Here is a 56,646-nt window from a genome sequence, read left to right on the forward strand (position 1 = left end):
AGGCAGGCCCGCATCCACGAGCAGGCGCGGCACGACCAGAAAGAGCGCGGTCTGCGTGGCGTGCAGCACGAGCACGCCGAAGTTCAGGCGCAGCAGCTCGACGTTGTGCAGGACTTCGGCGAATGGAGCGCGTACGTGCACGGGCTTGGGCGCATCGGGCACGATCCACAGCACGACGCCCACAGCGAGAATCGAGAACACGCCGACGAGCGCGAACAGACCGCTCATGCCCAGCCAGTGGAACACGATGGGCGCGCCCACGATGGCCACCGCGAAGGACATGCCGATCGAACCGCCCACCATCGCCATGGCCTTGGTGCGGTGCGCTTCGGAGGTGAGGTCGGCGATAAATGCGAGCACGGCCGAGGACACCGCGCCCATGCCCTGGATCACCCGGCCGACGATGATCCAGGTGATGTCGTGCGCACCGGCCGCCACGAAGCTGCCGATCGCGAAGATCACAAGGCCGGTGGCGATCACGGGCTTGCGGCCCATCTTGTCGGAGAGCCAGCCGTAGAAAATGTAGAGGAGCGACTGGGTGACGCCGTAGGCGCCGAGCGCGATGCCGACGAGCAGCACGTTGTCGCCGCCGGGGATGGTTTTCGCATAGACCGAAAACACCGGCATGATCATGAAGAGGCCCAGCATGCGCAGCGCGAAGATCGCGGCGAGCGACACGGTCGCGCGCAACTCAGGCGCGCTCATGCGTGAGGAAGGAGTCGACTTCGTTGAGGAGGCGTGCATGTGGATCAACTGAAAAAAAACCCAGCGCTCAGGCTGGGTCAGGGGAGTCGCCGCCGGCGCGGCCGGCGGCAACCGGACGTATTCAGTCCGGCAAGCTGAGGATGCAACGGTGTCATGCGATCCCGCGTCGCGCACTGAAAGCGCGCTGCAATAAATGATCACGGCATGACATTTTGACTAATTTAGGCCGGAATACTTAAGGCAAACTTAAATTGCCGACCCTGACAAGCGATCTCGACCGATTGCCCGGCTGCGTGCGGGACCGTCAACGGGAATCCGCTGCCACGACCCAAAGCCCATTGCCCTTGGCCACGACGAGGCTTCATGGGCCCAGAACCGGCGCGCCGATCTGGTGTATCGCCAGTAGCACGGGCATGACTGTCGGATGGGCACCGTCGCGTGCCCCAGATTTACAATCCCATGAAGTACGTGCGTACGTCCATTTCTTCCGCCCACGTCTGGACGTCCAGCATATCCTCGAAATCGACGGGCAGCCCCCGGTACATGCAGCAGAAGCCCTCTGCAGTCCGATAGACCACGACCCACTCGCGGTTGTCCTCCATGGGGCCAACGACGCCCGCCGCATCATGTTGTTCCGGAGCATGCAATGCCGCCTCGATACGCCTGCGGACGGCGCGCCATTCAGTTTTCAGTTTCATGACGGTCCTCCCCGGATGCTGCGCGCTCCGCCACATTGCGTTGCGCCGGGCCGCGGATGCCCTGCGAACCGCGCGTGCTGTTGTACGCTCGGGCAGGGAAAATGCCGATGCTGCTCGCGACCGCGTCGGCAATATGTTCCTTGGCGATGACGCCGCTGACCCGTAGCGGTCCCATTTGATCGTTCGTGACGACGACCGCCATCGTTGCCCGTTGCTGCCGCAACCGGCTGATGACGTCGAACGCGGCATCGGACTCGGCGACGACAATGTAGTTGTGCTGTGCAAGCCGGCCGAGCGTGACCGACGAATCGTCGCTGCTGACCGCGCGCCGCAAGCCGGTATTGATGCGAAGTACGCCATGAATCCTGCCTTTGCGCGTGACGACCACATGCCGAAATGCCGGGTCGCCGGGCGAGCGAAGGAGATCGCGGAATGGCACGTCGGCATCGAGTACGAGGACATCGGTTTCCATGACCTGCGCAGCGCTTTGTACGAGAAACATGTTGGCGTGCAGGGCATTGGGAATCACGTGACCGCGGCGCGCGAGCTTGAGGGTGTAGATGCTCTCGTGCGAAAGCAGACGGCGCGTGCCGAGGCTGAACGCGACGGCAATGATCATCGGCAGAACGATGTCATAGTCGCGCGTCATCTCGAAGATCATCGCCACCGCCGTCATGGCGGCGCCGGTAGCGCCGCCGACCATGGCGCCCATGCCCACCATGGCGAACGCCGGGGCGCTGACTGGTATGCCTGGCAGAATGAGCTGCAACGCCGAGGCGAGCGCCGCGCCGAGCGTCGCACCAATGAACAGCGAAGGGGAAAACACGCCACCGGACGAGCCCGAGCCAAGACTGACCGAAGTCGCCAGCGTCTTCGCCAGAGCGAGAACGAGCAGAAAGAGGCCACCCTGCAACTGTCCGTAGAGCGTCGCCTGGATCGTCGCGTAGCCGACGCCCTCGACATAATAGTGCCCTGCGTGGCGCATCAGCGCGTACATCAACGTGCCGACGAGCAGCATGCCGAGCGCATGGCGCCCATAGCGATTGCGGATACGGTCAAAGCCGTCTTCAGCCCAGTGCAGCGCGCGTATCAGCAACGCCGCAGCGACCCCGGTGATCGCCCCGAGTACCGCGTACAGCATCATCGTGAGCGCGCTGCCTGGCTGATTGGGCAGCGCGCCCAGTTGCGCGGGCACCAGGAATGCCGGTTCGACGCCGAAGAAGAGCCGTCCGACGAAAGTGGCGGTTCCCGTCGCAAGGGCAACGGGCAAAAACGTGCTGACGCTGATCTCCGGCATCATCAATTCCGTTGCGAACAGCACGCCGCCGATGGGGGTATTGAAGGTGGCCGCGATCCCGGCTCCCGCGCCGGCCGCCACCAGCGTGATGCGCTGGCCGGCGGCCATCGGAATCGCCTGGCCGAGTGTCGAGCCCAGTGCCGAACCGATCTGGATGATCGGCCCTTCCCGCCCGACGGCGGCGCCGGTGCCGATCGCAAATGCCGATGCCAGCGACTTCACGACGGCTACGACCGGACGGATCACGCCGCGCCTGAAGTAGATCGCGTCCATGACTTCCGGCACGCCGTGGCCCTTCGCCTCGGGCGCGAAGGTGCTGACGAGCCAGGTGACGACGAGACCACCGGCCACTGGCACGAGGATGACCCATGCACCCCATGGCGCAGCGGGCGTGAACCGGCTCGCGTCATAGGAGAACGACAGGTGGCCGAGAAAGAAGGCGTTGTGGACGGCACCAATCAGGCCGCGAAATACGACGGCTCCGAGGCCGGTGACGATGCCAACAAGGAACGCATGAAAACAGAGCTGATAGAGGCCGACCGGCTGTGCGTCGTCATCGGGCGGGCTGGTCGGCAACGCGCGGCCCGCCGCCACCGGCACGGCTTGCCGCGCTGCCTTGTCGCTCTTCTGATCCTCCGTCCCATCGCTCATGGCCATACGCTCCTGGGTGCCATCCGTTGCCGTACCGGAGTTGCCTCGCCGTTGCTGCTAGCTGGTGCTGTTCATGCGCGCCATCATGTCCGATGTCTCGTCACCGCTGAGTGCGCTGCGCAGGGCGAGCGCCAGCACCACGATGCTCCAGAGGGTGACCAGCAGAATGTCCCAGCCAAAGGGGATGACGTCGCGGCCGCCGCCGATGCCACCGAGCCACGACAGCAGCCACAGCCCGCCAAACCATGGCAGCAGCCACGCAATGTGACGCCAGCCGAAGTCCTGCATGCTGCGGCGTGCCACGAAGTAATGGTGGACCGCATACAGGATGAAGCCGATCGCCACCAGCGAGAACAGGAAATTGTTGGTCTTGAACCCCGTCCAGTAGATGATGAGATTGCTGCAGATAAAGGCGAGTGGTGCGACGATACCTGCGCCGCTCATGCGGAACGGCCGCTTGAGGTCCGGCAGGTTGCGCCGCAGGACCATGAGGGCGATGGGGCCGAGACCGTAGGTCAGGACCGTGACCGAGGTGATGTAACTCACCATCTGCTGCCAGGCGGGGAAGGGCAGCAGAAACAGTACGCCGACCACCCACATCGCCAGTACGGAGACCCAGGGAATCTTGTTGCGGTTCAGGCGCGTGAGCGCGCGCGGTCCCGCGTTCATTTCGCCTGCTGCAAAGAGGATGCGCGAGCCACCGGTCACGTACATGAGGCCAGTACCGCCTGGTGACACGTAGGCGTCGATATAGAGCAGCGTCGCCATCCAGCCGAGCCCGAGCGTGGCGGCGAGCCCGGCGAACGGCCCCATCTCGCCCTTGAAGCTCAACTGTGCCCAGCCGTGCGCGAGATCGGCGGGCGCGAGCGCCATGATGAACGCGACCTGAAGCAGGATATAGATGACCGCGGCCAGCACCACCGCGCCGATCACGGCGAGCGGGATATTGCGGTGCGGGTTGGCGCTTTCGCCGCCCAGGTCGATGGCTGTCCGAAAGCCGAGATAGCTGAAGACGATGCCGGCGGCTGGCAGCGCCGTGAACATGCCGGAGAGCCTGTAGCTGTCGGGCGCGGCGTGCATGACGCTCCAGTGGGTGCTGGCCGTCATGAGCCCGACGATCGTGACGAGCGGCACCAGCACCTTCCACCAGGTGATGGTCGAGTTCACGTTGAGGAGCCAGCGTACCACCATCAGGTTGAGCAGTGCCGTGACGCCGAGCAGCACGGCGCAGGCGACGAATCCTGTCATCGTGAGGAGCCCGGCGCTGCCCGGGCGGATGAACCAGGGCAAATAGTTGTTCGCGTAGGTGACGATGGCTTCCGCCTCAACCGCCGGCACCGGCACGTAGGCGAGAAAGAGCAGCCAGCACCAGATGCGCCCGAGCCCTTCGCCGTGGCTCGCGTGACTCATGTGCACGAGTGCGCCGCTGCGTGGAAAGAGCGCGGCGAGCTCGGCAAAACACAGCGCGATCAGCATGATGATGACCGCGCCAAGTACCCAGCTGCCGATACTGAGCGGTCCTGCGATACGGGAGGCGTGATACGCGCCGAACAGCCAGCCCGAGCCGATCATGCTGGTCGTGCTGGCAAACAATAGCCCTACGATCCCGGCATCGCGCCGGAGTTTGCCTTCGAGGGTCAGGCTTGAGGGGGTACTCATGCCGAGCTCCTTGCTTTCAGTCACCCCTGACCGTTTGCATTGTTCTTGTAATGCGACGATAAACCGGGAAAAGGTCACTATGTGACATAAAATATAGCCGCGGTCGCGTGGTCGTGCAACCGTCATTGTCAAGGAGGTGCGGTGCCAGCCGGTCCCCCGTTCAAGCCTCCCCATGCTCGTCCGCTCCGATGACCAGGCGTGTGGATGATGCGAACATGAAGCGTGGCACGTCCAGGTTCTGTGGCGCCGGTTTGTCCTTGAAAACGCGCCCGGCGAGGTCATACGTCGAGCCGTGACAAGGGCAGAGGAACCCGCCGGGCCAGTCGTCCGGGAGGCTCTGCTGAGGGCCCGGCTCGAATCGTGGAATGGGCGTACAGCCGAGAGACTGCAACACCTTCAATCCAGGCGGGTATCGTTAAAACAAGCTCAAATGAGCGTGCGGGAGAGCCCCTTTGGGGCCCAGGAAACCGTCCATGAAACTGGGGCAGGCATCGGCACGCCAGCGACTGCATAACACACAGCTTCCCCCCCGATCGGAAAAATCCGGAATCTGAAGATCCCGTGAAACGGGAGGCCGTCCAGATGACGCCTTCGTGCCGCCCACGCCATGGCGTCGGCGGCAACCTGTGTCAGCAGATCCGCGCGTCGTAGCTCCAGCGGCGCATCTTCGTTGCCTTCACGCTTTCAAACAGGCCGTAGTAGTTGGGTTCGAAGTTTGTTACGTCTGCGCGCGCGTCTGCACCTCGTCGAGACGTTTTACGCGATAAATCAGCAGTGAGACAACCCAGCTAAGCACGAAGATGCCAATGATGATATAGCCAAGCATTCCGAAGTTATCGTTGAGCGAGCCAATGGCGTCCCATATTGGGCCCTTCAGTTCGAGCTTGTCCGCGAGGAGGCCGAGCGCCTCGATACCCCCGATCACGACAGCGACCAGGATCGAGACGAGCGTGATGGTCATGTTGTAGTAAATCTTGCGCAGCGGCTTCTGGTACGCCCAGCCATAGGCGCCCAGCATGAGATGGCCGTCGAGGGTGTCGACGAGCGACATGCCTGCACTGAACAGCACGGGAAAGACCATGATGGACCAGGCTGAGAGGCCTTTTGCCGCCTGCGTCGCGGCGATGCCGAGCAGGCTGATTTCCGTGGCCGTGTCGAAGCCGAGGCCGAACAGGAAACCGATCGGATACATGTGCCAGCTGCGCGTCACGAGGCGAAAGAGCGGGCGAAACAGCCGTGCAATGAAGCCGCGGTTGGCAAGCAGCATGTCGAAGTCGTCATCGACGTACGCGCCGCCGCTGCGCACATGCTTCCAGGCGCGATAGATGCCGCGCAGGATCAGGAAGTTCATGAGCGCCAGCGCAAAGAGGAAAAACGACGAGACGAGTGTGCCGATCAGTCCGCCGACTTCCTTGAAGTTGTCAAAGCGCCCCTGGATCGCTGAAGTGGCCAGGGCAACCGCGATCGATGCAAGGACGACCACGGTGGAATGACCGAGCGAGAAGAAGAAACCCACGGCAACGGGGCGCTTCTTTTCCTGCATCAGCTTGCGCGTCACATTGTCGATCGCGGCAATGTGGTCGGCGTCGACAGCGTGACGCAGCCCAAAGCCATAGGCGAGCATGGCGGTCCCAAGCAGCAGCGGGTATTGGTGAAAGGCAACGAGCGCCCACACCCACGCGAAGACGTTGATGGCGACAAGCACGCCATAGATGCCGAACAATTTGCTGCGGACCCGTGAATCCGAGTCGTTGAAAATCTGGGTGAGGTGGTCAAGCATTGAGGATCTCCCGGAAATTGCGCGTTCCGCATCGAAATGAGGATAACGACACCGCGAGGTCTGACTCCGGGAACAGGGCCAACATGGCCTCCCCGATACAGTGGCGCGACCGCGCCGGAATCTCACCGGCTTCCCGCTGTGTCCGTGTCTGGGCATGGCCCGAAGTGCTTATACCCCGCCTTTTCCGAAAAGTCGACTCTTTGCGGGGAGCGGCGACGGGCAATTCTTTCAAATTGCTTTCTGTTGCGGGGCGGCCATACGCTGGATTTGGACGATCGGTGCAACGCGGTGCGTGGCATAATTCGTCCTCCTGTCTCTCCCATTCAAATTCAAGCCACGCGCGCCATGTACCGCGTTCGCCTCCAACGACTCGGCAGCCTGTTGGGATTGCTTGCAATCCTGATGGTGGCGCTCGCGCCGATGGTGTCGCAGGTGCTCGCGTCGCATCACCGGCTCGGCAACGCGCTGGCGACGTATTGCTCCGCAGAGGGTGAAATCACGTCGGCGGCGCATGATGGCCAGCCCGCGCATTCGGCGAAGGCGCACTGGCAGGCCTGCCCCTATTGCAGTCTGCTCGCCCATGCGCCGGTGTTGCCAGGCCAGGCCGTCGTGTTGGCCACGCCGTTGCTGGCCACACCGATGGCGCTCGCTGTGGCGTCGAGGCTCGTTCGCGCTATCCGTGTCCATACTGCGGCGCAACCGCGTGCGCCCCCCGTTTTCTTCTGAGTCTTGTTCTGAAACTAAAGCTTGAAAACTGCCGCTTTGCGCATCCCGCAAGTGGCCGTTTGTCGTGCATTTGCGCGACGGTATCGAACGACAATTGGAGAAAATCAACATGCGCACCCTTATCAAGCGGACGGCGTTGCCTGCGCGCGCCGCGTTCCTCGCAACGGCAGCGCTTGCCGCCTTCACTCACACTTCGGCGGCGTCGGCACACGCCGTGGTTGGCGACCGGGTGTTTCCCGCTACACTGACCGTAGACGACCCCGGAGTCGGTGACGAATTCGATACGCAGTTCGGTCACATCAAGTCGCCCGACGATAACGGCGACGACATGAACGTCAACACGGTTTCGTATGAATGGGACAAGCTCATCACGAAGAACCTTGCGTTCAGCGTGGCGGGCGACTACGTGAGCCAGAATGCGCCGAACGGCAATTCGGCCAAAGGCTGGGACAACATCACGCTCGGCGTGAAGTACATGATTTACGCGAACGCCGAGCACGAATTCATGGCGTCGATCGGGCTGCTCAGCGAGATCGGCGGCACCGGCGCCAAGTCGATCGCCAACTCGTATTCGACCTTCACGCCGAGCGTTTACTTCGGCAAGGGCTTCGGCGACCTGCCGGCCTCGCTCGGTTACCTGCGGCCGTTCGCCATCACCGCACAGCTCGGTCCGAACCTGACCACCGCGACCTCGGAAAACGGACCCAACTCGTTTGGCTGGGGGCTGACGTTGCAGTACAGCATTCCGTACCTGCAAAACCAGGTGAAGGATCTCGGCTTGCCGCAGCCGTTCAGCAACCTGTTCCTCGTCGTCGAAGCACCGATGAGCACCTGCACGGCCGGGGCGTGCGCGGGGCAGACCACTGGCACGATCAACCCTGGCGTACTCTGGCTGAACCGTTACGGCCAGTTTGGCGTCGAGGCGCAGATTCCGGTCAATCACCTGACCGGCAATCATGTGGGCGTCCTGTTCGACGCGCACCTGTACTTTGACGACATTTTCCCGAACTCGCTCGGCAAGCCCCTTTTCTGATCTAAGGAGACCGCTCATGAAACTCCACACCTGCACGCGTGCCGCCATTGGCGCGCTCTTCATCGCCGCCTGCCAGCTCGCGCATGCGCATGCCTATCCCACCCACCAGGCGCCCTCAGCGGGCGCTACGGTCCCGACCACACAGAAGGACGTCGCAATCGACTTCGACGATGCGCTCGAGCCCGCATTCAGCTCGATTACCGTCACCGACGCGCAAGGCAAGGCCGTCACGAGCGGCAAGGCCGTGGTCGATCCGTCGAACAAGAAGCACATGTCAGTCGGCCTCAGTGCCCTTGCGCCCGGTGTCTATACGGTTGCGTGGGTGGCCGTCGCCGACGACGGGCACCGCACGCAGGGACACTACACCTTCACGGTGAAGTGACGGTGGACCCGCTCGTCACCGCCCAGATCGCGCTGGCTGCCGTTCAGAACCTGCTGTTCGCGGCTGCAATGGGCTTGTTCGCATGCGGCGTGATGCAGACGCGCAGCGGGCTGATCGAGCATGGTGCGCAGCGCGTGTGGCGCGCAGGCCTCACCGCGGCACTGGCATGCTCGGCGCTCGCCTATCTTTGGCTACAGGCGGCGGTCATGAGCGGCTCGCCGCTCGCCGAAGCGGCTCCGGCCGTCGTGGCTGTGTTGACGCAGTCTCACTTCGGCGTGGCATGGTCGGTCGGCTTCGCGGGCGCACTGCTCGCGGCGTTGGGCGGCGGGTTCGGCCGGCGCGGCTCGCCGGTGTTCGCCGCGGGTCTTTTCTTGTGGGTGGCGGGCAAGGCGGCGGCCAGCCACGCAGCCGACGCGGGTGACTTCTCGTGGCGTGAGGCCAATCATGTGGTCCATCTGCTCGCCACGGCGCTCTGGGCGGGCAGCGTGATCGCGGCAGCGGTTCTGCTGAAAGGGCGCTTGCGTGGCTCAGACGTCTCGCCGGAACAACGCACGGCGTTTTGCTCGGCGCTGTCCCATCTTGCGACATCCGCGCTGGTGGTCGTGCTCGGTACGGGGTTCTACAACGTCTTGCAGGACACCGCACACGCGGGCGCGCCGCTGCTCGACATGAACTGGGGGCGGCTGCTCGCGGCCAAGCTCACCTGCGTCATGGCCGCAATCCTGCTGGGCGGCTGGAATCGCCTGGTCGTCCTGCCCGATTTGCGTGCGCGCGCGCACCGCGACGATCCGGACTATCACGTCGTGCAGCACCGCTTCAACCGGGCGCTGGTGATGGAAGCCGCGGTCATGTTCGCGGTGCTCACGCTCGCGGCTGTGCTTGGCCACACGGCACCGACTGCCGGAGCCGGATAGCGGGTCCATGATGCATCCGGCAGCGCACCTTCGCGCGGCCGGACAGGGCGCGGTTACTTGCCCGCCGCGTTCTTCACGGCGCACTGCGCCTCGACGCTTTCCCCGTCGCTGAACTTGAAGGTGACGGGAATCGACGAGCCGACCGTGAGCGGCTTCTTCGCCTTTTCGAACATCACGTGATAGCCGCCCGGCGCGAAGGCGAGCGTGCCGTTGGCAGGCACGCTCGCCTTGTCCACCATGACCATCGTCGAGGTGCTGCCATTGCTTTGGGTCTGGTGCAGCATGGACATGCCGAACGCGTCCGTGCTCACGCCCACGAGATCGATGGGCTTGTCGCTCATGTTCATGAGCTTGAAGTAGCCGCCCGAGGGCGTGTCGCCGGGCATCGAGCGAATCCAGCAGTCGGACACCATCATCGAGCCGGGGGCGGCGAAGGCAGGCAGCGCGGCGGCAACGAGGGGCAACGCGAAGGCAATACGGCAGAGGGTGCGGCGCATGAGAGGAGCTCCTGTTTGACGTTGAGAAGAATATCGCCCGGCGGCCATGGTTTCGATTGACGCCGGACGAGTTGCAGAACCCGATTCGGTACGGTGATCACAGTTCGGAAGAGGGGTAATGGGCGCCATCTCAGCTCGCGCCCAGCAATTCGCGCAGGTCGTGAACCCAGGGCGTGGTGCCTTGTCCGTCGCGGGCATAGAGCCGCAGCTTGCCGGTCGTGTCGAACACGAGACTCGCGGCGGTGTGGTTCATCGTGTAATTGTCCGGGGTCGAGCCCGGTACCTTTTCGTAGACCAGATGAAAGCCCGTGGCCATCTGCTTGAGCTGAGCCGCATCGGCCGGGCGCAGGGCGCGGAACGACGGATTGAAGGCGGCGGCGTATTGCGCGAGTACCGATGGCGTATCGCGCGCCGGGTCGAGGGTGACGAACAGCACCTGCACGCGTTGTGCGTCTTGCGGCCCGAGTTGCTGCAAGGCCTGGGACAATTCGGCAAGCGTGGTCGGGCAGACATCCGGGCAGTGCGTATAGCCGAAGACCAGCACCACGATCTTGCCGTGATAATCGGCAAGCGTGCGCATCTGGCCATTCGTGTCCGGAAGGTCGAAGTGATCGGCGAATTGCCGGTTGCCGGTGATGTCGAGGTTCTGGAACGACAGCACGGGCTTTTGATCGCAGCCCGCAAGCAGGGCCGTGCCAAGAAACGAGGCGGCCACGAGGGCCGGGATGAATGATTGCGCGCGCGATGTCCTGCGTGCAATACGAAGCCAATTGAACATGATGCTTCCTCAGTGACGTGTTGGAGCGGTCACGAAGCCCAGCTTCGTGAGGCCGCCGCGCTGTGCCGCCGACATGACCTGCGCGACCTTTTCGTAGGCGACCTTGCGGTCCGCGTTCAGATGCAACTCGGGTTGGGGCGAGGCTTGCGAGGCGGCGGCAATCTTCGCCTGCAGCGCTTGCTCGTCCACGGCGGCGCCGTCCCACAGCACAGTGCCGTCCGCTTCGATCGACACGTCGACCTGCGCGGGTTTGCTGTCCTCTTTCTGGCTGCTCGCATGCGGCAGGTCGATCTTCACGGCGTGACGGATCACGGGAATCGTCACCATGAAGACGATCAGCAAGACCAGCATCACGTCGACGAGCGGCGTCATGTTGATCTCGTTCATCAGACCATCGTCTTCTTCGCTGGAAAAGGGGCTCATCGCCACGGTGCGCCTCCGCTTCAGTGCGCGCGCGCCGCGACGCGCAGCGTGCCCTGGGTGGAAGCAAGGCGCGCGCCGGTCACGAAGAAGGCATGCAGACCGTGCGCGAAGCGGTTGAGCTTCGTGACGGTCGCCTTGTTGGCGCGTGTGAGCGCGTTGTAGCCGAGCACGGCCGGAATGGCCACGAAAAGGCCGAATGCCGTCATGATGAGCGCTTCGCCCACCGGGCCGGCCACGGCGTCGATCGAGGTCTGGCCGGTTGCGCCGATGGTAAGCAGCGCGTGATAGATGCCCCACACCGTGCCGAACAGGCCGACGAAGGGCGCCGTGCTGCCGATCGAGGCGAGGACCGCGAGGCCACTTTGCATCTTCGCAACCGAGTCGTCCATCGTGTCCTTCAGGCAGCGCGTGATCCAATCCGACACGTCCATGCGGTCGTGCAACTGCGGCTGCGTCTGGTGATGATGTTCGGCGGCTTGCTGGCCCGCGCGCGCGAGCGCGAGGAACGGGTTGTCGTCGGGCGCGCCATGGCCGAGCTTGCGCATGCCGTCGGCCATGTCGTCCGCATGCCAGAACGCGTGCTCGGCGTGCTTCGTGAGGCGTTTGAGGCGCAGGACATGCCAACCCTTCACGACGATCACGCTCCACGAGAGCACCGACATGATCAGCAGCGTGAGCGCGATGCTCCGCGTCACGAAATCTCCTTGAGCCCACAAGTGGGTCATACCGTAGTTCTGCATCTGGCATTCCTTTGGGTCATGGTTCAGGCACGGTTTCAGTCGTGCAGATTGAAGTCGAACGGCTGCGTGTACGCGGCGCGCACCGGTTGTCCGTCCTCCGTGTAGGGTTGGCACGCGCTGTCGCGCATGGCGGCGAGGGCGGCGTTGTCGAGCCGGCTAAAGCCGCTGCTTTGCTTGAGTTCGATGTTCTCGATCCGGCCGGTGAGGCCCACCACGAAGTGCACATAAGCGATGCCGGCCTCGCCGCGCCGTTTCGACAGCATGGGGTACTCGGGCTGTGCGATCCGGCAGTCGAGGTGCGAGACGTTTTTAGGCGCGCTCAGCGCCATCACGGGCCGGGTGGCGGCTGGCGCGGCGGCGACCTGCGCGGCCGGGTCCGTCGCGGGCTGCGTTGGCGCAACCGGCAACGGGCTCTCGATCGCTTGCCGGGAGGGGGACTGGGCCACCGGTAGCGGTTTCGCCACGGGCTCCTGCACGGGCGCGACATGGCGCGCCTCACGTGCGGCGTGCCTGAGCGGTTCTGGCGGCGGGGGCGCCGGCTGAGACTGGATCGCGGCCGGCGCAGCCGCGCGCTCGGGCGGCAGCAGCTCGGCCGTGAGCGTGCGCGATTCGAGAGCGACCGGCGCGGCCCTGTCACGTCTTGTCATCGTCGCGACGATCAGCGCAGCGTGGAGCGCCACGACGACGGCCACGGCGCAAGCCGCGCGTCGATTGTCGGCAATCACGCGGGCCTCACGAGGCCGCGAGCGGGCCCGCACGGCGCAACAGCACGCGGTCGGCCAGCCAGACGGCGACGATCGTCAGGCCCATCAGCGGAAAGACGATGCCCAGCACGACGAGCGCGGCGATCCACGCGCGCATCGGCGGAGCGGGGCGCTCCCGGCCCGGGGCGCCAAGCGTGCCTGCAGGGCGGCGCTTCCACCACATCACGAGACCGGTGACGGCGAGCGCGGCCAGCCCGAGCGATATCACGGCACATACGATCTGGTTCGGCAGTCCGAAGTAACGGCCCATGTGCAGGGACGTGCCATACGACACGGCCTTGCTCACGGCGCCGTAGTCCCCATAGCGGATGTCTTTCAGCACGGCGCCGCTGTACTGGTCGATGTACACGGTGCGTTCGAGCTTCGGGTCCGCCGGAAAGTACGACACGGTGTACACGCCCTGAGGCGACGTGGGCAGCGCGATGTCGTAGCCCTGCGCGAGTCCGGCCGGGCGCATCTGCGCGACGACCTGCCCGAGCGGCAACGGCTTGACGCCGGGAGCGTCCGCGTCGGGCGAGCCGGGCACATGCACCGCGCCCACCGCCCAGGGCACCTGGGGCAAGGGCATGTCGTCCATCGTCATGCCCGGCATCGAATCCATGCCGGACGCGGCTTGATGCACGTGGGCGGTGCTTGCCGCAGGCGATTCTCCAGGCACCGTGGAATGCAGCGCCAGGCCTCCCCACGAGCCCGGCGGCGCGCCGAGCTTCACGCTGGTCGCTAGCGCCTTGAACTGCTTGCCCCACGAACCCGTCCATGGCAGGCCCGTTGCCACGAACGCGAATGCGCCGATGGCGAGCCAGATGCCGAGCGTGGCGTGAAGACTCTTCCACAGCGGGCGTCCCCGCTGCGCGAGATCGGGCGTGAGCGCCGCGCGCAGCGAGGTTTTCCCGCGCGGCCACCAGAGTGCGACGCCGGTGCCGATCATCACGAGCGTCCAGCAGGCCACCAGTTCCATCAACAATTCGCCCGGCTTGCCGAGCAGCAGCTTGCGGTGAATCATCCGGTCGACCTGCATGAAGCGGCTGTCGACGTCGAGCGTGCCGAGCAGCGCGCCGTCGTAGGGGTTCAGGTACACGCTTTCCTTGTGGCCATCCGGCAGGCGGAAGATGAATTCCGCGCTGCGGTCGGCACGTGCGCTGATGCGCGCCGTCGTCACCACGGCGCCGGGCGGCATGGCGGCGCGCGCGCTCGCCAGCAGGGCATCGACGCCCAGACGCGGCGACGCCGCGGGCGTCACGACGAGCCGGTGCGGATAGAGCAGGGGCTCGATCTGCGGCTGAAAGCAGTAGATCGTTCCCGTGATGGCGAGGATCGCGAGAAACGGCATCACGAACAGCCCCGCATAGAAGTGCCAGCGCCAGAGCGTGCGGTATCCGCGTTGAGGCGCCGCAGCGGCTGGCGTCGTGCGAGCGACGGTTTCGGCAGTGGACATGGGCGAGCCTCCTTTACATCCGCAACCGGCCTTCGAGATAGAAGGTGCGGCCGGGGTAGGGGTGATAGACGAAATAGCGGGCGTCGAAGAGGTTGTCGACCCCCACGCTGATGTCGCTGAGCTTCGTCGGATGGAACGTGAATTTCGCGTCCGCCACCGTATAGCTGCTGGTGCCGCCGAACACGTTCGGGTTCGTGTCCGTATTGGTCAGCGTGTTGTATTCGCGGCCCGAGTAGCGCGCGGCGAGCGTGAGCGCATAGCGCTCGCCGATGTGATAAGTCGCCGCGACATCGACGCGCCAGAGCGGAATGCGGTAGAAGTATTTGCCGACCGTTGCCGGGTTCTGCGCGTTGGCGAGAATCTTCGATTGCGTGTAGGCCACGCTGCTGAGCAGATCGAGGCCTCGCACGAACACGTCCTGGCCCTGGTAGCTGAACTCGACGCCGCGCGAGCGAACCTTGCCGATGTTCTGGAAGTTCGTGACGTTCGGAATCACCGTCGTGTCGGTCTGGCTGAAGATCGTATTCTTTACGTCATCCTGAAAGAGCGACAGGCGGAACAGGCCGTTCCAGTGCGCCCACTCGGCGCTCAGCTCCTTCGAGAGGTCGTCCTCGGGCTGAAGGTTCGGATTGTTGTTGACGATCGACGAACCATTGATTTGCCCCTGGAACAGTTCGCTCACGGTCGGGAAGCGGTAAGCGCGCGCGATGGACGCGCGCAGCGTCAGGTCGTCCGTCACGTCGAACGAAAGCGAGGCCTTGGGCGAGAAATGGTGCTGGTTGACGTCGGCGTAGGGCACCGTCGTGCCGCCTGCCGCCTGCGAACCGTCGTACGCCTGCCAGTCCTCGTAACGCACGCCATAGACGAACTTCCAGCGCGGCAGGAAACGCCACGCGTCCTGCACATAGGCCGCCTGGGTCTGCGTGCGGCCCTTGAACGCGTTCGCGAAGCTGCCCGCGCCGCCGTCGATCCAGGCCGCCGTGTTGTACGTTTCGTTGTCGAGGAAATAATTGTCGTAGTGGTAGCCGAACGTCACGGCATGGTTGGCGAGCCCGGCCTGCGGCGAGGGCGGCGTCCAGCTCGCCTTGAGGTCGAGCGTTTTCCAGCCGGTGCCGTCGCCGAACGTGACCACGCCCGGGCCGTTGCCCGGACCGCCCGCGTTCGCCGTGCGCGCCACGCTGTTCGTAATGTCGTAGTACGAAGCGATGGCTTCGCCGTTCCATCCCGTTGCGTTGTGCGTCTTGAGCGAGAGCCCGTAGAGCCAGTTCTCGCTCCACCCCGCGCTTGGCGCGAGCGCCGATGCCGGAATGTTGTACTCGTACCCGCCGATGTTCACCCGGCCGCTATACACCGGGTTGCCGTTGGCGTCATACAGGAACGTGGAGGTCGAGCTGTTGTATTGCTGATGCCAGTAGCCGAGCGTGAATGCGCCCTGGACCGTCGGCGTGAAGTCGTACTGCATCTTCAGCTTGAGCTGGTCCTGGATCGTGTGCTCGATGCCTTCGCCATTCACGCCGATCACGGCGGTTGGCGCATTGGTCTGGTTGTTGTAGAAGTACGCGCCGTTGACCGGCGTGTCGCCGGGTTTGGCGGGCGTCGTCGATTTCGCGAGCGTCGCGAACTGCAGCGGCTGGCTCGTGTTTTCGAGGTGATTCGCGCCGACGAAGAACGAGAAGTTGCCGATGCGGTTGCCGATCGACGCACTCGCTTCGCTGCCGTTGAAGTTCTGGTTGACGCCATAGAGGCTGAAGTGCTGCGTGAACGCCTTGACGTCCGCGTCCGCCTCGAACTTTGTGGGCATCTGCGTAGTGATCAAAACCGTCGCGCCGAGCGAATTGCCCGGATACAGCGCCGAATACGGCCCGTAAATGACGTCGACCTGCTGGATTTCCTCCGGGAACACCATCGACCAGCGCGGCGGAAACGAATAGCTGTTGCCGAGCAGATTCGACAGCAGCAGTCCGTCGGCATAGACGAGACCGCGCGCGCTTTGCGTGTTGCTCGTGCCGCGCACCGCGATGATCGAGTTCAGATCGCCGATGAAGCGCTTGCGGACCGCGAGGTTCGGCATGTACTTCAGCACGTCCTCGGTATTGACGACGTTCCAGTTCTGGAATTGTTCGGGCGTGACGGTTTCCACCGACGCGGGCATGTCTGGATCGACGGCAGGCGTTGCGCTGCTGTTGCCGGAGCCGCCGCCCGCGCTGGCGCTGACCGTGACAGCCGGCAGCACGGCGGCGTCCTGTGGCGTGGCGGCCGGCGCTGCGCCCGGGCTCGTCGTTGCGTTGGATGTGGTTGCGCTGGAGGGGGTGGCGCCCACGCTACTCCCGGCCGCGGCGTGCGCAGCCTGGGCCATCAAGGAGAGAGGCAGGAGTCCGAGCGTGACGAACCGCGCCCGGCGGCGCGCAGGGGCGCGCTGCCTTCGCGATGCGAAGTGAAGCATGAAAATGTCCTGAAATCGTTGTACGAGCGGCTGCGCGCGCCAGCAGGAGGCGCGACGAAGCGACAGTCAATAACGGAGGTCAGGAAAAGGCGGGTGGGGCGCGTGGCCGGCCGGAAGGGAACGCGCCGAGCGGCGTGTGACGGATGGACAGCACGGGCACCGCCGCGATCGCGACAAGCATCAGCAGCACGAGCGGCGTGGGCGGCAAAGCCGGCATGGCGGGTTGATCGGCGAGCAGGTCGCAATAGCCACACGCCGCGAGCGAATCATGCTGGAGCAGATGCGCGGAGTTGGACGAGGGCTGCGTCGCCGAGCAGAGCACGGCCGTCGTGTCGTCCCGATGCGCCGCCAGAACCAGTTGACTGACGAGCGGCGCGAGCACGATGAGCCACATGGCGACGAGGCCAAGCCATGCGGTCAGATGTGTGCGGGGTCGGTGGGTCATGGTCGAGCGACGAAATAGCGCCGCGAAGTTTACCATCTGAAGGGATCGCCGTGTCGACCCGCGGGAGGCAATCCTCACCCAGGCGGCCGCGCCAAAGCGATCGTGCCTCTGCAGTACACAGATCGAGCGGCAAATGGTTCGGAACCCCACAATTGTTGTTGTCGTTACAACAATCGGGAACCGGTCTTCCAGGGTTCCCGTCGAAATTGCGGCGGGTCAGTGCCTGAAAGCGGTCTCGCGAACGTGAGATGCGGCACTCTGACGCATGGAGTGCCAAGGTCTTGACCGCTCTCCCCCTAACCGGACGCAGGGTTACGGCGTTTCTTGATGTACATGCGTCGATACAGGATCGACCAGGCCATCAGTCCGGCATAGGTTCCATATCTGACCAAGGTGGAGAGTCGATCGACGTCGTATCCGGTCACGTACCCGACGATATACAGCCGCAAAACGTTTTCGCCTACGAGCCCGATTCCCCAGACGGCTGTCATGAGCCGGATGGATCTTGCGAGTGCCGGGCGTGACTGCCAGCTCGCGTCGAATTCCCGTTCGCGTCCGAGAGACTCTCGCGCCAGTGTCGATCTCGCGAGATAGTACACGAGTGGGCGATCGGCCATCAGGGACAGGAGAAAAAGGATGCCGATCAAGCCGCCCACCAGCGGTTCGCGTGCCTCGCGCAACCATCGGCCAGCGGGGGAAATGAGCAGAAGCAGCGACAGGGCGAGGCTCGCAAGCACGATTGCGCTCAACGCATCGAAGTGCCGAAAGCACGCCCAATCGAAAGTGATCCAGATGAAGAGCGGTATGCTCGACGCCATCAGCGCACCCAGCAATCCCCAATGGGGAAGTGCTATCCGGTAACTCACCGCAGGCAATGCCACGTTGACGACGAACGCCAGAAAATACCGGGCAGAGGGGATCATCGCGGGACGCATAGGGTTTGACGGGGGCGGCAATATGGGCGCGAAGCGCACATCCGAGTGCCGGAGACACCATACCACCGCCTGACCGCCCACGGCCGACCCGCAGCGGTATGCGCTGTCTGCGCCGGTTCTATGGCACCTGCGACAGGTTTGCCAACATGCCCCGACAATTTCCTTACAGTTGTGAGGCTATCCAGCCTGGGCCCATCGCGACGCGTGCTGGCTGCGCCCTGAGGCGTCGTTGGCGTCGCTCATTCTGCTTATAGGAAGGTTGTCTTGTGCTAGCCTTCGATCATCCGCTTTACCGGATGGAGGCCGCAGGATGAACCCCGATGCGCTCCCGATCCTTGACTGCCACCAGCACTTTTACGACGCCCGGCGCTTCCACTATCCCGTGTTCGCCCAGCGTAGCGACGGCTTCGAAGCCCTGGTTGGCGACTATGCCGCGCTTCCCCGAAGCTATCTCCCCGACGACTATGCCCGAGACACGTACGGCTTGAACGTCGCTGGAACGGTATGGGCTGAATTTATGTCGACAGATCCGGTAGGCGAAGCGCTTTGGGCGCAGGAACGGGCGACGGTGGCCCGGCGACCCAACGGCATCATTGCGCTGGTCGACTTTCTGGGCGCCGACCTGACTGCCACACTGGACGTCTACGCGTCGGCAGACCGGATTCGTTGTGTTCGTCAGCATCTTGGCTGGCATTCAACGAATCCTCTGCTTCGCTATGCAGCTGGCCCGGACGTGATGTCGGATCACGCCTGGCGACGGGGAATCGAGTGCCTGCGGGGACGCAACCTTGTCTGCGAGATAGAGCTTTTTGCTTCGCAGCTGCACGATCTCGCATCTTTGGCGAGCGCGTTCCCAGACCAACAATTCGTACTCCCAGTGATGGGCTGGCCGGTCGATTTGACGAGCGCGGGCGAGGCAGCGTGGCAGCACGGGATGACAGCAGTCGCTGCCTGTCCCAACGTGGCGGTCAAGATATTCGGGCTCGAATGCATCTTCGGCATTCACTGGACGGTCGATCAGGTTCGCGCCTGGATTTTGAAGGCCATCGAGATTTTTGGTCCCGAGCGCTGCATGTTCGCCAGTCACATGCCGATATGCACGCTCGCATGCAGCTTCGCACAGCTCTATCGCGCCTATTTCCGGATCGTTGAAGATTTTAGCGTTGCCGAGCGCAAACTGCTTTTCCACGATGCGGCCGCAAAGATCTACAGATTGCACTAACGCCGCTCGCGCAGGCCCCCGAAAGAGATCACGGACACTTCCATGAACGACAGCCCGCGACGCTCGCCCGATCGAGCCGGAAAATCGCTCCGGTGCATGCTGCAACCCGTCGCCGCATTGGGGCGTTGGCTGGACCGGGTCGATCCTGGCACGCACCGTCGGATCAAGGGGCTGCGGCTCGTGACGGCCTACGGTATCGCGGCGGCGCTCGGGACGTTGCAGGACATTGCACGGAGCGTGCCCAGCAGCGTCTCGCTGGGCTATCTCGCCGGAAGCTTCGCCCTCTGGGCGAGCGTTTCAGAGGGCAAAGCGACGCGAGTCGAATCGAGTCGTGATCTCACGCTGCTGAGCTTTGCCGCCGCGTTCGGCGCGGCTTTGTTCGTGGTTTTATCCGGGCCGCTACAGCTTGCAGGTCGGGCAGGGCCGGAACTGGTTCTCGTGACGGGTGCGTTTCTGGTTGGATATCTCAAACGATTCGGTATCCTCGGGGCGGGCGTCGGATCGCAAATCTATATCGGTGAATTACTCGCATACGGCGCCCATTTAACGACAGGCGACCTGTGGGCCATCGTGATTGCTGCGCTGATCGCCGTGCTGGCGTCGGTCGTGCCGCGCGTGCTGAGCGGTCCCGCGGAGCAGCCCGTCGTTGCAGCGGTGCTCGCCGCCGGGCCGGCACCGTTGCGAGGCAGGTGTTCGCCGGAGTTCTTCATGGGATTGCAGGCAGCCATCGGCGCGTTGCTCATCTGCCTGCTGAATGGCCTGATGAGTATCGAGGAGTCTGCCTGGGCGATCACCGCGTGCACGTATGTTGTCGCCGGTTCGGCAAGCGGCACGATACAGCGTGTGCGTCGCCGGATTTTCGGTACGTTGATTGGCGTCCCGCTAGGCCTTGCCTGTCTGCCGGTTGCCGAGCACGCGCCGCTGCTCATCTGGGCGGCAGCCGCATTCGCGATGATCATCTATGCGATGGCTCTGCCGGAGCGCTACGACGTCGCCTGCGGGGCCTTCGCTTTCACACTGATCGTCACACTGGCGGCAAGTGGCGTGCACTCAATCTCCCTGCTTGCGGCCCGTGCCTGGGAGACGCTCCTTGGTGGATCGCTGGGCATCGCTGCCGCCATGCTCATTTTTCCGCTCCGAACCTCGAACCCCACCAAATAGGCGGCGCTCAGGACGCTATGCGGCGCTAATGGAATAGAGCAGCCAGGGTTTGACAGACTGGTCAACAGGGCGAGTCTGCCGTCCCGAAGCTTGTAGAATAAGCGCTATTGCTCGCTTTCAATCCGACAAGATTGTGACAACGAAGAGGCGTCCCTCACTCAAGCCGCGAAAGATCCCGCAGCAATCCCGCGCCGAATACACCGTTGCCGCAATTCTGGAGGCCGCGGCGGGCATACTCGAAACCCGGGGCATGGAGGGGCTCAATACCAACCTTGTTGCCCAGCGCGCCGGAGTCAGCGTCGGATCGCTATACCAGTACTTCCCCAACAAGGATTCGCTCATCGTCGCCCTCTGTCTGCGGGACAAAGCGGTGTTCTACAGCGAGGCCGAAGGCTCGCTGAACGAGCCGACGGGGCAGACGGCACTGAAATACCTGATTACCGTCTCGGTGCGCCAGCAATTGCGCCGCCCGGCGCTGGCGCGCGCGCTCGATTTCGAGGAAGGTCGTCCTGCCATCGCAAAGGAGCTGGCAACCTCATCGGTCGCTTTTCATGGGTTGGTGCAGCAGATTCTGTCGCGTAGCGATATCCCGCCGCAGGCCAGCATGGAGATCGCGACGGACGATGTTCTCGCCCTGGTGCGTGCCCTCACCGATGCGGCCGGAGAGCGCGGCGAGGTACGCCGTGGCGCACTGGAACAGCGAGTCGAACGCGCGCTGTTTGGCTACCTTGGCATCACCGCTTGCCAGACCGAAACATCGCGAGCGCCACCTAAGCGGTCCCGCTAGCCGGCCGAGGCTGTCTTTATTCAGGTCATCCGGTGACCCGTTCGCAACGCGGCCCCCATGCCAGGCCAGATCCCGGCGGATCCAAAAAGCGAGTAAACATTCGCTTCTGTACCCGGTACAACGCGATAACCCGCGTCGGCGCGGGCTCCGGCGCCCGGTGAACCCGCACGCCTAAAGCGAGTTTCAAAATCGGCTAATGACTCACAAAATCTGCTCATGGCGCATCATCCTGAACGCCCTGTCGAACAGCGCCGGATCGGCGAGTGCGCCTGCACAGCAATCAACATCTTGTGAGATCGATCATGAAACTTCATCAGCAAGCGAAACTCAACCACCTGAGCTTTCCCACTGTCAACGTTGCCGAAACGGCTGCGTTCTTCGAGAAATATCTCGGCTGCGAGGTTGTCGCCGCAGGCCAGCACTGCCTGCTCAAGCGTAACGGCTTCGACATTGTCCTCGAGCACATCGAGGACAATGTCGAGCCGGTCTGGCCGGGAAATTTCCACTTTGGCCTGGAAGTCGACACGCTGGAAGACCTCCAGACGCTCTATCAGGAATTCCTTGACGGCGGCGTCCGGATGGAAACAGGGATATTCAACAACACGCGCGGATCGCGCTTCTTCTGTCGTGCGCCGGGTGGCGTGCTGATCGAGATTAACACGCGCGCGGACATGCAGCAGGATCAGTGGCGCAAGCTCTTTTGACAGGAGACGCGATCAGGCCGGACATCATGGGTCATGGTGGCCATGCGCTTTAGAGTCCGTTCTGGGGCGGCCCGTGCGCGTGCTGATACGGACTCCAGATCGTTTTCGCGCTGCTGGAAAACCGCTGGCGATCTGCCTGGCGATCAGCGCATCGCCAGCCTGTTTCCAGCTTTGACGGTCGCAGGGGGCACCCTGCTCGATGAAGCAGAGCAGCGCGCCCAGCAGTTCGCCTGGGTCGCGATTCTCCAGCACCGCGCAATCGATCAGCGCGCTGTGCACGATGGCGAGTTGATCGCGCGCCCGGCGTTGCAATAGCCGGTCTTCCTTGAGCGCGCGAGTCGCGTTCGCGCGCGCTTTCTGCGCGCGAAGCGCCGCTTTTTCGGCTTTGACCAGAGCGGCGAGCTTGCGCTCTTCGTCGATGCCGCGCGCCGGATCGTCAAAGAGAACCAGCAGCGCGCGCTGGTGTTCGGTCGGAGTCTTGAGCGCGCGTAAAGCTCCGATGCGCTCGTTCAGCCATGGATCGTTCATGTCGTGTTTCTTCGATGAATGTGGGACGCGACGCGATTGCGTCAAATGCGCATGGCGGTGCGCTGATTGCCGCCAGCGTCCTGGCATGGACAGGCGCGCAGGAGCTGCAGTTGCATCGGAGCGGCAGCGGAACCGGGCAGCCCGTGCACGACGGACCATGCCCAGCCTGCCCAAAGCAGGGCGGCGACGCACGCCGCGAGGTTCAGCCATGCGGCGTGCCGGTGAAGCCATTTGAGTAAGTTCATTGAGAGAACCTCGATATCGAACAAGATGCAGGGAACACGGGGGCTGGCTTGCGGCACTTTCGCAAGCGCGCGCGGGTAGCCACGGACACCACGTACGCGTAGCGCAACGTAGTCCGGGCAGGACGCGCATCACGCGTCGATTACGATGGCGTGCGCGATCGCCCGCACGCCTCGGGGGCGCGCGGTGCAAAACAGCTGGGAAGGGGAATCAGTGCGCGGCTGGCGGCGCTCTTGGCCGTCCCGAAGGGAACGCGCCAAGCGGCGTGAAGCGCGAGATCAGCGTGGGGACAATGGCTGCGACGACGAGCGCAAAAAACGCCGGCGTGACGGCGGGCAACGGCGGCATGGCCGTGTGTGTGGCCAGCAGGTCGCAATAACCGCAGGCGGAAAGCGCGCTATCCAGCGCGTGGTGAGACTGGGGGGCCGCGGCCTGTGTGGCGGAACACAGTGGCGCGAAGGGTTCATGCGCACGCTCGGCCGCGACCAGTTGACTGATCAGCGGCACGAGCACGATCAGCCACATGGCAATCAAGCCAAGCCAGGCGGTCGTGCGGGTGCGGGCGCGAGAATTCATGTCAGAGAGCGATAGGGGTGCGGTAGTTTAGCACCGCCTCCAATGGGCTTCCATGGGGAGCGCAGGATAAGCGGCCATCATGGCGTGATACAGGGTATAGCGGCTTGGCATGCTCATATCGGTTCTTCAGTTTTCCGAAGGAATCGGCGAGCGCGGGAAAGCAAGCGTGTTGAGGCACTCAGGCGGACAACGGTGGGGCGGAGCATGCGCCATTGCAGCAACGTGCCGCAATGGCGCATGAGCCTGCCAGGACGGCGGGTGGCGCAATGCGCGTTATCGCGCTTGCGCCGTCATGTAGGCAATCGCAGCGCGAATGTCGGTGTCGGTGCAGGTCGCGCAACCGCCCTTGGGCGGCATCGCGTTAAAGCCGTGCAACGCGTGCTGCAGGAGCGTCGCGTCACCTTGCGCGATGCGCGGGGACCACGCGGCACGGTCACCGACCTTCGGCGCGCCCGCGGCGCCCGTCGCGTGGCAGGCGAAGCATGACGATCCGTAGACCTGCTTGCCTGCCGCCAACAACTCCGCTTTGGCGGGCGCCGGCGTCGCCGCTTGCGGCTTGTCTGCCGTGCTCGCGCGAACCGGCACGATCGCCTCGCGCGGCGGCTGAGCGGCGACCGCCACCGTCTGCACGCCGCCGTTGGCGCCGGACGCGCGCGCCTGCAAGCTGAAATACGCGGCGATATTGACGATGTCGCGATCCGACAGCGGTTGGGCCATGGCATTCATGGTGGGATTCTGACGCGTCCTGCCGTCGCGATAGGCGCGCAGCGCGCTCTCCAGATAGTCGCTTTGCTGCCCGGCCAGATTCGGCACGCCCGGGATGCGCGCAATGCCATTGGCGTTGTGGCACGCGAAGCAGACGGCCGCGCGCCGCTGACCGGCGCCCACATCGGGCGCGGGCCCGGACGATTGCGCGTGGGCGGCCGACTGAACCAGCACCAGCAGCGCGAGCACCATTCGAAGCATCGTTTTCATGAGTGAAATTCCAGAAGCGATTGAGCAGATCGTTAGAAGCTGTCGCGAACGGAGATCGCGATGCCGTAAGCCAGGAAGACGGCGATCCAGACGCCCAGCACCGCGACCGCGCCGGTGCCCATGCGCGCGACGGAACGCTCGGCGGTATAGACGCCCTGGGTGCGTCCCGAGCGGTAGAGCAGCATCAGGTAGAAGCCGCCAACGAGGCCGCCGATGCCCGTGAGCGTGGCGAAGAACAGCACGGTGGACGGCCAGTCGACATGCACCCCATAGGTATGGATGTCGTAACCGAGGGGCCGCAGATAATGCACGCGGATGACTTCGCGCCAGATTGCCAGCAGGCCGAGCAGCGCGACGCCACCCGCGAGCGGCGCATAGCCGTGCGTGGCTGCGCCGCTCCCGCGCATCCAGAGCGCCATCGCGCCGAGTCCGGCGACGATCAGCCAGCCCAGCGGATGAAGCGCGAGCCCGCTGGCTGTGGGCAGCGAGGCCTGCCATGCGAGCATCGGCAGGATCGAGAGCGCAAAGCCCCAGCGCGCGAGACGACGCCCGAGCGTGCGGACGAAGTCGAGCCAGGCCGCTTCGTGGTCGGCGCGCACGGCGAAGTAGTGCGCATAGGCGATCAGGAACAGTCCGACCGCCGGCACCGAGAGTCCCATGATGAAGACATAGCGCGGCCACTGGATGGCGTGCAGCGCGGCGCCGCGCGTATCCACCATGCCGCCCGGCGCATACCAGTTCATCCATTGCTGCGGCAGCAGGGCCTGGTAGGAGAGCGCATGCATGATGAGACCGTCAAGGCAGAACAGCGCCAGCGCGATCCATGCATAGACGCCGATATGGCGGCGCGCGCCCGCCCGATTCGCGTGATAGAAGGCGAACCAGCAGCAGTAGCCGACGATCAGCGTGAAGATGAAGGCGATGGCCCAGCGTCCCGACAGCACGTTGGACGTATACCACTGCGGGTCGTAGATGACTTGCGTGAACAGCAGGGGGCCGACGCCCAGCACGATCAGTAGCGACACGGCCACTTTGGCGACCTTGGTGAGCGCGAAGGAGAGCCGCTCCCAGTGCGCGCCGTGGCGGCGCCGGTGAAACGCGAAGATGGCCAGTCCCGCGGCGCCGAGCGCGAGGTGCACGAAGGCGATGTGCAGCACCCACGTCACCACCATCAGGATCTGAAACACCACGGGCTGCGCGGGTACCCCGGCGGGGTCGCGCATCGTGTTCATGACGGTTCCGATATCCATGAACTCATTTCCTCATCGAAACAGGTTGAAGCGCCGTCTGTTGCTGCGCGCTTGCGGGATTGGCGGACTGTGTGCGGTCGACGGCGGCCAGATAGTGGGCGATGGCCCGGATCTCGTCGTCGGGCAGGTCGATGCGCGGCATGTAAGGCTGCGTGCCATATTTGAGCGGGCCGCGCAGGAACGCCGCGATCATGTCCTCGTCGGTGGCGTAGTGAAGCTTGCCCGGCAGATTGCGCAGCGGGCCGCCCGGTTCCAGCGAATGGCAGTTGGCGCACGCCATCTTCGTGAGCAGCTTGCCCGCCTCGAGTTCATTGGCGTCCGTCACGCGCCGCAGACGATCGGGCACGAAGGGATTCAGCTTGAGCAGACCGTGCGCGGCGATGGTGTCGACCTCCGCGGTGATGCCCTTGCCCGGCACGTCGCGTGCAATGACCTGGTTGCCGTAGATGTACTGACCGGCGACATACGGCTTGCGCATCGATTCGCGCATGCGTTCCTCGGGCCAGACGCCGAACACGGCGATAAAGGCGAACATCGCCAGCGCGAGCGAGGTGTAGACCTGCTGCGGGCGCCACCAGGCGAACATGAGCCAGAGCGTGGCCACCACGAAGACCGCCACCATGTCCTTTGCGTACACGGGCAAAAGATTGGTGTTGAGCATCACGATGGCGTTGTTGGGCAGCGTGCGCAGATAGTAGAGAAACATCAGCACAGCGAACAATCCGCCCAGCAGGCCGATTGGCGCGAGAAAACGCACCACGCTGCGCCGCAGCGCCGCGTCCTTGAGGCGGCTCGCGACCAGCAGCCCCACCAGCGCGGCCATCACGAACATCGCACCGGTACGGGTGCCGAGCTGCGCGAAGAAGTTGACATTGAAGAATGCGTCGCTGGTCGAACCGGTCTGGTACCAGCGGTCGTTGCCGGGCCACATCATGAACGAGAGGATGCCGACGATCAGCAGCATCGTCGCCCAGGAGGCCAGCGCAAACGACCAGGTCAGCTTCAGATGGGTCTTCGGATCGATTTTGCCCAACAGGTAGACGAGGGCGTAGATACCGATCACCTCGACTGTGAAATAGACCCATTCGCTGGCCCAGACCCAGACGAAGTTGTGGATCAGACCGCTGACGCCGCGTGGGCTGGCCACGGTGATGGCGTACCAGATGCCAGGGCCGGTGATCGAGCCGATGATGTAAGAAAACACGAGCAAAAACATGCCGTACTGCTTGATGAAGTTCAGCAGTTCGGGCTTCTTCTCGCGCCAGGCGCGCGTTTCGAGCAACGCGAACAGGAACGACGCGCCGACGGAAGTGTGGGAAGCCACGACGTGAATCACGCCGATGATGCCCATGACCCAGGCGGTGCCGATGCCGGGTACGTAGAACGTTGGATACATGCCTAGCATGTCCATACGGTCTCCTTGCAGATGAAAAATGCACTCGCACTCCGCACCGCCACATCGTGGCGCGCAGCGAAGGCGCGAGCAGGGCCACGGCGCGCGCGATGGCGCGCCGGGTGCGTGAAGATCAGAAGACGAGGGGCGTGCTCACGGGCGGCGGATGACGCACCGCTGTGGATCGCTCGCGCCGGGGCGCGGCGAGCCGAACCGCTCGCACGCGTGCGCGAACGGGCCTGGGCCGTGGCCCGGGCAGATCAAGCGGTGTAGCGCGTCCGGCCGGCGTGCTTGTGCCAGCGGCAAAGCGCGGCCGCGTCACGCCCGAAGGGGGGCTTGCGAGGGAGGCGCGCGGCTACGATGCGCGCGACGGCGAAAGCGCTTCTGGCCGCGACACACTTCTGTCGTGCGCCGCATGCGCCCGAACCAGAAGCTGAGCGCCTGCCAGGGCGGGACCTTGACCGGCAGCGCCGGAGCATGCTGAAGCAGGGCGCAAAACGCACAAGGGTCGAGCTTTTTCAGCGTCCTGCCGTCCTCTGTGGCGGGTGCAGCTGACAAGCCGGATTCGGTTTGATGGGCGCCCGCGCCACAGACCTCCCACGGTTGTGGAAGCTGACGGCTTTCGAGGATGCGCGACAAGATCGGCGCGCAGGCGCCGAACATTATTGCGAGGACGACGATCCATGTCAGGCGCCGATAGCTTTTGGCTGCCTGTTGCATTGTTGTCTCTTCGTTATGCTGATCGTGGAACTGGTGCAGCCTGACGCGGCGCGATAGTGAGTCCGACTTTGAGCGTGCCGCAGATTCGTGCAGTTGGCGTGGGTACGGTTGCGGCAAGTACGTCGCGTCGACATAGTGATAATTACTTCAACCGTATGTATGCCAGGGATGAAATCTGCGGGGACCGTTACCTCGGAGTGTCGCTCGTCCCCGCCCCTTGGGCGCTCGGCCGCGCGACGCTTATCGAGGATGACGATGCTAGCAGAGCGCGGCGGATTGATATGCAGGGTGGCTGTTATCCTGGCCATTCATCGCGGCACAGGTTGATCACGCAGTCGCGAGGCGGACTTGAGCCCGCAGCGGCGGCCAACGCATATGCGCCGGCCTTCATGGCGGCCTATAAAGCGCGCTTTGTGGAGCCGCCGCTCAGTACGTTCGACGCCCACCAGTCACTGCGGGAGCATGCGCCAGGCGCGTTTCACAACATCCCGCAACACTGGTGGTAACATTTGTTGTCGCCCACCGCCCGTCAGCCATCCGCATGCCAGAAAGCTTCGACCAGCTTGCCGCGCTCATCCGCGCGCGTTTCTCCGAACTGAGCCCGCAATTCCAGACCGGCGCGGCCTTCCTGCTCGACCATCCCGACGAAGTCGCCGTTTCCTCGATGCGCAAGGTCGCCGAGCGCGCCCAGGTGCAGCCCGCGTCGCTCGTGCGGCTCTCGCAGCAGTTCGGTTTTCCGGGCTGGAACGAGTTGCGCAACCTGTTCGTCGCGCGTGTGCGCACGCGTCCCGAGCCGCTTTCGAGCCGCGCCCGCTCGCTCGTCACGGGCAACGCGAAGGACGCGCTCGCACACGATTTGCTGCAAGCCCAGCAGCACAACCTCGAAGCGAGCGCCGCGCACAACACGCGCGCCATGGTCGAAGCCGCGCGCGTGCTGAAGAAAGCGAAGCACGCGCACGTGGCGGGCTTTCGCTCGTGCTACGCGGTCGCGTTCGGCCTCGTATACGGCTACCGGCTCTTTCGGCCCTCGGTCTCGCTGCTGGGCGGCGAGGCCGGCACGCTCGAAATGCAGCTGCTCGGCATCGAGCGCGACAGCGCGACGATCGTCGTGAGCTTCGCGCCATACTCGGTGGAGGCCGTGCGCGTGGCCGAGGCGGCGCTCGAAAAAGGCAGCCGGCTGATCGCCATCACCGATAGCGCCGTCTCGCCCATCGCGCTGAACGCCGAAAAGGTGCTGATCTTCACGCACGAAAGCCCGTCGTTCTTTCCTTCGCTGGTGGCCGCGACGGCGCTCTCCGAGTCGCTCGTCGCGCATCTGCTCGCGCTCGAGGGCGCGGGCGCCGTGGCGCAGCTCGAGCAGTCCGAGCGTACGCTCAACGCGCGCGGCGCCTATGTGCCGTGAAGCGGCGCAGACTCGGCCGCGCAGGTGTCTGGCGCGGCAGCGGAGTCCTGGCTCGCTCGCTGCCTCGTCATGCGGCCCGCCCGCCTGTTCGTAAAGCCGCCTCCGAAGCGGTTTTTTTTCGCATCGCAGATTGCATTTGTTGTGAGATGTATTTAATTTGACAACATATGTTGTGTGGCGTATAAATCGAACATCGGCCGTTTCAGGCATTCAGGCGAAAAATTTCGATGCAGGAACTCAATACTTTTCGGGGGTTGGCCATCCAGGGGCCGGCCCTCCGGATGGGCGGCACGCCCGAGGCGATCGGGCGGCGGCTCGGGGAACTCGCGAAGCCCGTCTTTGCGGCCTATATGGCGCAGAGCAGCGCGTGGGCCGCGGTGAGCCGCTGGCGTGGCAGCGCCTTTGCACAGCAGTTGCGCGCGGCGGCCGAGCGGCATTTTCCGGCCTACGTCGCGGAAATCGACGCGATGGCTGCGGCGCTCGACTGGCCGGCGCACGATCTGTTCCTGTGGAATTGCCGCGGCGAGCTGATCCACAACGCACCGGACGGCTGCACGACGCTCGCGATATGTACACCCGAGGCCGGCCTGATCGCCCACAACGAAGACGGCGATCCGCACCTGCGCGGGCGCTGCGCCGTGGTCGAGGTCGAGCCTCTGGGCAAGCCCGGCTTCGTGAGCTTCTACTATCCCGGCTCGCTGCCCGGCCACACCTTCGCGGCATCGCGTGCGGGGCTGGCGCAGGCCATCAACAACGTGCGCATTCGCGAGCCGCGTGCGGGCGTGCCGCGCATGATCCTCGCGCGCGCCGTGCTCGATGCGGCAACGCTCGCCGACGCGCTGGCGCTGCTGCGCGACACGCCGCGCGCGAGCGGCTTTCACCATACGGTCGGCGGGACCGATGCGGCGGGCCAGGTGCGCGTCTATAGCGTGGAAGCCACCGCGCAGCGCAGCTCGATCGTTGAAGTGGGCGCGCCTTCGGGGCACGCCAACCATCTGACTCACGCGGGATGCGAGAACGAGGGGCAAATCGTCACCGATTCTTCGCGCGACCGTCAGGCACGGCTTGCCGAGCTGCTGCCGGGGCTGGGCGCACAGCCGGATGGCGAGGCGTTCGTGCGCACGCTGCAAGACCGCGCGGGCTCGGGCCTGCCGATCTACCGCGACGACCCCCACGACCCCGACGACGAAAACACGCTCGCCACGGCCTGCATGCGCGTGGAGCCGCGCGGCGTGACGTTCGACGTCTGGCAGGACGGCGTGCGCACGCTGGGCCTGCAGGTCGAGCACGGCGCCTGAAGGGGGCGGCGCAGGCCGCTCAACGTAAAGCGTTTCACGAGCGTCATCGGATCAATTTCAACGCATCAACCCGATTTCAGCGATTTCAGCGAGAAAACCCATGTCCACGAAAGTCTTCCATCGGATGCCGAAGCAAACCTTGCCCGTCGCGGTGGCGGGCGAGGGGATCGAGATCATCGATTCCACCGGCAAGCGCTATATCGACGCGAGCGGCGGCGCGGCCGTCTCGTGCCTCGGCCACAGCAACCAGCGCGTGATCGATGCGATCAAGCACCAGGCGCAGCAACTGCCGTACGCGCATACCTCGTTCTTCACGACCGAGGCTTCCGAGCAGCTCGCCGATCACCTGATCGCCGCGGCGCCCGCGGGGCTCGACCACGTCTATTTCGTTTCGGGCGGCTCGGAGGCGATCGAGGCCGCGCTCAAGCTCGCGCGCCAGTATTTCGTGGAAAAGGGCGAGCTCTCGCGCCGCCATTTCATCGCGCGCCGCCAGAGCTATCACGGCAACACGCTCGGCGCGCTGGCGATCGGCGGCAACGCGTGGCGCCGCGAGCCGTTCCTGCCGATCCTGATCGAATCGCATCACGTGAGCCCGTGCTATGCGTACCGCGAGCGTCATGAGGGCGAGACCGACGAGGCCTATGCGCAGCGCCTCGCCGACGAACTCGAGCAAAAGATTCTCGAACTCGGCGCGGAAAACGTCGCGGCCTTCGTGGCCGAGACGGTGGTGGGCGCAACGGCCGGCGCGGTGCCGCCGGTGCGCGAGTACTTCCGCAAGATCCGCGCGGTGTGCGACCGCTACGGCGTGCTGCTGCTCCTCGACGAAATCATGTCGGGCATGGGCCGCACGGGGTATCTGTTCGCGTGCGAGGAAGACGGCGTGGCGCCCGATCTGCTCACGATCGCGAAGGGCCTGGGCGCGGGTTATCAGCCGATCGGCGCGACGCTCGTGAGCCAACGCATCTACGAGACCATCGTGGGCGGCAGCGGCTACTTCCAGCATGGCCATACCTATATCGGCCACGCCACGGCCTGCGCGGCGGCGCTCGCCGTTCAGCGCGTGATCGCCGAAGACAGGCTGCTCGAGAACGTGCTCGCGCGCGGCGAGCAACTGCGTGCGCGGCTGCGCGAGCGCTACGCCGGGCATCCGTATGTGGGCGACGTGCGCGGGCGGGGCCTCTTCGTGGGCGTCGAGCTCGTGAAGGACCGCGCGACGAAGGCTACCTTCGATCCGTCGCTCAAGCTGCACGCGGCCATCAAGCGCGAGGCGTTCGCGCGCGGCCTGATGGTCTACCCGATGGGGGGCACCGTCGACGGCAAGAATGGCGATCACGTGCTGCTCGCGCCGCCGTTCATCTGCACGGCCCAGGATATCGATACGATCGAGGAGCGCCTGGCCGCCGCGATCGGCGCAGCGCTGAGCGCGACGGGCGTGGCCAACGCCGCCTGATACGCTTGATCGCGTTTTTCCTTTCCCGGAGCCCATTGATGACGCAACCCCAGAACTCGCGCCTGCCCGCCTTCGAGGCGGCCAGCGCGACGTCCGAGCAGAAAGCGGTGCTCGACGAAATCCTTTCCGGCCCGCGCGGCAACCTGAACGGGCCGTTCCTCGGCTGGATCCACAGCCCGGAGCTTGCCCAGCATGCGCAGCGTCTGGGCGCGTTCTGCCGCTACAACACGGGGCTGTCGCTGCGCCTTTCGGAGCTGGCGATTCTCGTGACGGCGGCGCGCTGGCAGGCACAGGCGGAGTGGTATATTCACTACCCGATCGCGCTGAAGGCGGGCGTGCCCGAGGCGCTGGCGGAGCAGATCCGCACCGGCGCCGAGCCGGTCTTCGCCGAAGCCGACGACGCGCTCATCTACGCATTCGTGACGGAGCTCTACGAGGCGAAGCGCGTCTCCGACGCGACCTACGCGCGTGCGGTGGAGCGCTTCGGGCATGAGACCACGATCAACCTCGTCGGCCTGCTCGGCTATTACGCGCTCGTGGCAATGACGCTCAACGTATTCGGCATGCGCGCCGAAGGCCAGACTTCGCTGCCATTTCCCGAGTAAGCGCGAAGCGGCGACGAGTCCGGCACCATCAGGCGCCTTGTCCGGGTCAACTGGGCGAGGCGCTTTTTCGTTTAAGTCGGCCCATAATCATGACGGCCATATTTCAGGCGAGGATTTTTACCCAAACGGTTAATGTCGCGCATTGCAACGCACAAATACCGGCCCGATTCAAGGCGAAAAAATAAAACGGGCGGACGATTTCCGCCTTAAAGTCGGGTTACGCATGGCTCAAATCGGCCTTGCATGCGTGAAATAATCTGACTGTTTGCGCGGTGCAGGCTCGCGGTAAGGCCTGAAGGCCCGCCGGGCCGCGCCGTCCTGCGGGGCGCGGTTATGCGAAGCGAGTTCTCGTGGATTAATTACGGTTTTCCCGTATTCGCGTCAAAATCGCTTGCAGGCTTTATTTCGCGTTGTTAGTCTTGCCGGACTTATTAACGGTCGCCCGAATAACATTATCGACAAACGAGGCCTGCGTGCGGGAGAGGGGAACCCGCGCCGGGCATTATTCGAAGAGCGACCTGGCCTGGGAGGTAATGCCATGCTGGATACGTCCATTGAGCTTGCAGAAAACGAACGCACCGCCACGGCTAGCGTTGGCGACGTGGTCACCCTCAAATCGGGTGGGCCGCGCATGACGGTCATGTACGCGGGGCCTGTGGGCTTTGCGAATGGCCATTGGCTGATCTGCCAGTGGTTCGACGACCAGGGCGAGCTGCGCCAGGACATGTTTGCGCAAGACATGGTGCAAAGCGAGCCGCGCCTGATTTCGGCGGCTTCGGTCAAGCTACGCATGCCGGCAGCCCGCGCCAGCGGGCGCGTTTGAGGCCCGTTGAGGCCGCCTGCGCCCGCAGGTGAAGCGCTGAACGGCGGCGTGCGGCGCCGCGGGGCGGCACGGCCGCCCGCCGATTGCCGTCTACCGGGCGGCCGCTAATTCACGCGTTCGCTTAACGCTGGCCTTCGGCAGCGATCCGTACGGCCAATCCGGCCAGTACCGTCCCCATCAGATACCGCTGAAGGGCCAGCCACTTTGGCCGGCGGGACAGGAACGACGCAATCGTGCCGGCCGTGATTGCCGCGGTGGCGTTCACGCTGACCGAGAGCGCGATCTGCACGGCGCCGAGCTCGATCGACTGGGTGAGCACGCTGCCTTTGGCCGGATCGATGAACTGCGGCAACAGCGAGAGATAGAGGATCGCCACTTTCGGGTTCAGCAGGTTCGTGACGAAGCCCATGAGGAAGAGCTTGCGCGGCGGGTCGGGCGTCAACTCGCGCACCTGGAACGGCGAGCGCCCGCCCGGCTTGAGCGTCTGCCAGGCGAGCCAGGCCAGATAGAGCGCGCCGCCCAGGCGCAGTGCGTCGTACGCAAAGGGCACGGCCATCAGCAGCGCGGTGATGCCGAACGCGGCGCACAGCATGTAGAAAATGAACCCGAGCGCGACTCCGCCGAGCGAAATCAGGCCCGCCTTGCGGCCCTGGCAGATCGAGCGCGAGATCAGGTAGATCATGTTGGGTCCGGGCGTGAGCGCCATGCCGAGCGCAACGGCGGCAAAGGCGAGCAGCGGGGCGACATGGGGCATGGCGGGCTCCGTGGTCCTGCGGGTCAAGCAGTTGGAAAAAGTGGGGACACGCAGGGTGGGGGACCCGCGTGCACGGCGGCTATGTCTGTGATTATTTCATGCAATCGAGGCGCATGCGCGGCCCGTCGCGCGGTTTGGCCGTTCGGCCAGGACGGGCATCTCGCGAAGGCGCTGATCGCGCGTTGTTGCGCCGGTTACCCGGATGCGTCGCGGGGCGGGTTCAATGCGAGGAACGTCCGCGCTCGGACTCGCGGGCCTCGCGCGCGTGGACGCGGTCGTCGAGCCGGCGGGAGAACACCAGCATGCCCAGACGCCGCTTTCTTTCCTTCACGTTGCCGCCGATGTCCTTCGGCGGATTCGGCTGCAGCGACCAGTAGAGCGCCAGCAGCCAGCCGAACACCGTCCAGCCCAGCACCGCGTTGAAGAGGGCGATCGTCAGCAAATCGTCACGCATGCGGTGGTCCGCGATCAGCGCAGGCAGGAAATAGAGCGCGACCGCTGCCAGCAGAACGATGATCTCGAAGACGGAATGGCTCACCATAGCCGGTCCTTCCCAACGGGGCGTCATGCCCCCCAATCGTTCATTGTCGCGCGGATCGGCCGCGCGTGCCTGGCGCACCTCGAGTACCTGGCCGGATGGCCAGCGCACGGCGAGTTTGTGACGGAGGCCTGTCGGCAAAGCGGGGTTCCGGTCTATGATTTATGTTTTTCCCGCACGGTATTCGCACCATGAGCTCAGACACGACAGAGGACATCCGCCAACTGGATCACGACGCATTGCGTGCGTTCGTCGAGCGCAAGTGGAACGACGAAATCGTCCCGGCGCTCACTGACTACATCGCGGTGCCGGCGAAGAGCCCGGCATTCGACGCCGACTGGGCAAAGCACGGCTATCTCGAGCGTGTCGTGCAGGACGCCGCGAAATGGGCCGAAACACAGCCCGTGCGCGGCCTGAAACTCGAAATCGTGCGTTTGCCGGGCCGCACGCCGGTGATCTTCTTCGAGGTGCCGGCCACGCGCTCGGGCAGCAGCGAGACCGTCGTGCTCTATGGGCACCTCGACAAGCAGCCCGAATTCGCCGGCTGGCGCAATGACCTCGGGCCCTGGACGCCCAAGCTCGAAGACGGCCGCCTCTACGGGCGCGGCGGCGCGGACGACGGCTATGCCATCTACGCGAGCGTCACGGCGCTGGCCGCGCTCGACGCCCAGGGCATCGAGCGCCCGCGCTGCGTGGGCCTCATCGAGACCTGCGAGGAGTCAGGCAGCTACGACCTGCTGCCCTACGTCGACGCACTGCGCGAGCGCCTCGGCAATGTTGGGCTCGTGGTCTGTCTCGACTCGGGCGCGGGCAATTACGATCAACTCTGGCTCACCACCTCGCTGCGCGGTCTTGTATCGGGCGATCTGGAAGTCGAGGTGCTCGAAGAGGGCATCCATTCGGGCTCCTATGGCGGCATTGCGCCGTCGAGCTTCCGCGTGATGCGCCAGCTGTTCGAGCGGCTCGAAGACGCCGCGAGCGGGACGCTCCTGCCCAAGGGTTTTCATTGCGCGATTCCGTCCAGCCGCCTTTCCGAGGCCGAGGCCACGGCGAAGATTCTTGGCGAGAGCGTCTGGCGGGGGCTGCCCTGGGCCTGCGGCCAGGACGGCCGCCCCGTGCTGCCCAAGACGACGGACCCGCAGCAGGCGCTGCTCGATTCGACGTGGCGGCCCTCGCTCTCCGTGACCGGCGCAGCGGGCCTGCCCGCGCTCGCCGACGCCGGTAACGTGCTGCGGCCGCGTACGGCATTCAAGCTCTCGCTGCGGCTGCCGCCGCTGGTGGAGGCGTCGAAGGCCGTCGCCGAGCTCAAGGCGCTGCTCGAACTCGATCCGCCCTATAACGCGAAAGTCACCTTCAAGCCCGACACGGGCGCGGCCAACGGCTGGAGCGCGCCGGAACTCGCGCCGTGGCTCTCGCAGGCGCTCGACGCGGCTTCGCGCACGCATTTCGGCGCGGACTGCGCGTATCTCGGCCAGGGCGGCACGATTCCGCTGATGAACGTCCTGCAGGCGGGGTTCCCCAAATCGCAGTTCATGGTGTGCGGCGTGCTCGGGCCGAAGTCGAACGCGCATGGGCCGAATGAATTCCTGCACGTGCCGTACGCGAAGAAGCTCACCGCCGCGGTGGCCGAGGTGATTGCTTCGGCTCCCTGAGGGGCTGGAGCGGTCCAAAGGGCTGGTGCCTGTTATTGACGTGAGCAGGCCCTGAAAGGATGGTGCGCGTGCCAGCCGCGCACCATCCGCCCCGTTTGCGTTTTATCCCTTCGCCGCTGTGTCGTCGTGCGCGGCATCCGCGTGGCAGGAGCAGTTTTCTTCGTCTATCGGCTGCTCCAGATTCTTCATGATCCCGCACTCGGCGCTGCTGCTGTGGTGGGCATTGCAGCTCTCGCGCAGCGTCCGCAACTGCTGCTCGAGCACGCGCATCGACTCGATCTGCTCGTGAATGCGCGCAATCTGGCAATCGATCAGCTGATTGACTTCGTCGCAAGGCTGTCCCGGGTCGGCCTGGTAGCGCCGCAGCATGCGGATGTCGGCGAGCCCGATGCCCAGCGAGCGGCAATGGCGGATGAAGTTCAACTGCGCCGCATGCGCGCCCGTGTAGCGGCGGTATCCGTTGGTTTCGCGCGCCGGCTCGTCCAGCAGGCCTTCGCGTTCGTAGAAACGCACCGTTTCGACGTCGCAATGGGCCTGGCGCGCCAGTTCACCGATTCTCATGGTCGCAGTTCTCCCAAAATGGCTTGACCCTGTAGCGGCTACAGGCTGTCCAATGATTCTGTCACTTTTGGGAGAAATCGGCCATGGTCCAGGCTTTCTGGTCGCGGTTTGTGCTCGCGCAACGCTTTCGGGCGCGCGACGAAGGGCGGGATGCTGCGGCGTCGCGCACGACGGAATCGGCCGTCACGCTCGATGAAGCGGAGGACGATCACGCCTGCGGCTGCGCGCATGCGCACGCAGACGAGGATCGCGCGCGCGGTCGTGCGGACGCCAGTGCCGATGAGCACGGGGGCGGTCATCAGCATGACAAAGGGCGCGACCATGAGCATGCCCACGGTCACGATCATGGGCACGAGCATGACGATGATCACGGGCACGCATGCGGCCACGATCATGGCAAAGCCCACGCCCATGACCATGACCATGACCATGACCACGTCGGCCATGAAGCCGCATCCTGCTGCGCCGGCGCTGCCGCGCTGCAATCCGTCCGCAGCGCCGCGCCGGCGAGCGCACCGGAAGGGGCGCAGCGCGCACGCTACCGCATCGACAACATGGACTGCCCGACCGAGGAGCGGCTCATTCGCAAACGCCTCGAGCCGATGCAGGGTGTCGTGCGTCTGGACTTCGATCTGCTCGCGCGCGAGCTGACGGTCTACCATCGGCTGCCCGATGCGCAGCCGCTTGAAGCCGCGCTGCGCGCGCTCGACATGGCGCCGCGCCTGCTCGACGACGGCGCGCAGGCCAACGCCAGCGCGGACGCACCGGCACGCAGCGCAGGCCTCGCGATGCGCGAGAAGCTGCTGCTCGCCGCGAGCGGCATCGCTGCTGCTGCGGCCGAGGTGCTTGCGTGGACCACGGGTCATGAGACCGGCGTGCCGGTGCTGGTCTGCGCGGTCGTCTCGCTGCTGTGCGCGGGCTTGCCCACGCTGCGCAAAGGCTGGATCGCGCTCAAGAACTTCACGATCAACATCTATTTCCTGATGTCGCTGGCGGTCGCGGGCGCCGTTGTCATCGGCAAGTGGCCCGAGGCGGCCATGGTCGTGTTCCTGTTCGCGCTCGCCGAGCAAATCGAGGCGCTTTCGCTCGAACGCGCGCGTCACGCGATTCGCTCGCTGACCGCGCTCGCGCCCGAAACCGCCGAGGTTTGGATGGCCGCCGCCGGAGCACAGTCGGCGCAAAACTCGGCCCAAAACTCGACGCAACCGTCGGCCCAACAGCCGGAGCCGGGCGAATGGCGCACCCGCGCCGTCGCCGAAGTGGCGGTGGGCGAGCGCATCCGCGTGCGCACGGGCGAGCGAGTCCCGGTCGATGCACGCGTGGCCACGGGACGCGCGGCGCTCGATCAGGCGCCCATCACCGGCGAGAGCCTGCCCGTCGACAAGTCCGAAGGCGATGCGCTCTACGCGGGCAGCATCGTCGTCGACGGCGTCGTGGAGGCGATCGTCACCGCGACCGCGCGCGACAGCACGCTCGCGCGCATCGCGGCGGCGGTCCAGGAGGCCCAGGCGCAGCGCGCGCCGACCCAGCGCTTCGTCGACCAGTTCGCGCGCTACTACACGCCCGCCGTCGTCGCGCTCGCCGTGCTGATCGCCATTGTGGGTCCGCTCGCGTTCGGCGGCGCGTGGGGCGCGTGGCTCTACAAGTCGCTGGTGCTGCTCGTGATCGCCTGCCCGTGCGCGCTCGTCGTCTCGACGCCGGTGACGGTCGTGAGCGGCCTCGCGGCGGCCGCGCGCAACGGCATGCTCGTGAAGGGCGGCGTATGGCTCGAGCGCGGGCGTTTGCTCAAGGCCGTCGCGCTCGACAAGACCGGCACGCTCACGCGCGGCGCGCCGGTGCTCACCGACACGCTCGCGCTGGCGGCGCTGCCCGAGGACGAGGCCCTGCGCCTCGCCGCGAGCCTCGACGACGCCAGCACGCATCCGGTTGCGCGTGCGCTCGTGGCGGGCTGGCGCGAGCGCGGCACGCAAGTGTCGCTCGAGCCGATCGACAATTTCGCGGTCCTCAACGGCCTCGGCGTGACGGGGCGCATTGCCGGCGAGGCGTGGCATCTGGGCAATCATCGGCTCGTCGAGTCGCTGGGCCTATGTTCGCCGGATCTCGAAGCGCGGCTTGCGCAGCTCGAAGCGGCGGGCAAGACGGCCATCGTGCTGTGCTCGCCGCGCGAGCCGGTGGCGCTGTTCGCCGTCGCCGACGCGCTGCGGCCCGAGAGCTTGAGCGCCGTGCGCGCGCTCAAGCAGCTGGGCGCGACGCCGGTGATGCTGACCGGCGACAACCCCGCGACGGCACGCGCGATTGCGGCGCAACTCGGCATCGACGACGCGCGCGGCAATCTGCTGCCGCAGGACAAGCAGGACGCGGTGGCGGACCTCTCGGCGCGGCACGGCATGACGGCGATGGTGGGAGACGGCGTGAACGACGCGCCCGCGCTCGCGCGCGCCGACATCGGCTTCGCGATGGGGGCGGCCGGCACGGCGACGGCGCTCGAAACCGCCGACGTCGCGATCATGGACGACGACCCGCGCAAGATCGCGGCGTTCATCGGCTTGAGTCGCAAGGTGTCGGCGGTGCTCATGCAGAACATCGCGCTCGCGCTGGGGATCAAGGCCGTCTTCCTCGTGCTGGCGCTGGCGGGCGAGGCGACCCTCTGGATGGCCGTGTTCGCGGACGTGGGCGCGAGCCTGCTGGTCGTCGCCAACGGGTTGCGCGTGCGGCGGCATTTCGCAGGAAAGCCTTAATTGCGCGTGGCGAGTGGGGTATAGCGGGGACGCGCAGGTGGGGAAGCACGGTTGAGGTGACGCATGCCTTGGCCGTGCCTGCGCGGATCAGCGCGCAACTAACAGCCACCAATCGTCGGCACCTTGAATTACGCAACTAACAGCCCATCCCGCCCGAGTTCCCCAACAAACTTCACCGTGGCACCAAAAACGGTACTCGTAATACGCACGCTAGGCGCCCGAAGCAACGCTCCCTAAGCTACCAAAAGCCGTGCGCAGGGCGGCGCGCGCGTCCTCATCGAAATCGCCGAGAAACGCCCAACGGCTCGCGATTAGCGTCGCGACGGGCACGCCATCCCGAAACACGATGCGATTGCCCGCGACCGCGGGCACTTTTTCTCCAGGCAACACGGTGCCGACGAGATTCAGCGGATCTGAGGCGGCAATGCAGACGAGCACGCCTTCTGCGCCCGGTGCCCCGTGCGCCGGACTGCCTGTGCCAGCGCGCCGCCGCACCTCGCGCAGCAGCGCGACGGCTTCCGGCAGGGCAAACTGCTCGCCCGAGAGGCCCGTGACGAAGCGGCCGCCGCGCAAGTCGCCGCGCGCCTCCATGCGGCGCAGCACGCGCAGCAGGTCGCGCCACGGCGGCAGCCAGGGCGCCTCGCGCGCGAGCAGTTGCCAGCACACGACGCCATAGCGGCGCAGCAGCACGTGCGCGACATGTTCCTGCAGATCGGGGTCGGCTGGCGGGCGGCGCGATGGTGGCGCCGATGTTGCCAGGTTAGTCGCGCGCACCGCTCGCACCTCGCTCGCGGCGACCGGCGCCTGCGCGTCCCCCAGTGCCGATGAACCCAACACGACATCCGTGGCCACACGATCCTCCGCCGGCGCCGCCTGCGCAGCGGGCAACGCGACGCGCCTGAGCACCGCCCAGCGCCCGGCATCGGCCATGCCGCCCACGAGCGGCCCGAAGCCGCGCGCTCGCCGTCGTCCGTAATGTCCGTGCTGCGCATGGCGCTTCGCCGCGGGGCGGACCAGTGCGCGCAGCCCCGCGAAGCTGTCGGCGTTCACGAGCCCCGCGGCCACCAGCTCGCCCAGCGCGTTCTCCAGCTCCACGCCGAGCAGGTGCGCATCGGCGGCCAGTTCGTCGAAGAACATCGCGCCGTGGCGCAGCAGCGCCTCATGGACGCGCCGTGCGCGCGCCGAAAGCTCCGCCGCTTCGGGGGCCTCGACGAGCGCGGTCCAGCGCGCGAGCTCACGGCGCGGCAGCAGCACGACGGGCGTGCTGCGCACCGTCGACGCTGCGGCCCGCGCGGGCAGCCGCGCCCAGGCGAGATGCCCGGAGCGGCACAGCTCGTCGAGCAGCATCGGCGTGTAATCGTCGATGCGCGCGGGCAGGATCTCGTCTTCCCACGACAGCGCCGAAGCCTCCCAGCCTTCGAGCTGATCGAGCATGGCCGCGAGCGCGTCGCGGCCCGAGCCGCGCGCGTCGGCGCCCACGTGCTGCCACTCGAACAGGAAACGCATGAAGTCCTGGCGCTCGACCGGCTCGATCTCGCGGCGCAGCTTGCGTACCGTGTAGCGGTGGATGCGCGCGAGCAGATGACGCTCGCACCATTCCTCCTCGCGCGCGCCCGGCGTGAAGCGGCCGCGCATGACCGTGCCTTCGGCTTCGAGGCGCGTGAGCGCCAGCGCGGCCACGCTCGCCTCCAGCGCGAGCGGCCGCGCCACTTGCGAAACCGTCAGGGGTCCGAATCCGGACAGTCGGGCACGCACGATCTCGACCAGCGCCGTGTCCTCGTTCCACGCTTCGTCGCGCGCTTCCTCGACGCCCGCGAGCGCAGCCAGCGGCGGCTCGCATTGCGCCTGCGGATAGATCGCGCGCACGCAGGCGAGCCGCTCGATGCTGACCCACAGCGCGTCGTGTTCCGCGACCGGCATGCGCGTCGCGCGACCGGCGGCGGCCAGGCCGGCGAGCCATGCGCTCCAGCCGTGCGCGTCCGCCTCGCTTTGCGCAAGCGCGCCGAGCGTGTTGAGCGCGTCGTGCAATTCGTCCGCATCGCGCACCTGCGGCCAGGCTTCCTCGCGCACGCTCGCGATCGCCTCGGGATCGAGCGCGCCGAGATCGTCCGTGGATTCCGGGTCGCTCCAGCGCCGTGACAGCACCGCCTGGGTACGCCGCTCTTCGAGCGGGGCATCGTCGAGGAACGCATAGGGACGCGCGCTCAGAATCTCCGCCGCGAGCGGCGAGGGCGCCGGCAGCTCGCGTGTCACGAGCCGCACGCCATTCGACTCGATGCGGCGCAGCAGGGCGAGCCATGCTTCGGTGTCCATCGCATCGTGGAGGCAGTCGTCGAGGGTTTGATCGACGAGCGGATGGCGCGGAATTTCGCGCTCGCCCGCGAGATTTTCGACGCACGCGACCTGGTCGGGGAACACGGCCGCGAGCAGGTCCTCGCTGCGCATGCGCTGGATCTGCGGCGGCGTTTTGCGCCCGCCGGTCTGGCGCGGCAGCGCGAGCGCCGTGGTGGCGTTCCAGCGCCAGCGCACGCCAAACAGCGGCGCGTCGAGCAGCGCCTGTACGAGCAGGTGCTCGGCGCTGTTCGAGTGCAGATAGCGCCACACTTCGTCGAGCGCGAAGCTGTGCGCGTGCGTGAGCGAGAGGATGATCGCGTCCTCGGTCGCGGCGGCCTGCAGCTCGAAGTTGAACTGGCGGCAAAAGCGCTTGCGCAGCGTGAGGCCCCACGCACGGTTCACGCGGCTGCCGAACGGCGCGTGGATCACGAGCTGGGTGCCGCCCGCTTCGTCGAAGAAACGCTCCATCACGAGCGTGTCCTGGGTCGGCAGGACGGTGAGCGCGGCGCGTGCGCGCGCGAGGTACTCGACGATCTGGCGCGCTGCGGCGTCGTCCAGACCGAGCGTGTCGGCGAGCCATGCCGTGGCGCGCTCGATGGCGGCGGCGTTTGCCGCTACGCCTGGGCTCGCCGTGGCGTCTGCACCGTCGTTCGCGGCGTCTGCGATACCGGGCGGGCCGTTCTGGGAGATATCGCTCGACGCTACCCCAACAGCGTGCGTGCCAAGTTCCGTCTCGATCTGGGCGCGCAAGCGCGAGATCGCGAACGAGAGCTCGTCGCTGCGGCCCGGCGCCTCGCCGAGCCAGAACGGGATGTTCGGCGGCTGGCCGTGCGCGTCCTCCACGCGCACGCGTCCCGCCTCGATGCGCAGGATGCGGTACGAGGCGTTGCCGAGCTGGAATACGTCGCCCGCGAGGCTTTCGACGGCGAAGTCCTCGTTCACGGTGCCGATCTGCACGCCCTGTGGCTCGAGCAGCACGGCGTAGTCGGCGTTGTCGGGGATCGTGCCGCCCGAGGTCAGCGCGACGAGGCGCGCGCCGCGCCGCGCGCGCAGCGTCCGGCTCACCACGTCGCGGTGCAGATACGCGGCGCGCGGCCCGTGGCGGCTCGTGTAGCCCTCGGCGAGCATGCGCAGCACCGCGTCGAAGCGCGCGCGCTCGAGCTGCGCGAACGGCGCGCTGCGGCGCACGAGCGCGAAGAGCGCGTCCTCGGACCATTCCGCGCAGGCCACCTCGGCGACGATCTGCTGCGCCAGCACGTCGAGTGGCGCGTGCGGCAGCGCGAGGCGGTCGAGCTCGCCGCGCCGCACGCAGTCGAGCAGCGCCGCGCATTCGATGAGGTCGTCGCGCGAGGTCGGAAACAGCCGCCCCTTTGGCATGCCGCCGACCTGGTGGCCCGAGCGCCCGACGCGCTGCAAAAAGCCCGCGATCGAGCGCGGCGAGCCGATCTGGCAGACGAGATCGACATCGCCGATATCGATGCCCAATTCGAGCGAGGCGGTTGCCACCAGCACGCGCAGCTCGCCGCGCTTCAGGCGCTGCTCGGCATCGAAGCGATGCTCGCGCGCGAGGCTGCCGTGATGCGCGGCCACGACCTCGGCGCCGAGTCGGTCGCTGAGGTGGCGCGCGACGCGCTCGGCCATGCGGCGCGTGTTCACGAACACGAGCGTCGTGCGGTGCTGCGCGACGAGCTCGGCCATGCGATCGTACACGCGCTCCCACACGTCGTTGGCCATCACGGCCTCGAGCGGCACCGGCGGCACTTCGAGCGCGAGGTCGCGCGCGCGCACATGACCCGCATCGACGATCGCGCACACAGGCGCCGCCGCGTCGTCGCTACCCATGCCGACCAGAAACCGTGCGACCGTTTCGATGGGCTTTTGCGTGGCCGAAAGCCCGATGCGCAGGAGACGCTGCCCGCACAGCGCGTCGAGGCGCTCGAGGCTGAGTGCGAGATGCACGCCGCGCTTGTTGCCCGCGAGCGCATGAATCTCGTCGACGATCACGCTGCGCGCGCCAGCGAGCATGCGGCGGCCCGACTCCGAGCCGAGCAGCACATAGAGCGACTCGGGCGTGGTCACGAGGATATGCGGCGCGCGCTTGCGCTGTGCGGCGCGCTCGGGCTGCGGTGTGTCGCCGGTGCGTACGGCGGTGCGGATCTCGACGGGCGGCAGGTCGAGGCGCGCCAGCTCGGCGCGGATGCCTTCGAGCGGGCGCTCCAGGTTCAGGTGGATGTCGTTGGAGAGCGCCTTGAGCGGCGAGACGTAGACCACGAGTGTGGCGTCGGGCAGCGCGCCGCCGTTCGCGAGGCCTTCGCGCACGAGCGCATCGAGCGCGGCGAGAAAGCCCGTGAGTGTCTTGCCCGAGCCGGTGGGCGCGGCCACCAGCGTCGCGCGGCCGGCCGCGATGAGCGGCCACGCGGCGCGCTGCGCAGGGGTGGGGGCCGCGAAGCTGTTGCGGAACCACGCGGCCACGGCCGGATGGAAGAGGGCGAGCGGATCCGCCAGGTCTGCGACGTTGGCGGCGTCGGGCGCGTTGAGCGCGGACCTGGGCGAATCGGGCTGGACGGAGGCGGGCGAAAGCAGGCTCATGCGCACAAGGTTTGAGGGCGCGGCGCGCGGGTTTCAAGTGCCGGGCATTCGGGAGATGCGGCTCATGGGGCTCGCGCGGTCCATCGGGTTGATGGGTGCAAACCGCAAAAGGCATCGCGAAAGGGCAGTCTGGCAGGTTTCGCGCGCGGCTGCCAGGCGGCGCCTCGGGCACGTCTTGCGTGAACGCAGTATCCTCTGCCCCGTTGTTGGATGTTCCCTCGGTCCACGTCGGAGTTTCCCCATGCGTATGCATCCTCTTGGCCGTACCGGCCTCTTCGTTTCCGAACTTTGCCTCGGCACCATGACCTTCGGCGGCGGCGCCGGCATCTGGAACCAGATCGGCGATCTGCAGCAGTCCGACGCCGAACGCCTCATCGGCCGCGCGCTCGATGCGGGCATCAACTTCATCGACACCGCCGACATCTACTCGCAAGGCGTTTCCGAGCAGCTCACCGGCCAGGGGCTGAAGAACCTCAAGGTGGTGCGCGACCAGGTCGTGGTGGCGACCAAGGTGCTCGGCGAGATGGGCCCCTCGCCGAACCAGCGCGGCGCGAGCCGCTATCACATCATGGAAGCCGTGAAGGCGAGCCTGCGCCGCCTGCAGCTCGATCACATCGACCTGTACCAGATTCACGGCTTCGATCCGGTCACGCCCATCGAAGAGACCGTGCGCGCGTTCGACACGCTCGTGCAGCAGGGCTATGTGCGCTATGTGGGCGTCTCGAACTGGGCCGCATGGCAGATCGTGAAGGCGCTGGGCATTGCGCATCATCACGGGCTTGCGCGCTTCGAGTCGCTGCAGGCCTATTACACGATCGCGGGCCGCGACCTCGAGCGCGAGATCGTGCCGATGCTCGCGAGCGAAGGGCTCGGGCTGATGGTGTGGAGCCCGCTCGCGGGCGGCCTCCTGAGCGGCAAATACGGCCGCGACCGCCAGGGCGAGGCGGGTAGCCGCCGCACGACGTTCGACTTTCCGCCCGTGGAGCGCGAGCGCGCATGGGATTGCATCGACGCGATGCGCCCGATCGCCGAGAGCAAGGGCGTTTCGGTGGCGCAGATCGCGCTCGCGTGGCTCCTGCATCAGCGCGCGGTGACGACGGTGATCGTCGGCGCGAAACGCACCGACCAGCTCGACGACAACGTCGCGGCGACCCAGGTCAAGCTCTCCACGGAAGAGCTCGCGATTCTCGACGACGTGAGCGGCTTGCCCGCCGAATATCCGGGCTGGATGCTCGCGCGCCAGGGCGACGCGCGGCGCGAGCAGTTGCGTGATGCGCAACGCGAGGAGCGCTGAGGGTGTACCAAAGAGCAGTGGGACGCGCGTGTCGCACGCGTCCCACTGCATGGCGCCATGGGACGCCCGCTGCGTGGACGGCGTCCACGGCGAGCGTCGCGCATGGCGAGTCGATGCGAGGCCAATGCGCGGTTTAAAGAGCGGTTAAAACGCCGCTAGTCCACGGTTATCCCGCGGCCGCCACCTTCAAGTGGTTCTTCACCGCGCTCACGCCCGACACGCCTTCAACCACCTGTTTGGCGTTGTCGCGATCCTCGGCGCTCGGCACGGTGCCCGTGAGCGACACGACGCCCTTGCGCGTCTTCACGTGAATGTGCTCGGACTTCACGTTCTTGGCGGCCAGCAATTCGGTCTTCACCTTGGTCGTGATGGTTGCGTCATCAACGTGCTGGCCGATGCTTTCGGAGCTGCCCGTGGGCGCCGCCGAAGGCTCGGTCGTGGTCGTCTGCGCGCCGGCGGCGAGTACGAAAGTCATGCAGGCCACACCTGCAACGGTCTTGAGCATCGGAATGCGTTTCATGCGTTTCTCCTTTTCCGTTGGGTTCAGCCAGGCGTGCCGCAAGGTCCATGCCGTGCCGCGCCAATTGCGGTGAACGTGGCGACGCCACGGCGCGCACTTTGTGGGATTCAAGCATGGCCGCGCGAGGCGGATTGAGGAGTACGAGGGGTCAATGTGCGCTCAACGAGCACGCCATCAGGCACGCAATTTTGTTCGGGCGATTGTAAAAACGTCCGCTGGACGGCTGGGTCCGGGCGCCGGAATTGCGCCGTCGCAAGAGTCGATCCCGTTATAAAACAAGCGCTTGTAAAAACTGGCATGGGTGTTGCGTGGACTGGGCCATTCACATCACATTCAAGAACAGGACAGCCATGCCTTCCATCGCGTTACATGCGCGCCAGCATCTGGCGCTGACGCCGCGTCTGCAGCAGGCCGTGCGCCTGTTGCAGCTATCGTCGCTCGAGTTCCAGCAGGAATTGCGCGAAGCGCTCGATACCAATCCGTTTCTCGAATATGTGCCGCCCGCCCAGGAGACTGGCGAAGCCGCCGAGGCCGCTGAAGGCGCCGCCGGCATTGGCGCGGCCGCGAGCGTCGCGCCCGCGTCCGCCGCCGATGCGCCCGAGGGCGACCTCGATGGCGGCATGGACAGCGCCGCGGACGGCGGCGTGACACCCGATGGAGCGAGCTACGGCGGCGAACCGACTCCATACAGCGACGAAGCTTCCGGCTACAGCGACGACGGCGCGTCGTACGCCGCCGAGCTGCCGTTGCCGGGCGCGCAGCGCGCGTCGTCGAGCTATCGCGGTTCGGAAGACGGCGAAGCCGATGCCGCCGACTGGGTGCGCGTGCCCATCTCGCTGCGCGAGCAGTTGCATGAGGCGCTGCGGCTCTCGCCGCTCGAAGACCTCGACCGGGCAGCGGCCCAGGTGGTGATCGAGGCGCTCGACGACGATGGCTATCTGCGTCAGGAGCTTGCCGATCTCGCCGATGTCGAGGGCGTGGGCGACACGCTCGACGAGGACCGTCTGCGCGTCGCGTTGCGCGTCGTGCAGACGCTCGACCGGCCCGGCATCGGCGCTCGCTCGCTTGCGGAATGCCTGGCGCTGCAGCTTGAAGCGATGCCGGAGGACACGCCGCACCGCGAGCTCGCGCATCGCATCGTCACCGAGCATCTGGAGCGTCTCGCGCGCCGCGAGCATGGCGAGCTGCAACGCCAGCTCGGTTGCGATGCGCAGTCGCTGCAGGCCGCGAGCGCCCTCGTGCGCCGCCTCGATCCGAAGCCGGGCAATCACTACGGCCGCGCGGACGGCGGCTATGTCGTGCCGGACGTGATCGTGCGCCAGGTGCGCGGCCGCTGGGTGGTGAGCGTGAATCCGGCCATCGAGCCGCGCGCGCGCATCCACAAGCTCTACGCGGAGCTGTTCGCGCGCTCGGAGCAGACGAGCCGCTCGCCGCTCGCGCAGCAGTTGCAGGAAGCGCGCTGGCTGATTCGCAACGCGCACAAGCGCTGCGAGACGATCTTGCGCGTGGGCGAGTGCATCGTCGCGCGCCAGAAGGCCTTTTTCCAGTATGGCGAGATCGCGCTGCGCCCGATGCTGCTGCGCGATGTCGCCGACGAGCTCGGCCTGCACGAATCGACCGTGTCGCGCGCGACCGGCAACAAGTACATGGCCACGCCGCGCGGCATCTTCGAGTTCAAGCGCTTCTTCCCGCGCGAGCTCGAGACGCGCACGGGCGGGACCTGTTCCGCCGCGGCCGTGCGCGCGCTCATCAAGGAGATGATCGACGCCGAGGATCCGTGCGATCCGCTCTCGGACGTCGTGCTCGCGCAGGAGCTGGAAAGGCAGGGCGTGCGCGTGGCGCGCCGCACCGTCACGAAGTACCGGCAGATGATGAAGCTGCCAGCGGCGGAAATGCGGCGGGCCCTATAGGGCGGTAGGTAGAGAGACCCACACGACACCCACACTTTGAGCGTACAGCGCGCGAGTGGGGTCTGCGGGCACACAGGGTGCGATCGGAGAGGGCCGGATGGACGCATTGCCGAAATCGGCCTTCTTGCTGTCCAGTTCGGCCTTCTTTCGAATGCCCAAAAGCTTTTTCATGATCGTCCTCGGCCTGGTTGAGCAGGCTTCATTCGAACACCTTGGCGCGCGGCTTCGCAGGCGTTTCAGTGTTCGCGGTGGCCGACCAGATCAGAGCGCCAATCCATCCCAGCAACGTCCAGCCAAGGAACAGGTTGAGCAGCAGGACGGGCGTGCGGTTGATGTGGCCGCGCACGTTCGCAATGATCGTGGGCAGGAAATAAAATGCCACGAGAAGAAGGCCATAAATTGCACTGGTCGTTTCCATCATTCACTCCATTTTTCAGTTAAGGCGTTTATCGTGCCGACTGATTCATTGTGTCGAGAGTGGCCTTTCAGGAAGGCCTGGGGGGTTGTTGCACCCTTTGGCACGATTTTTAAATCGGATTAACACTTGCGGGCATTGCGCCCCTGCAATTAATTATGAGATAAAAAAGCCTGTATTTCCGCGACAAGGGGCCGCGAAACTATTGTCGGTGCGACAAAACACTGATGCATTTAGAGGGCGCGCTCTATGGCCTCTCAACCAATTAAAAGCACGGCAGGACATGCGCTCGGACGAAGCGAGCGCACGTTTTGAACAACAGGAGAGACCCAATCGGTCATCAGGCACGCAATTTCGCCCCACTCAATCATTTCGACGGCGTGCCAGGTGCGCTCTATGCGCTTCCAGCGCTCATTGCGCGCCGCGCTCGCGCAGCCGCTCGATCAGCGCCATCGCCGCGGCGGGATTGCGCGCCTTGTAGCCGCTGATCACATAGAGATAGACGTCGCGTCCGGCCTTGGCCGCGAGCGGTGCGTCGAAGGTGGCGAGGTCGCCAGGGTTGCCGCCCTGGGCCCACGTGAGCGCGCGCTCGGCCCAGCGGTCGAGCGCCGCGGGCGAATAGCCGAGGGGCTCGCCATCGGCCGTGCCCATGATGCGGGCATAGACGAAGGGCGCCGATACGTCGGCGATCTGTGGGTATTCCGAATCGCCGGACACCACAATCGCGGCCTGGCGCTGCCGCGCCAGCGCGACGAACTCCGGGGTGCAGAAACTCTCGTGCCGGACCTCCAGCGCATGACTTAGCGCCCGTCCATCGGCTTCGACGGGCAGACTCTCGAGAAATCGTGCGTAGTCCTCTGGATCGAAGCGCTTACCCGGCAACAACTGCCAGTTGATCGGGCCGAGCTTGTTGCGCAGATTCAGCACGCCACCGGCCAGAAAGCGCTCGATCGTGGCGCCGGCCTCGGCCAGCACGCGGCGGTTCATCGCGAAGCGCGGGCCCTTCACCGAGAACACGAAATCATCAGGCGTCTCGTCGTGCCAGCGCATGAAGCTCGCGGGACGCTGTGCGCCGTAATACGTGCTGTTGATTTCCAGCGAAGTGAGGTGGCGGCTCGCGTAATCGAGTTCGAGGCGCTGCGCGAGCCCCTCGGGATAGAACGTGCCGCGCCACGGCTGATAGATCCATCCTCCGATGCCGACGCGAATGCGGCCGGTTTTCGCGGGCGAAACAGGTGAGCGTGCCATTGGAATTGCACCGTCGAGTCCGGAATGCCCCAGTTTAACGCGGCTTTTTAGCGTGACGGGCCGAAACGACGTCATTGCAATAGCAGAATTTCGAAAGCCCCGCCAGGCAGGCGCGATGCCATCGCGCCTCGACTATCACACTGATTTTCAGACCGTTTTAGGCATAGTCCGATATTTTCGCAAGAGGACGTGAGGCTAATTTAGTCGTTGTGTGTCAGACAACCTAACTTGGAATATCAGATGCAGCCTCGTCCCTCGATGGAGCTTAGCGACGCCCAATGGCGCAGCGTCGAACCGCTCTTCCATGAAATCCGTTCCAGCGGCCCGCGCCGCGGCCGTCCCGCGCATTGCTCGCGCGCCGTATTCGAAGCCATTCTGTGGGTGCTTTCAACGGGCTCCGTCTGGGCGAAGTTGCCCGAGCGCTACCCCGACTTCCGCACCTGCCATCGTCGTTTCAAGATGTGGTACGACGCAGGCCTCGTGCAGCAGGCCATGGAGCGCCTCTACGGCGAAGAAGGCGTCGCCATGTGCGCGGCCATGAGCGCGCGCATGCAGCCGTGGCGCGCGCCGGCCGGCCGCAAGGCGCCGCGCTTCCCGGTCGCTTTCTCGCTGCGCTGGCCGCTGGCCCGCACCTGAGCGTCGGCTGGCAGATCGGGCAGATCGGGCGGCGCGGGCGTCCGGCGGATTCCGAGCCCGCCGCACGCTCGCGCATGCGGGCTGGCTCGCGGCGATATGCCGTCGTCAATCGATTCGCGTGAATCGCCGGGCGCGAAGTCGTGTGATGGGCTGAGCGAATCGGCCCTCACTGTGATCGGTCAAATCCTCCCTTTGTGGGATTCGCATTCGGTGCGCGATACTGTGAAGCTCAACGCAACGGAACCCACAGGACATGGCGCATTTCGACGTATTCAACGGTGATGCAGACGGCATCTGCGCGCTGCACCAGCTTCGCCTCGCCCGGCCGCGCGAGGCCACGCTCGTCACGGGCGCGAAGCGCGACATCGCGCTCGTCAAGCGCGTGCAGGCGCGGCCCGGCGACTCGCTCACGGTGCTCGACATTTCGTTCGATGCGAACCGCGAAGCGCTTTGCGCGCTGCTCGACCAGGGCGTGCACGTCGAGTACTTCGATCATCACCACGCGGGCGAGTTGCCGATGAACGTCAACCTCGCCGCGCACATCGACACCACGGCGCAGGTCTGCACGAGCGTGCTGGTCGACCGCCATCTGCGCGGGCAGTACCGCCCGTGGGCGGTCGCGGCGGCGTTCGGCGACAACCTGCAGGCCACCGCGCACGAACTCGCGCGCGAAGCCGGGCTCGACGAAGCGCAGGCCGCCCAGTTGTGCGAGTTGGGCGAGTCGATCAACTACAACGCCTACGGCGACAGCGTCGAAGACCTGTTCATCGCGCCGGCCACGCTCTACGAGACGCTCAAGCAGTATGCCGATCCGTTCGACTTCATTGCCTCGGAGCCGCTCGTCGCGAGTCTTTCGGCATGCCGCCGCGAAGATCTCGAACGCGCGCAGGAGATCACGCCCTTGTTCACGGTGCAGTACGGCAGTGTCTGCGTGCTCCCCGACGAGCCATGGGCGCGCCGCGTGCGCGGCGTGTTCGCCAATGCCCTCGCAATCGAGGAGCCGTCGTGCGCCCATGCCGTGCTGAGCGTCAACGCCGACGGCAATTACGCGGTGAGCGTGCGCGCGCCGCTCGTGCGTCCGCGCGGCGCCGACGAGCTCTGTCGCGCGTTCCCCGGCGGCAACGGACGGGTGGGCGCGGCGGGCATCGATTGTCTCGAATCGGAGCGGCTCGACCTGTTCGTGACCGCGTTCGTGCGCGTGTTCGGACGCGCCGCGCCGCGCTGAACGCCGCGCGCGCGGGCCGTGCGGTCCATGTGGGCCACACAGGCTACACGGGGCACTCAGCCCGCATCATCGTTCGTCCCGCGCCTCCTCAGTCGCTGCCGCCCGCCGCAGTCGCGCTCGTGCGCGACCAGCGCCAGTTGCGGATCTCGGGCATGTCGTCGCCGTATTCGTCCACGTAGCGGCGGTGCGCGGCGAGCTTGTCGTGCAGCGTCTGCCGCACATGCGCGGCGCGTTGCGCGAGTCCCTCCACGCGATCGATCACGGCTTCGCACAGGTGGTAGCGGTCCAGCCGGTTCACCACCGCCATGTCGAACGGCGTGGTCGTCGTGCCTTCCTCAATGAAGCCGTGCACATGGATGTTCGCGTGATTGGCGCGCCGGTAGGTCAGCCGATGGATCAGCGAAGGGTAGCTGTGATGGGCGAAGATCACAGGCCGGTCCGTCGTGAACAGCGCGTTGAAGTCGGCGTCGGAGAGACCGTGCGGATGGCGGTCCGCCGGTTCGAGCGTCATCAGGTCCACCACGTTCACCACGCGCACCTTCAGATCGGGCAGCCAGCCGCGCAGCAGATCGACCGCGGCGAGCGTCTCCAGCGTCGGCACGTCGCCGGCGCAGGCCATCACCACGTCGGGCTCGCCGCCTTCGTCGTTGCTCGCCCATTGCCAGATGCCGATGCCGTCCGCGCAATGGCGGATGGCGGCGTCCATGTCGAGCCACTGGGCCTGCGGCTGCTTGCCCGCAACGATGATGTTGATACGGTTCCAGGTGCGCAGCACGTGATCGGTCACGGCGAGCAGCGTGTTGGCATCGGGCGGCAGGTAGACGCGCACCGTATCGGCCTTCTTGTTGACCGCGTAATCGATGAAGCCCGGGTCCTGATGGCTGAAGCCATTGTGGTCCTGGCGCCAGACGTGCGAGGTCAGCAGGTAGTTCAGCGAAGGCAGGGGCCGCCGCCACGCAATCTCGCGGATCACCTTCAGCCACTTCGCGTGCTGGTTGAACATCGAATCGACGATGTGGATGAATGCTTCGTAGCACGACATGAAGCCGTGGCGCCCCGTGAGCAGATAGCCTTCGAGCCAGCCCTGGCAGGTGTGCTCGCTCAGGATCTCCATGACGCGGCCGTCCTGCGCCAGCTGGATGTCGTCGGGCGTCGTTTCGGCGAGCCACGTGCGCGACGTCACGTCGAAGACGTCGGACCAGCGGTTCGAAGCGGTTTCGTCCGGGCCGAAAATGCGGAAGTTGCGCGTGGGCAGGTTCACGCGCATCACTTCGCGCAGGAACGCGCCCATTACGCGTGTCGCTTCGGCATCCACCTGGCCCGGTGCGGGCACGTCCACCGCGTGGTGCTCGAACGCGGGCACGCGCAACTCGCGCACGCGGCCGCCGCCGTTCGAGCGCGGGTTCGCGCTCATGCGGCGCTCGCCACGCGGCGCCAGCGCGGCGATCTCGGGTGCGAGCCGGCCTTGCGCGTCGAACAGCTCGGCGGGCTTGTAGCTGCGCATCCAGCTTTCTAGCAGCGCGAGGTGGCCCGGCTTCGCAATGTTCGACAGCGGCACCTGATGCGAGCGCCATGAGCCTTCGGTCTTCAGGCCGTCGACGCTCTTCGGGCCGGTCCAGCCCTTGGGCGTGCGCAGCACGATCATCGGCCAGCGAGGGCGCTCGATATGCGCTTGCGGACCGGTTTCGGCCGCTGTGCGCGCGGCCTGCTGGATGCGTGCGATTTCGTCGAACGCGGTGTCGAAGGCCGCGGCCATCAGGCGGTGCGCGACGCCGGGGTCTTCGGCCTCCACGAAGATCGGCTCGTAACCGTAGCCCTTCATGAGCGAGGCGAGCTCGTCGTCGCCGATGCGCGCGAGCACGGTCGGCCCGGCGATCTTGAAGCCGTTCAGATGCAGGATGGGCAGCACCGCGCCATCGGTTACCGGATTGAGGAACTTGTTGGAGTGCCACGAGGTGGCGAGCGGCCCCGTTTCGGCTTCGCCGTCTCCGACCACGCACGCGGCGATCAGATCGGGGTTGTCGAACACCGCGCCATACGCGTGCGACAGCGCGTAGCCCAGTTCGCCGCCCTCGTGTATCGAGCCGGGCGTTTGCGGCGCAACGTGGCTCGGAATGCCGCCGGGGAAGCTGAACTGCTTGAAGAGCCTCGCCATGCCTTCTTCGTCTTGCGGCACGTTCGGCCAGGTCTCGCTATAGGTGCCTTCGAGCCAGGTGTTCGCGACGACGGCCGGCCCGCCGTGTCCCGGCCCCGCGATGAAGAGCAGATCGAGATCGCGCTCGTTGATGATGCGGTTCAGGTGCGTGTAGAGGAAGTTGAGGCCGGGCGTGGTGCCCCAGTGGCCGAGCAGACGCGGCTTCACGTGAGCGAGCTGCAGCGGCTCGCGCAGCAGCGGATTGGCGAGCAGGTAGATCTGACCCACCGAAAGATAGTTGGCGGCGCGCCACCAGGCGTCCATGCGCTGCAGCAGTTCGTCGGAAGGCGGCGGGCGGGTGGAAGGGCTGATCGGGCTCATTCGCTGCTCCTGTCGATGGGGCCTGGTTGCATCCCATGCAAAGCGGTCGGTCGGAGGTATGGTGCCACGATCGCTGGGAGCGCTTCCTCTGGGTGTCCGTGCGCGTTCGTCGCCATGCGCGCGCCGACCGCGTAACATGGAGAGATGATGCGTCCCCGGGCGTCGCGCGCTGTGGGCGCCGCGCCGGGCTTCCCGAGCGCCTTCGGGACGTGAAACGCAAGCTTGGTATGGGGCGGAGTCAGCGCTCTGCATGGGACCGGAGTCAGTGCCAAAGCACTCATTCCGGCCGGCACCTCAAGCACTCACTTCGGCCGGCAGTTGATGCAAGAACTCCGATCAACGGGAGGACGGCGATGCGCGCCATGCTGTTCGACGGTACGAGTCCGCGGCTGCGAGAGGCAGACGTGCCCGATCCGGTTCCCGCGGCGGGCGAACTGCTCATCGACGTTCATGCGTGCGGTGTGTGCCGCACCGATCTCCATGTCGTCGATGGCGACCTCACGCAGCCGAAACGTCCGCTGATTCCCGGCCACGAAATCGTCGGCACGGTGGCGGCGCTCGGCGTGGGCGTCACGGGCTTCGCGCCGGGCGACCGCGTGGGTGTGCCGTGGCTCGGCCACACCTGCGGGCACTGCCGCTTTTGCCAGCGCGGCCGCGAGAATCTCTGCGACGCGCCCGGCTTCACGGGCTACACGATCGACGGCGGCTATGCGCAACGCACGGTCGCCGATGCCCATTACTGCTTCCATCTGCCTCGCCAATACAGCGATGTCGAAGCCGCGCCGCTTTTGTGCGCGGGGCTGATTGGCTATCGCACGCTCGCGCTGGCCGGCGATGCACCCTGTATCGGCATTTATGGATTCGGCGCGGCGGCGCACATCGTCGCGCAGGTCGCGCGGCACGAGGGGCGCACGGTGTACGCGTTCACGCGTCCCGGCGACCACAACGCGCAGCGCTTCGCCCGACGCCTTGGCGCGGCGTGGGCAGGCGGCAGCGACGAAGCGCCGCCCGAGCCGCTCGACGCCGCGCTGCTGTTCGCACCCGTGGGCGCGCTGGTGCCCGCGGCGCTGCGCGCAGTGGCCAAGGGCGGCACGGTGGTCTGCGGCGGGATTCACATGAGCGACATTCCGTCGTTTCCGTACGCGTGGCTGTGGGAGGAGCGCCGCATCGTCTCCGTGGCGAATCTGACGCGCGAGGATGGCGCAGCGTTCATGGCCATCGCGGCGCGCCATACGCTCGAGATCGAGACCACGGTGTATCCGCTCGCACGCGCGAACGACGCGCTTGCGGATCTGCGCGACGGGCGGCTCACGGGCGCAGCGGTGCTGACGATGCGATGAGTGCACCATCGACGCGCCGGCAACGCAGGCACCCGCCCGCAGCGACGATGCGACGTAGCGACATGCGGGCTTTCGCTCCTGTCTATCTGGATGGAGACGATATAACCAGCGAGTAGCAGCGAGTACCCGCGAACAAGCATGTTTTCGATTGCGCGAGCCTGCAAGGCGGCTCGCGTGGGACGCAACGGCCGGCAAGGCCGTCGTGCGCGACCCGGACGACCGGGGCCGCGCACGGCGGATGCCGCGCATCATGGGCCTGGCCCGGGAGGTAACAATGTACAAGCTGATTCTGGTGGCCGTCGACGGCAGCCGTAGCGGACGCCGCGCGCTGGACGAGGCCGTAAAGATCGCCAAGGCGACGGGCGCGGCCGTAGAGGCGCTCTGCGTGGTCCAGCATCCGGCGCGCCTCGTCGATATCAGTTCGGGTTTCGCGGAGGAGCAGACGCGCCAGTCGGCCGAGGCCGATGTTGCCACGGCCGCACTCGAGGAAGCGAAGACGGTGTTCGCGCAGGCCGGCGTGACGGGCACGGCGCGCGCCGCCGACTCGATGGGCGAGGAAGTTGCGGCGGTGATCTACCGCATCGCAGCGGAAGATGAGGCGGACCTCGTCGTGATGGGCACGCGCGGCTTGTCGGGCGTGAAGCGGCTGCTGCTTGGCAGCGTGGCGGAGTCGTTCCTGCGCATGGCCGACCGTCCTGTCATGCTCGTGCGCAACGAGGAGCCGCAGGCCGCTTGATGCCACGGCTTTCACGGGCAAAAAGCGGGCGAAAAGTTGGAAACAAGCGGGCGCGCTGCCGCGCAGGTGCGGCGCTGCCCGCCAACGCACGTGCGCACCGGTGCCCCCGCTCGCATCGAAAAATAGCCGTATAGGCATGGTCTGGCGTGCGTTTCTGCGGTGCAAATATCTTGAAATACGATTTCGATCAAGTTTCCCG

51 protein-coding genes, 2 pseudogenes and 1 riboswitch are annotated in these 56,646 nt (G+C 65.8%); of the genes and pseudogenes, 22 read left to right on the forward strand and 31 right to left on the reverse strand.

What is annotated here, in order from left to right; genetic code table 11:
- A partial coding sequence (locus tag BO1_RS17505) for an MFS transporter (RefSeq protein WP_028218670.1) occupies positions 1-705 on the reverse strand: 705 nt, incomplete at its 3' end.
- A gap of 331 nt (positions 706-1,036) precedes the next feature.
- Between BO1_RS17505 and BO1_RS59225 the strand changes: the two are divergent.
- Positions 1,037-1,111 (forward strand): annotated as a pseudogene (locus BO1_RS59225) (peptidoglycan-associated lipoprotein); the annotation flags it as partial.
- A gap of 43 nt (positions 1,112-1,154) precedes the next feature.
- Here the strand turns inward: BO1_RS59225 and BO1_RS17510 are convergent.
- The 5 genes and pseudogenes from BO1_RS17510 to BO1_RS17530 all read right to left on the reverse strand — a co-directional run bounded on the left by BO1_RS17510 (position 1,155) and on the right by BO1_RS17530 (position 6,790).
- Positions 1,155-1,403: a hypothetical protein gene (locus BO1_RS17510; RefSeq protein WP_028218671.1), complete on the reverse strand. Its 249-nt coding sequence runs from the start codon at positions 1,401-1,403 to the stop codon at positions 1,155-1,157.
- On the reverse strand, positions 1,387-3,351 hold the full coding sequence (locus BO1_RS51460; protein ID WP_084688025.1) for a chloride channel protein: 1,965 nt from the start codon (positions 3,349-3,351) through the stop codon (positions 1,387-1,389). The genes BO1_RS17510 and BO1_RS51460 overlap by 17 nt, the downstream gene beginning before the upstream one ends.
- Positions 3,352-3,408: 57 nt before the next feature.
- Positions 3,409-5,010 (reverse strand): APC family permease, encoded by a 1,602-nt coding sequence (locus BO1_RS17520; RefSeq protein WP_028218672.1) that lies wholly within the window; start codon positions 5,008-5,010, stop codon positions 3,409-3,411.
- A 160-nt stretch (positions 5,011-5,170) separates the two neighbouring features.
- Positions 5,171-5,398 (reverse strand): annotated as a pseudogene (locus BO1_RS17525) (ubiquinol-cytochrome c reductase iron-sulfur subunit); the annotation flags it as partial.
- Between the two features lie 330 nt (positions 5,399-5,728).
- On the reverse strand, positions 5,729-6,790 hold the full coding sequence (locus BO1_RS17530; protein ID WP_028218674.1) for a HoxN/HupN/NixA family nickel/cobalt transporter: 1,062 nt from the start codon (positions 6,788-6,790) through the stop codon (positions 5,729-5,731).
- 36 nt (positions 6,791-6,826) lie between these two features.
- Positions 6,827-6,969: riboswitch (cobalamin riboswitch) on the reverse strand.
- Positions 6,970-7,135: 166 nt separating this feature from the next.
- On the opposite strand from BO1_RS17530, the gene BO1_RS17535 reads away from it, so the two are divergent.
- The 4 genes from BO1_RS17535 to BO1_RS51465 all read left to right on the forward strand — a co-directional run bounded on the left by BO1_RS17535 (position 7,136) and on the right by BO1_RS51465 (position 9,845).
- The gene (locus tag BO1_RS17535) at positions 7,136-7,516 is read left to right on the forward strand and encodes a DUF2946 domain-containing protein (RefSeq protein WP_028218675.1); all 381 of its coding nucleotides are present in this window, start codon (positions 7,136-7,138) and stop codon (positions 7,514-7,516) included.
- A gap of 109 nt (positions 7,517-7,625) precedes the next feature.
- Positions 7,626-8,549 (forward strand): hypothetical protein, encoded by a 924-nt coding sequence (locus tag BO1_RS17540; protein ID WP_028218676.1) that lies wholly within the window; start codon positions 7,626-7,628, stop codon positions 8,547-8,549.
- 16 nt (positions 8,550-8,565) lie between these two features.
- Positions 8,566-8,931, forward strand: a complete 366-nt coding sequence (locus tag BO1_RS17545; protein WP_028218677.1) for a copper resistance CopC family protein — start codon at positions 8,566-8,568, stop codon at positions 8,929-8,931.
- Positions 8,932-8,933: 2 nt separating this feature from the next.
- On the forward strand, positions 8,934-9,845 hold the full coding sequence (locus tag BO1_RS51465; RefSeq protein WP_156992304.1) for a CopD family protein: 912 nt from the start codon (positions 8,934-8,936) through the stop codon (positions 9,843-9,845).
- Positions 9,846-9,898: 53 nt separating this feature from the next.
- Here BO1_RS51465 and BO1_RS17555 read toward each other — a convergent pair whose 3' ends face one another.
- The 9 genes from BO1_RS17555 to BO1_RS17595 all read right to left on the reverse strand — a co-directional run bounded on the left by BO1_RS17555 (position 9,899) and on the right by BO1_RS17595 (position 18,293).
- Positions 9,899-10,342, reverse strand: a complete 444-nt coding sequence (locus tag BO1_RS17555) for a copper chaperone PCu(A)C (protein WP_028218678.1) — start codon at positions 10,340-10,342, stop codon at positions 9,899-9,901.
- A gap of 130 nt (positions 10,343-10,472) precedes the next feature.
- Positions 10,473-11,120, reverse strand: coding sequence for an SCO family protein (locus tag BO1_RS17560; RefSeq protein ID WP_028218679.1), 648 nt, complete (start codon positions 11,118-11,120; stop codon positions 10,473-10,475).
- A 9-nt stretch (positions 11,121-11,129) separates the two neighbouring features.
- Entirely contained in the window at positions 11,130-11,549 is a 420-nt protein-coding gene (locus BO1_RS17565; protein WP_028218680.1) for an ExbD/TolR family protein, read from the reverse strand.
- Positions 11,550-11,563: 14 nt separating this feature from the next.
- Positions 11,564-12,283 carry a MotA/TolQ/ExbB proton channel family protein gene (locus BO1_RS17570; protein WP_028218681.1) on the reverse strand — a complete coding sequence of 240 codons (720 nt, stop codon included), beginning with the start codon at positions 12,281-12,283 and terminating at the stop codon, positions 11,564-11,566.
- 35 nt (positions 12,284-12,318) lie between these two features.
- Complete coding sequence (locus BO1_RS17575; RefSeq protein WP_043285222.1) at positions 12,319-13,008, reverse strand: energy transducer TonB; 690 nt, start codon at positions 13,006-13,008, stop codon at positions 12,319-12,321.
- Positions 13,009-13,015: 7 nt separating this feature from the next.
- A complete protein-coding gene (locus tag BO1_RS17580; protein WP_028218683.1) occupies positions 13,016-14,482 on the reverse strand; it encodes a PepSY-associated TM helix domain-containing protein in 1,467 nt (488 codons plus the stop codon).
- 13 nt (positions 14,483-14,495) lie between these two features.
- Complete coding sequence (locus BO1_RS17585; RefSeq protein ID WP_084688028.1) at positions 14,496-16,838, reverse strand: TonB-dependent receptor; 2,343 nt, start codon at positions 16,836-16,838, stop codon at positions 14,496-14,498.
- A 166-nt stretch (positions 16,839-17,004) separates the two neighbouring features.
- Positions 17,005-17,370, reverse strand: a complete 366-nt coding sequence (locus BO1_RS17590; RefSeq protein ID WP_028218685.1) for a DUF2946 domain-containing protein — start codon at positions 17,368-17,370, stop codon at positions 17,005-17,007.
- Between the two features lie 296 nt (positions 17,371-17,666).
- Positions 17,667-18,293, reverse strand: coding sequence for a VC0807 family protein (locus BO1_RS17595; protein WP_028218686.1), 627 nt, complete (start codon positions 18,291-18,293; stop codon positions 17,667-17,669).
- 322 nt (positions 18,294-18,615) lie between these two features.
- Here BO1_RS17595 and BO1_RS17600 point away from each other — a divergent pair, with 322 nt between their 5' ends.
- From BO1_RS17600 to BO1_RS17615, 4 genes are all read left to right on the forward strand, one after another.
- Entirely contained in the window at positions 18,616-19,527 is a 912-nt protein-coding gene (locus BO1_RS17600; RefSeq protein WP_028218687.1) for an amidohydrolase family protein, read from the forward strand.
- A 96-nt stretch (positions 19,528-19,623) separates the two neighbouring features.
- Positions 19,624-20,688, forward strand: coding sequence for an FUSC family protein (locus BO1_RS17605; RefSeq protein WP_245643824.1), 1,065 nt, complete (start codon positions 19,624-19,626; stop codon positions 20,686-20,688).
- Between the two features lie 133 nt (positions 20,689-20,821).
- The gene (locus BO1_RS17610) at positions 20,822-21,475 is read left to right on the forward strand and encodes a TetR/AcrR family transcriptional regulator (protein ID WP_028218689.1); all 654 of its coding nucleotides are present in this window, start codon (positions 20,822-20,824) and stop codon (positions 21,473-21,475) included.
- A gap of 302 nt (positions 21,476-21,777) precedes the next feature.
- A complete protein-coding gene (locus BO1_RS17615) occupies positions 21,778-22,179 on the forward strand; it encodes a VOC family protein (protein WP_028218690.1) in 402 nt (133 codons plus the stop codon).
- Between the two features lie 24 nt (positions 22,180-22,203).
- Here BO1_RS17615 and BO1_RS56405 read toward each other — a convergent pair whose 3' ends face one another.
- The 7 genes from BO1_RS56405 to BO1_RS17655 all read right to left on the reverse strand — a co-directional run bounded on the left by BO1_RS56405 (position 22,204) and on the right by BO1_RS17655 (position 27,864).
- A complete protein-coding gene (locus tag BO1_RS56405) occupies positions 22,204-22,707 on the reverse strand; it encodes a conjugal transfer protein TraD (protein WP_052409501.1) in 504 nt (167 codons plus the stop codon).
- A gap of 41 nt (positions 22,708-22,748) precedes the next feature.
- Entirely contained in the window at positions 22,749-22,952 is a 204-nt protein-coding gene (locus tag BO1_RS17625; protein ID WP_028218691.1) for a hypothetical protein, read from the reverse strand.
- A gap of 208 nt (positions 22,953-23,160) precedes the next feature.
- Positions 23,161-23,526 carry a DUF2946 domain-containing protein gene (locus tag BO1_RS17630; protein WP_028218692.1) on the reverse strand — a complete coding sequence of 122 codons (366 nt, stop codon included), beginning with the start codon at positions 23,524-23,526 and terminating at the stop codon, positions 23,161-23,163.
- Positions 23,527-23,799: 273 nt separating this feature from the next.
- A complete protein-coding gene (locus BO1_RS61195; RefSeq protein ID WP_245643822.1) occupies positions 23,800-24,501 on the reverse strand; it encodes a c-type cytochrome in 702 nt (233 codons plus the stop codon).
- Between the two features lie 32 nt (positions 24,502-24,533).
- Complete coding sequence (locus BO1_RS17640; RefSeq protein ID WP_028218693.1) at positions 24,534-25,751, reverse strand: hypothetical protein; 1,218 nt, start codon at positions 25,749-25,751, stop codon at positions 24,534-24,536.
- 4 nt (positions 25,752-25,755) lie between these two features.
- Positions 25,756-27,162: a c-type cytochrome gene (locus BO1_RS17645; RefSeq protein WP_028218694.1), complete on the reverse strand. Its 1,407-nt coding sequence runs from the start codon at positions 27,160-27,162 to the stop codon at positions 25,756-25,758.
- Between the two features lie 300 nt (positions 27,163-27,462).
- Complete coding sequence (locus BO1_RS17655) at positions 27,463-27,864, reverse strand: DUF2946 domain-containing protein (RefSeq protein WP_028218695.1); 402 nt, start codon at positions 27,862-27,864, stop codon at positions 27,463-27,465.
- Positions 27,865-28,405: 541 nt separating this feature from the next.
- Here BO1_RS17655 and BO1_RS17665 point away from each other — a divergent pair.
- The 5 genes from BO1_RS17665 (at position 28,406) to BO1_RS17685 (ending at position 33,442) form a co-directional block, all read left to right on the forward strand.
- A complete protein-coding gene (locus BO1_RS17665; protein ID WP_028218697.1) occupies positions 28,406-29,266 on the forward strand; it encodes a MurR/RpiR family transcriptional regulator in 861 nt (286 codons plus the stop codon).
- Between the two features lie 227 nt (positions 29,267-29,493).
- Positions 29,494-30,564 carry a C45 family autoproteolytic acyltransferase/hydolase gene (locus tag BO1_RS51480; RefSeq protein WP_043285228.1) on the forward strand — a complete coding sequence of 357 codons (1,071 nt, stop codon included), beginning with the start codon at positions 29,494-29,496 and terminating at the stop codon, positions 30,562-30,564.
- A gap of 100 nt (positions 30,565-30,664) precedes the next feature.
- A complete protein-coding gene (locus BO1_RS17675; protein WP_028218698.1) occupies positions 30,665-32,014 on the forward strand; it encodes an aspartate aminotransferase family protein in 1,350 nt (449 codons plus the stop codon).
- Positions 32,015-32,052: 38 nt separating this feature from the next.
- Positions 32,053-32,619 (forward strand): carboxymuconolactone decarboxylase family protein, encoded by a 567-nt coding sequence (locus BO1_RS17680; RefSeq protein ID WP_043285230.1) that lies wholly within the window; start codon positions 32,053-32,055, stop codon positions 32,617-32,619.
- Positions 32,620-33,157: 538 nt separating this feature from the next.
- Positions 33,158-33,442, forward strand: a complete 285-nt coding sequence (locus tag BO1_RS17685; RefSeq protein WP_043285233.1) for a YodC family protein — start codon at positions 33,158-33,160, stop codon at positions 33,440-33,442.
- Between the two features lie 121 nt (positions 33,443-33,563).
- Here BO1_RS17685 and BO1_RS17690 read toward each other — a convergent pair whose 3' ends face one another.
- Both BO1_RS17690 and BO1_RS17695 read right to left on the reverse strand, forming a co-directional pair.
- Complete coding sequence (locus BO1_RS17690) at positions 33,564-34,196, reverse strand: LysE family translocator (RefSeq protein WP_028218701.1); 633 nt, start codon at positions 34,194-34,196, stop codon at positions 33,564-33,566.
- 220 nt (positions 34,197-34,416) lie between these two features.
- Positions 34,417-34,815, reverse strand: a complete 399-nt coding sequence (locus BO1_RS17695; RefSeq protein WP_407669960.1) for a superinfection immunity protein — start codon at positions 34,813-34,815, stop codon at positions 34,417-34,419.
- Positions 34,816-34,925: 110 nt separating this feature from the next.
- Here BO1_RS17695 and BO1_RS17700 point away from each other — a divergent pair, with 110 nt between their 5' ends.
- Positions 34,926-36,386, forward strand: a complete 1,461-nt coding sequence (locus BO1_RS17700) for a M20 family metallopeptidase (protein ID WP_028218703.1) — start codon at positions 34,926-34,928, stop codon at positions 36,384-36,386.
- A gap of 102 nt (positions 36,387-36,488) precedes the next feature.
- Here BO1_RS17700 and cadR read toward each other — a convergent pair whose 3' ends face one another.
- Positions 36,489-36,947: a Cd(II)/Pb(II)-responsive transcriptional regulator gene (gene cadR, locus BO1_RS17705; RefSeq protein WP_028218704.1), complete on the reverse strand. Its 459-nt coding sequence runs from the start codon at positions 36,945-36,947 to the stop codon at positions 36,489-36,491.
- 38 nt (positions 36,948-36,985) lie between these two features.
- Positions 36,986-37,393 (reverse strand): hypothetical protein, encoded by a 408-nt coding sequence (locus tag BO1_RS61200; RefSeq protein ID WP_043285236.1) that lies wholly within the window; start codon positions 37,391-37,393, stop codon positions 36,986-36,988.
- Between the two features lie 108 nt (positions 37,394-37,501).
- Here BO1_RS61200 and BO1_RS51490 point away from each other — a divergent pair, with 108 nt between their 5' ends.
- Positions 37,502-39,685 (forward strand): heavy metal translocating P-type ATPase, encoded by a 2,184-nt coding sequence (locus BO1_RS51490; RefSeq protein WP_245643823.1) that lies wholly within the window; start codon positions 37,502-37,504, stop codon positions 39,683-39,685.
- 210 nt (positions 39,686-39,895) lie between these two features.
- Here the strand turns inward: BO1_RS51490 and BO1_RS51495 are convergent, their stop codons facing one another.
- On the reverse strand, positions 39,896-44,608 hold the full coding sequence (locus BO1_RS51495) for a DEAD/DEAH box helicase (protein WP_062876979.1): 4,713 nt from the start codon (positions 44,606-44,608) through the stop codon (positions 39,896-39,898).
- 241 nt (positions 44,609-44,849) lie between these two features.
- On the opposite strand from BO1_RS51495, the gene BO1_RS17720 reads away from it, so the two are divergent.
- Entirely contained in the window at positions 44,850-45,902 is a 1,053-nt protein-coding gene (locus BO1_RS17720; protein ID WP_028218705.1) for an aldo/keto reductase, read from the forward strand.
- A 166-nt stretch (positions 45,903-46,068) separates the two neighbouring features.
- Here the strand turns inward: BO1_RS17720 and BO1_RS17725 are convergent, their stop codons facing one another.
- Positions 46,069-46,422, reverse strand: a complete 354-nt coding sequence (locus BO1_RS17725) for a BON domain-containing protein (protein ID WP_028218706.1) — start codon at positions 46,420-46,422, stop codon at positions 46,069-46,071.
- Positions 46,423-46,772: 350 nt separating this feature from the next.
- Here BO1_RS17725 and BO1_RS17730 point away from each other — a divergent pair, with 350 nt between their 5' ends.
- Positions 46,773-48,332 carry an RNA polymerase factor sigma-54 gene (locus BO1_RS17730; protein ID WP_028218707.1) on the forward strand — a complete coding sequence of 520 codons (1,560 nt, stop codon included), beginning with the start codon at positions 46,773-46,775 and terminating at the stop codon, positions 48,330-48,332.
- 199 nt (positions 48,333-48,531) lie between these two features.
- Here BO1_RS17730 and BO1_RS17735 read toward each other — a convergent pair whose 3' ends face one another.
- Both BO1_RS17735 and BO1_RS17740 read right to left on the reverse strand, forming a co-directional pair.
- The gene (locus tag BO1_RS17735; RefSeq protein ID WP_028218708.1) at positions 48,532-48,750 is read right to left on the reverse strand and encodes a superinfection immunity protein; all 219 of its coding nucleotides are present in this window, start codon (positions 48,748-48,750) and stop codon (positions 48,532-48,534) included.
- 408 nt (positions 48,751-49,158) lie between these two features.
- Positions 49,159-49,995, reverse strand: a complete 837-nt coding sequence (locus BO1_RS17740; RefSeq protein WP_028218709.1) for a DUF72 domain-containing protein — start codon at positions 49,993-49,995, stop codon at positions 49,159-49,161.
- Between the two features lie 240 nt (positions 49,996-50,235).
- Between BO1_RS17740 and BO1_RS51500 the strand changes: the two genes are divergently transcribed.
- Both BO1_RS51500 and BO1_RS17750 read left to right on the forward strand, forming a co-directional pair.
- A complete protein-coding gene (locus tag BO1_RS51500) occupies positions 50,236-50,631 on the forward strand; it encodes a transposase (RefSeq protein ID WP_084688024.1) in 396 nt (131 codons plus the stop codon).
- A 253-nt stretch (positions 50,632-50,884) separates the two neighbouring features.
- Positions 50,885-51,856, forward strand: coding sequence for a hypothetical protein (locus BO1_RS17750; RefSeq protein ID WP_028218710.1), 972 nt, complete (start codon positions 50,885-50,887; stop codon positions 51,854-51,856).
- 88 nt (positions 51,857-51,944) lie between these two features.
- On the opposite strand, the gene BO1_RS51505 is transcribed toward BO1_RS17750, so the two are convergent.
- Positions 51,945-54,371, reverse strand: coding sequence for a phosphoketolase family protein (locus BO1_RS51505; protein ID WP_043285240.1), 2,427 nt, complete (start codon positions 54,369-54,371; stop codon positions 51,945-51,947).
- A 353-nt stretch (positions 54,372-54,724) separates the two neighbouring features.
- Here BO1_RS51505 and BO1_RS17760 point away from each other — a divergent pair, with 353 nt between their 5' ends.
- Complete coding sequence (locus tag BO1_RS17760) at positions 54,725-55,711, forward strand: zinc-dependent alcohol dehydrogenase family protein (RefSeq protein WP_028218711.1); 987 nt, start codon at positions 54,725-54,727, stop codon at positions 55,709-55,711.
- A gap of 274 nt (positions 55,712-55,985) precedes the next feature.
- The gene (locus BO1_RS17765) at positions 55,986-56,447 is read left to right on the forward strand and encodes a universal stress protein (protein ID WP_028218712.1); all 462 of its coding nucleotides are present in this window, start codon (positions 55,986-55,988) and stop codon (positions 56,445-56,447) included.
- The last annotated feature ends 199 nt before the right edge of the window (positions 56,448-56,646 follow it).

Source organism: Paraburkholderia oxyphila NBRC 105797 (assembly GCF_000685075.1).
GTDB lineage: Bacteria > Pseudomonadota > Gammaproteobacteria > Burkholderiales > Burkholderiaceae > Paraburkholderia > Paraburkholderia oxyphila.

Coding starts and splice junctions, on each gene's coding strand:
- BO1_RS17510 (WP_028218671.1), bottom strand. CDS start 1,403: ATGAAACTGAAAACTGAATGGCGCGCCGTCCGCAGGCGTATCGAGGCG.
- BO1_RS51460 (WP_084688025.1), bottom strand. CDS start 3,351: ATGAGCGATGGGACGGAGGATCAGAAGAGCGACAAGGCAGCGCGGCAA.
- BO1_RS17520 (WP_028218672.1), bottom strand. CDS start 5,010: ATGAGTACCCCCTCAAGCCTGACCCTCGAAGGCAAACTCCGGCGCGAT.
- BO1_RS17530 (WP_028218674.1), bottom strand. CDS start 6,790: ATGCTTGACCACCTCACCCAGATTTTCAACGACTCGGATTCACGGGTC.
- BO1_RS17535 (WP_028218675.1), top strand. CDS start 7,136: ATGTACCGCGTTCGCCTCCAACGACTCGGCAGCCTGTTGGGATTGCTT.
- BO1_RS17540 (WP_028218676.1), top strand. CDS start 7,626: ATGCGCACCCTTATCAAGCGGACGGCGTTGCCTGCGCGCGCCGCGTTC.
- BO1_RS17545 (WP_028218677.1), top strand. CDS start 8,566: ATGAAACTCCACACCTGCACGCGTGCCGCCATTGGCGCGCTCTTCATC.
- BO1_RS17555 (WP_028218678.1), bottom strand. CDS start 10,342: ATGCGCCGCACCCTCTGCCGTATTGCCTTCGCGTTGCCCCTCGTTGCC.
- BO1_RS17560 (WP_028218679.1), bottom strand. CDS start 11,120: ATGTTCAATTGGCTTCGTATTGCACGCAGGACATCGCGCGCGCAATCA.
- BO1_RS17570 (WP_028218681.1), bottom strand. CDS start 12,283: ATGCAGAACTACGGTATGACCCACTTGTGGGCTCAAGGAGATTTCGTG.
- BO1_RS17580 (WP_028218683.1), bottom strand. CDS start 14,482: ATGTCCACTGCCGAAACCGTCGCTCGCACGACGCCAGCCGCTGCGGCG.
- BO1_RS17585 (WP_084688028.1), bottom strand. CDS start 16,838: ATGGCCCAGGCTGCGCACGCCGCGGCCGGGAGTAGCGTGGGCGCCACC.
- BO1_RS17590 (WP_028218685.1), bottom strand. CDS start 17,370: ATGACCCACCGACCCCGCACACATCTGACCGCATGGCTTGGCCTCGTC.
- BO1_RS17595 (WP_028218686.1), bottom strand. CDS start 18,293: ATGATCCCCTCTGCCCGGTATTTTCTGGCGTTCGTCGTCAACGTGGCA.
- BO1_RS17600 (WP_028218687.1), top strand. CDS start 18,616: ATGAACCCCGATGCGCTCCCGATCCTTGACTGCCACCAGCACTTTTAC.
- BO1_RS17605 (WP_245643824.1), top strand. CDS start 19,624: ATGCTGCAACCCGTCGCCGCATTGGGGCGTTGGCTGGACCGGGTCGAT.
- BO1_RS17615 (WP_028218690.1), top strand. CDS start 21,778: ATGAAACTTCATCAGCAAGCGAAACTCAACCACCTGAGCTTTCCCACT.
- BO1_RS56405 (WP_052409501.1), bottom strand. CDS start 22,707: ATGAACGATCCATGGCTGAACGAGCGCATCGGAGCTTTACGCGCGCTC.
- BO1_RS17625 (WP_028218691.1), bottom strand. CDS start 22,952: ATGAACTTACTCAAATGGCTTCACCGGCACGCCGCATGGCTGAACCTC.
- BO1_RS17630 (WP_028218692.1), bottom strand. CDS start 23,526: ATGAATTCTCGCGCCCGCACCCGCACGACCGCCTGGCTTGGCTTGATT.
- BO1_RS61195 (WP_245643822.1), bottom strand. CDS start 24,501: ATGAAAACGATGCTTCGAATGGTGCTCGCGCTGCTGGTGCTGGTTCAG.
- BO1_RS17640 (WP_028218693.1), bottom strand. CDS start 25,751: ATGGATATCGGAACCGTCATGAACACGATGCGCGACCCCGCCGGGGTA.
- BO1_RS17645 (WP_028218694.1), bottom strand. CDS start 27,162: ATGGACATGCTAGGCATGTATCCAACGTTCTACGTACCCGGCATCGGC.
- BO1_RS17655 (WP_028218695.1), bottom strand. CDS start 27,864: ATGCAACAGGCAGCCAAAAGCTATCGGCGCCTGACATGGATCGTCGTC.
- BO1_RS17665 (WP_028218697.1), top strand. CDS start 28,406: ATGCCAGAAAGCTTCGACCAGCTTGCCGCGCTCATCCGCGCGCGTTTC.
- BO1_RS51480 (WP_043285228.1), top strand. CDS start 29,494: ATGCAGGAACTCAATACTTTTCGGGGGTTGGCCATCCAGGGGCCGGCC.
- BO1_RS17675 (WP_028218698.1), top strand. CDS start 30,665: ATGTCCACGAAAGTCTTCCATCGGATGCCGAAGCAAACCTTGCCCGTC.
- BO1_RS17680 (WP_043285230.1), top strand. CDS start 32,053: ATGACGCAACCCCAGAACTCGCGCCTGCCCGCCTTCGAGGCGGCCAGC.
- BO1_RS17685 (WP_043285233.1), top strand. CDS start 33,158: ATGCTGGATACGTCCATTGAGCTTGCAGAAAACGAACGCACCGCCACG.
- BO1_RS17690 (WP_028218701.1), bottom strand. CDS start 34,196: ATGCCCCATGTCGCCCCGCTGCTCGCCTTTGCCGCCGTTGCGCTCGGC.
- BO1_RS17700 (WP_028218703.1), top strand. CDS start 34,926: ATGAGCTCAGACACGACAGAGGACATCCGCCAACTGGATCACGACGCA.
- cadR (WP_028218704.1), bottom strand. CDS start 36,947: ATGAGAATCGGTGAACTGGCGCGCCAGGCCCATTGCGACGTCGAAACG.
- BO1_RS61200 (WP_043285236.1), bottom strand. CDS start 37,393: ATGGCCGACGTGGTCATGGTCATGGTCATGGTCATGGGCGTGGGCTTT.
- BO1_RS51490 (WP_245643823.1), top strand. CDS start 37,502: ATGGACTGCCCGACCGAGGAGCGGCTCATTCGCAAACGCCTCGAGCCG.
- BO1_RS51495 (WP_062876979.1), bottom strand. CDS start 44,608: ATGAGCCTGCTTTCGCCCGCCTCCGTCCAGCCCGATTCGCCCAGGTCC.
- BO1_RS17720 (WP_028218705.1), top strand. CDS start 44,850: ATGCGTATGCATCCTCTTGGCCGTACCGGCCTCTTCGTTTCCGAACTT.
- BO1_RS17725 (WP_028218706.1), bottom strand. CDS start 46,422: ATGAAACGCATTCCGATGCTCAAGACCGTTGCAGGTGTGGCCTGCATG.
- BO1_RS17730 (WP_028218707.1), top strand. CDS start 46,773: ATGCCTTCCATCGCGTTACATGCGCGCCAGCATCTGGCGCTGACGCCG.
- BO1_RS17735 (WP_028218708.1), bottom strand. CDS start 48,750: ATGGAAACGACCAGTGCAATTTATGGCCTTCTTCTCGTGGCATTTTAT.
- BO1_RS17740 (WP_028218709.1), bottom strand. CDS start 49,995: ATGGCACGCTCACCTGTTTCGCCCGCGAAAACCGGCCGCATTCGCGTC.
- BO1_RS51500 (WP_084688024.1), top strand. CDS start 50,236: ATGCAGCCTCGTCCCTCGATGGAGCTTAGCGACGCCCAATGGCGCAGC.
- BO1_RS17750 (WP_028218710.1), top strand. CDS start 50,885: ATGGCGCATTTCGACGTATTCAACGGTGATGCAGACGGCATCTGCGCG.
- BO1_RS51505 (WP_043285240.1), bottom strand. CDS start 54,371: ATGAGCCCGATCAGCCCTTCCACCCGCCCGCCGCCTTCCGACGAACTG.
- BO1_RS17760 (WP_028218711.1), top strand. CDS start 54,725: ATGCGCGCCATGCTGTTCGACGGTACGAGTCCGCGGCTGCGAGAGGCA.
- BO1_RS17765 (WP_028218712.1), top strand. CDS start 55,986: ATGTACAAGCTGATTCTGGTGGCCGTCGACGGCAGCCGTAGCGGACGC.